Here is a 57,671-nt window from a genome sequence, read left to right on the forward strand (position 1 = left end):
GGTCATGCAACAATTTGACCAAATGTATGAAACGATGCAATTGAATCAATCATCATTGCAATATATTGTTAAGATGTTCATTCAAAACTTTCCAGCAATCTTTTTAATCATATTGTTTGTGATTGTTGCATCTTATTATATTGCCAAATTACGTTTAAAACATCTCCCAATCGAACGCCAAGTTCATTTTTTAACCCACCTTCCTATATTCAAAAGATATTATAAACTCTTTACGACTTACCACATGACGAACCAATTTGTATTATTTTTTAGAAACGGTATTACATTAAATAATATTGTTATGATTTATTTGAACCAAGAGGCAAATTTATTTTTACAATATGTCGGACAAACATTGAAATCACATCTTCAGCGAGGTGAATCTTTTTCCCACATATTACTTCAATTGGACTGTTTTGAACCTCAATTTATAAACTATATCAAACAAGGTGAAAAACGAGATAAATTGGATATTGAGTTAGAAGTATATAGCACTTTCTTGTTAGACCATATAGAAGCATTTATTCACCAGCATATTAAATGGATCCAACCCATCATGTTCGCATTTATTGGCATTTTAGTGTTATCTGTCTATTTGATTATGATGTTACCCGTTTTTGAAATGATGCAAGCTATTAAAGAATAGGAGTGATTGATAATGATTCAACAACTTAAATCAAAATTCAACCAAAAGAAAGGTTTTACATTAATTGAAATGCTACTTGTTCTGTTAATTATTAGTGTGTTATTGATTCTCATTATCCCTAATATCGCTAAACAGTCAGATCATATTCAAAAAACAGGCTGTGCCGCACAATTAAAAATGGTCGATAGTCAAATTGAAGCCTATGCTTTAAAGTTTAACCATAAACCAAATACAATTGATGACTTAGTTCGTGAAGGCTACATTAAAGAAAGTCAAAAAACATGCAAATCAGGAGAAGATATCACAATAAGAGATGGCGAAGCAGTTGCGTCATGATGGTTTTACACTCATTGAGATGCTGTTAGTACTTACCATTATCTCGGTCTTTATTTCGATAACCATGGCGCATCCTCAATTCAACTTACTTCAAAATACGACAGATTATGAGATCAAAAAACTGACCAGTGAGATTGACTACTATCAAGCGTATGCCATTAAGAGTCACGCGCCTGTCATGTTACTCTTTCGGCCAAACAGAAATGATATTAAAGTCGAGACAATTAACCCTCATCGTGTGACAACAATTCCACTTGCACCGCTTCAATTAAAAATGACTTCAAACCTTCATACACTCATTTTTGACAAAGACGGGAAAGCAAATCAATTTGGCACATTACGATTTGAACATCAGCAACGTGCCTTTTCTCTCATTTTCCACATTGAACAAGGGAGGTACCGCATATCTTATCAACAATAAAAAAGTTAAAAGCAACATCAGGCTTTGTTTTTATAGAAAGTCTCTTTGCGATGTTTCTCCTTAGTATCATGATCTTTCAACTTATTCCTATGACCCACCAAATGGTCAAAACATATCATGAAGCGGTGGAAGATTTAACGTTAAAACGTACATTGTTTGAAGTTATTCAACATCAAATTCCAGAAAAGAAGTTGACGGTGTCTCATTATGAAATTATTCCGACAGCACATCAATTGTGTATACAAAATCATCAAACAGAACAAAAATATTGCTATCGAAAAGCAGGGCTTCACGCTCATTGAAAGTCTCGTTGCACTGTTGATTCAAATGACTATTGTATTACTCATACCCCTGCTTATTTTCAGTTTAGGTCAATTAAAAACGACAGTATTTGAAGATCGGACATATGATATTGAACTGATGATTAAGGATATCTCACATACGCTCCACGCTGAACATGTAAAAGCCCAGATTATTAGAAAGAAAGAACTTGAAATAAGAGATTCGAATACAGAGATTAATTACAAATTGCGCAATCAAAAAATCATTAAAACTGTCGGTCATAGAGGAAATATTACAATGTGTAACCATGTTGTAGATGTTCACTTTGAAAAATTAACGCATGATTTAATTCTAATGAAAATAACATACCAGGAAGGGACTACAACACATGAAAAAGAGATTTTATTATAAATACGGCTTTACCTTGCCACTATTATTTATCATTTTATCTGCATATTTTACTTTTATCTCTTTTTATTTACTGATTTATAGTCTAAAATTACAAACTATAGATGCGCTGTCAGATGATTATGAATATCTAATAGCGCGAATTATCGACAAAGGTGAGTAATATATGAAATCAAAAATGGATACACCTCTTATTTTCATCGGATTTATGGGTGCGGGTAAAACAACCATTGCGCAAACATTAGCAGAAGCTTATCAATGTTCATTTATTGATTTAGATGCTTATATCGAAACTGAAACTCAAAAATCAATCCCACAGATTTTTGAAGAAGAAGGGGAACAAGGTTTTAGACAGCATGAATTTGAATGTTTAAAAAAAGCAATACAATCCTATGATATCATTGCAACAGGCGGCGGCATTCTCACACATGACGCAACGTATCAATTTATTAAAGAGGCACAAGTGAAAGCAATATGGGTCGATGCACCTATTGAAGCACTCTATGAAAGAGTTAAAGGGGATACAAATCGACCTAATGCTAATAAAAAAAGTTTCGAATCTTTAAAACACTTGTATTCTGCGCGCATTTCAAGATATAATGAAATCGCATTCATTAAGATTTCATCTGCAACACCGTTATCAGAAACGCTTAATGAAATTAAAATTAAATTGTCTGCGAATGATCAATATTAGAGAGTATGGGTACGACTCATCACCGAAGGAGCAAGTAATTATGGGTTACGAATCTCTCAGGTAAAAGGATAATATTGTGACGCATTCCTGAAGGCATCTCAACAGGGGAGTATGAAGGTACTCCTCTGTTTTTTTATTACACATTAGGAGGGGACTACATGTCAGAAGAACTAAAGAAAACGCCACTTTACCAACATTACGTTGATACAGAGGCTAAAATTGTTGAATTTGGTGGTTGGGCTATGCCAGTTCAATTCTCAAGTATTAAAGAAGAACACAACGCGGTACGTAACAACGTTGGCTTATTTGATGTGAGCCATATGGGTGAAATTCGCATCGAAGGTCCAGAAGCCGCACAACTTGTTCAATATGTACTTTCTAACAATACGAGCCAACTGACATTATCAAAAGCACAATACACTGCTTTATGTAATGAAGAAGGTGGTGTCATTGATGATTTAGTTATTTATCAACTTGGAGAAACGCATTATTTATTAGTCGTTAATGCTGCCAATGTCGATAAAGATTACGAATGGATTGTACAACATAGCAATCGCTTTGACGCCACAGTGACAAATGTATCCGATCAATATGGTCAACTGGCATTACAAGGTCCAAATGCAAGACAGATTATTCAAGACAATGTTTCTGAAGATGTCAGTGAAATGGGTATGTTCGAATTTAAACAAAATGTCGAAATCTTCGGTAAAAATGTGATCCTCTCACAATCTGGTTATACAGGTGAAGATGGCTTTGAATTCTATTGTGACAGTCAAGATGTTACTGCAATATGGGACGCACTCTTATCAAAAGATGTGACGCCATGTGGTTTAGGGGCACGTGATACATTACGTTTAGAAGCGGGATTACCACTTCATGGACAAGACTTATCTGAATCTATTACGCCTTATGAGGGCGGCATCGCTTTTGCAGCTAAACCATTAATAGAGGAAGATTTTATTGGTAAATCTGTACTTAAAACACAAAAAGAAAATGGTGCACCAAGACGTACAGTAGGACTTCGTATGATTGATAAAGGCATTCCTAGAACTGGATACAGGATTTATGATTTAGATGGCAATGAAATTGGTGAAGTGACTTCAGGTACACAATCACCATCTACAGGTCATGCTATCGGTATGGGTATCATACAGCGTGATGCTTTTGAAATGGGTAAAGAAGTCATTGTACAAGTGAGAAAGCGTCAAGTGAAAGCGAAAATTGTTAAAAAGAATCAAATCGAAAAATAGGGAGTGAATACAGTGAGTCATCGTTATATTCCATTAACTGAAAAAGACGAGCAAGAAATGTTAGAGACGATTGGTGTTAAATCTATTCAAGAACTATACAGTGATGTTCCTGAAGATGTGTTATTAAACAGAGATTTAAACATTGCAGATGCAGAGCCAGAAACACAATTATTGAAGCGATTAACACGTATTGCGAATAAAAATATTACAAAAGAAACACATACATCATTTTTAGGTGCAGGCGTTTATGATCATTATGCACCAGCTGTTGTAGATGCGATGATTTCTAGATCTGAATTCTACACTGCATACACACCATATCAACCTGAAATTTCACAAGGGGAATTACAAGCGATTTTTGAATTCCAAACAATGATCTGCGAGTTAACTGCGATGGACGTTGCGAACTCATCAATGTATGACGGTATGACAAGTTTTGCTGAAGCGTGTTTATTAGCTTGGGGTAATACGAAGAAAAATAAAATTGTCGTATCAAAAGGTTTACATTATCAAGCCTTACAAGTGTTAGATACTTATTCAAAAATTCGCGAACAATATGAAGTCGTTACAGTAGATTTAGATGGCACTGTAACAGATTTGAAAAAGTTAGAAGCGGCTATTGATGATGATACGGCAGCAGTTGCAGTACAATATCCCAACTTCTATGGCTCTATTGAAGATTTAGAAGCGATTCAAGCAATGATTGTCGATAAAAAAGCACTCTTTATCGTATATGCGAATCCTTTATCATTAGGTTTATTAACGCCTCCAGGAGAATTCGGCGCAGATATCGTTGTGGGTGATACACAAGTATTCGGTATCCCTACACAATTCGGTGGTCCTCACTGTGGTTACTTTGCAACAACGAAAAAATTGATGCGTAAAATACCTGGCCGTCTCGTAGGTCAAACGACAGATGATGAAGGTCATCGTGGTTTTGTATTAACGTTACAAGCCCGTGAACAACATATTCGTCGTGAAACTGCGACATCTAATATTTGTTCGAACCAGGCACTGAATGCATTAGCGTCTTCTATTTCAATGTCAGCGTTAGGTAAAGAAGGGATTCAAGAAGTTGCTATTCAAAACATGGAAAATGCGAACTATGCAAAAGAGCAATTTAAAAATAGCGGCTTCACTGTTTTAGATGGCGTATCTTATAATGAATTTGTTGTACGCTTTAATCGTCCGATTGCTGAAGTAAACCGTGCACTCTTAGATGAAGGGATTATTGGTGGTTTCGACTTAAGCGTAGTAGATGAATCATTTAACAAGCATATGCTCGTTGCTGTAACGGAATTGAGAACGAAAGAAGAAATCGATACATTTGTGCAGAAAGCTGGTGAAATCAATGGTAAGTAAATCTAGTCCATTAATTTTTGAACGTTCAAGAAAAGGTCGCTTTGCTTATTCTTTACCGCAAAGAGAAATTGATAATGATGTTGCGAATCAACTCCTCGATTCAAAGTTCATTCGTAAAAATAAAGCCGAATTTCCTGAAGTATCAGAACTTGATTTAATTCGTCATTACACTGAACTTTCTAATAAAAACTTTGGTGTAGATTCAGGGTTTTATCCATTGGGTTCATGTACGATGAAATATAATCCTAAAATCAATGAGAAAGTTGCTCGCATTCCAGGATTTACTGAAGCACATCCATTACAAGATGAGGATCAAATTCAAGGAGCTTTAGAAATCATTTACAGCTTGCAAGAAGAACTAAAAGAAATTACTGGAATGGATGAGATTTCACTCCAACCTGCAGCAGGTGCACATGGTGAATGGACAGCGCTTATGATTTTCAAAGCATACCACCTTCAAAATGGTGATACTGAAAGAGATGAAGTGATTGTACCAGACTCAGCACATGGTACGAATCCAGCTTCTGCGGCATTTGCTGGATTTAAAGCTGTGACGGTTAAATCTAATGATAAAGGTGAAGTAGATATCGATCATCTTAAAGAAGTCGTGAGTGATAAAACAGCTGCAATCATGTTAACGAACCCGAACACATTAGGTATTTTTGAAACTAATATTATGGAAATCCGTGATATCGTACACGAAGCGGGTGGCTTACTTTATTATGATGGGGCAAACCTTAATGCGATTATGGATAAAGTACGTCCTGGTGACATGGGATTTGATGCGGTTCATCTTAACTTACACAAAACATTTACAGGTCCTCATGGTGGCGGTGGCCCAGGTTCAGGTCCAATCGGTGTGAAAAAAGAGTTACGTGATTACTTACCAAAACCACTCGTTGTGAAAAATGGCGACCATTTTGAGTATGATAATGACATTCCATATTCAATTGGACGCGTGAAACCATTCTACGGTAACTTCGGTATTTACTTACGTGCTTATACGTATATCCGTACAATGGGTTATGAAGGATTGAAAGAAGTATCTGAAGCGGCTGTATTAAACGCAAACTACATGAAGGCACGCTTAAAAGATACATTCGTTATTCCATTCGACCAATATTGTAAACACGAATTCGTATTAAGTGGTACGAAGCAGAAAAAACTGGGTGTACGTACTTTAGATATGGCTAAACGCTTGCTAGACTTTGGTGTTCATCCACCTACAGTTTATTTCCCATTAATTGTTGATGAAGGTATGATGATAGAACCAACAGAAACAGAATCTAAAGAAACGTTAGACTATTTCTGTGATGCCTTAATCCAAATTGCCAAAGAAGCTGAGGAAGATCCAGACAAAGTGTTAGAAGCACCGCATACGACAATTATCGATCGTTTGGATGAAACAACAGCAGCACGTAAGCCAATTTTAAAATTTGAGAACTTAAAAGAAGAAAAGTGAATATATTTTATATGCTTCTTAATGTCTCTGATCATTTAGTGGGACACAAAAATTTTTGATGCTATTGATATAGTATTTTGCTTATTTTGTCCTCTCCCTGCGATTTGTGTTATTGATTGCCATTATAGCTTCGCGTTTCCTAGGGGTTGGCCCTTCAACTAACGCTTGATTAAACTGTTACATTTGTTGATGCGTTAGTGGATTTTGGGAGCAGTACAGAAATCTCATGTGTCACAAAGATTTCGTAGTACTGACCCCGCAAGGCTGACTAGACTTCTTGAAAGCTTGAGTATTGAGAAGTCAGACAGCTACTGCGATAAACAGTTATCACTATTAAAGTATGGTTATGGAATTTGTTTACGCATTCATCCCTCAGGAGTCTCAGCCTTCTGGGCAATCTTTCATCAAATAAAGTAACTTAGGACAAGTTTCTGAACTAAAAAAACAATAGCACCCATTTTTGTGTCCAATGCATCTTCATTTTGTTTTATTATCCTCATTGATGGATAATAAAACCATAAGAAGATAGAGGCTGAGAAAATTTGACGTCTCAGTCTCTGTTTTTATTTACGCATGTTATTTTTAGTATGATTAAGTGAAAAATGCTAAAAGTAGGAGCGTCGAACATTTGTTCCGTGGCTGAAAAACACGACAGAAAGGTCACCATTGCTTTAAAAGGGAAGTATTGTCTCCTTTTATCTTTTCGATTTATCCATGGGTTTGTCAAAGATTTATAAATGAGATAGAAAGGCAACACATCACTATTCTAATTTAATCAAACAGATAAAAAAAGAGCTAGTGGATCCACATTTCCACTGGATCCACTAGCTCTTTTCACTATTTTTTAGACTTAATTTTACCCGTCCATTTTTTGTAGCCGCCTTTTAACATATACAAGTTCGTATAACCTTTTTTCTTAAGTGTACGTGCAGCTCGATAACTCGCGATACCATTTGCATCAACTAGATAGATGGGTTGATCTTTTCTTAATCCTTGGTGTCGTTGACGAAACATTGTCATAGGGATATTTCGTGCACCAATAATATGACCATAATCATAGTCTGCCTTTTCTCTAAGATCGATCACTTGTGCTTTTCTAATACCTTCTTGAAATTCTTCTTGGTTTAATTCTGTTACTGATCTTTTATTAATGATAAAGTTCGTTACCATCCAAATGATGACCAATGCTAACACAATTAAAACGATTAATGTCATGTTACTCATCTTGCATCCTCCCTAAAATACCGATATTATTATTATAAGACTGATAGACTAATTTATCAAAATTTTTATGTGTGACATATGTTGGCAATTTTATATTTTTTGAAACATAACATATGCCCGATGAGATTTCATAGGGAGGCTTTAAAGCAAATGACAGAAACTTGGCATTTTATTAATACAGGAAGCCATGATCCATACTACAATATGGCATTAGATGAGGCTTTATTAAATTTTGTATCAAGAGGAGAGATTGATCCGGTCGTTCGATTTTATACTTGGAACCCACCGACGTTATCGATTGGCTATTTCCAACGACTCTCCAAAGAAATTGATATCGAAAAGGTTAAAGAAAAGGGCTACGGTTTAGTGAGACGCCAAACAGGGGGCCGTGGTGTTTTACATGATAAAGAATTAACTTATAGTGTGATTGTACCAGAAGTGCATCCAGATATGCCTCAAACAGTCACTGAAGCGTATCGTGTAATTTCAGGAGGTTTACTAGAAGGCTTTAAATCATTAGGCTTTGATGCACATTTCGCGGTACCACGATCCAAAGAAGAGCGAGAGAAACTGAAACAACCGAGAAGTTCGGTTTGTTTTGATGCACCGAGTTGGTATGAGCTTGTTGTAGAAGGTAAGAAAATTGCAGGAAGTGCTCAAACGAGACAAAAGGGCGTTATCTTACAACATGGTTCAATTCTTCAAGATGTGGATATTGATGACTTGTTCGACATGTTTATTTTCAAAAATGATAGATTGAAAGCAAAAATGAAAGAAGCCTTTGTCGAAAAAGCAGTGGCCATTAACGATTTATCGGATGAAACAGTAACGTTAGAACAAATGGAAGTTGCGTTTAAAGAAGGTTTCAAAAAAGCACTCGATATTGAATTTAAACCGTTAGAATTAACAACAGCCCAACTTGAAGAAGTGAAAGCGTTAGAAGAAAAATATTGTTCAGAAGCATTTTTATATCGAAAATAACCATCAAACTTACTGACTGGTAAAATGAAAGGCTGGGAAACGCACTCATTTGCACCCAGCCTTTAAATATTGACTTGAACTTTTTCTATTTAAGCGATGAAAGCATGTTCTCAAACACCCTCTTATCGACGTCCTTTGAATTTGTTTTTCCAAACACGCTTTTTATAATCCCGTTGATCTGGCGTCAAAAAGAAAAAGAAATAGACTAAATAGATGATGCCGACAATAATGGCTACTGTAATGATTGATCTAAAAATACTAAAAAGTACTACATCTAAATTAAAAATTAATCCGATCAATGCGACGATGAGTATCGCACCGAATATAATTTTTTGGAAAGTTGTCATTTCAATTACTCCTCTTTATCTTGTTCTGCATTTGTAGTTTTGACATTGATGTTCGATAAGCTCTGACGTCCTTTTTGAATTTCTGTTTTATCTTTCGCTTTATAACCTTTTTGAATCTTTGTTAACGCACTGTTGATTTCTTTTTGTAGTTTTTTAATTTCTTTGTCCTGTGCTTTGATTGATTTATCTTTTTTAACAATCGTTTCATCATCAGTGGCATCATGGTAACTTTCCATCGCACTTTCATGATCCTCAATAATTTGATCTAATTGATCCAACACTTTATCATCTTTTTTGTTTTCTAATACTTTCGAATCAATTTGTTGGTAAGCATTAATCGCATCCGTTACAGAGGCATAATATTGTGATGAAAATTCAAGATAATCTGCTTTTTTCTGATTAGACTTCGCTTGTTTTGTATTCTCGGAGTCTTTTTTCAAAGCGTCCACTTGTTTTTGTTTTTTCGCGTTTTCATTTTCAAGTTGCTGATTTTCTAATTTGATTTCATGGTTTTTGTCACTTAAGTCCGTACTTTTCTCTTCTAAAGGTAACAGGTTTTGACTTCCACAGGCTGACAATAAAAATGCAACACCCATACTCGCGCAAATTCTCTTTTTCATATTAAACTCCTAAACACTCAATTGTTTTTCACTACATATGACTACATTTTAAGGTATCATGTAATTAAGTACAAATATAAGGAGGAATTTTTGTATGAAAATTAGACTTCAAAAGATAAGAACCTTATTACAAGACAAACATCTCGATGGTTTAGCTGTGTTATCTGACTTTAATCGCCGCTATTTATCAGGGTTTACAGGTACGAGTGGCGCACTGATCATTACACAAGACAAAGCACTACTCATTACAGACTTCCGATATACTGATCAAGCACAACAACAAGCCACAGAGTTTGAGATCATTTTACAAAAAGATGATTTGTTCTCCACTTTAACAGAACAATTTAAAACATTAAATTTACAAAATATTGGTTTTGAAGGCCATCTCGTCGCTTATGATTCATTTTTAAAATTAAACCAAGGACGTCACGATCTCATTTCTATTGGTCAAGCCATTGAAACGATTCGTCAAACGAAAGATGAAGATGAAATTAAAGCGATTCAAAAAGCTGCACAAATTGTGGATGAGGCATATGAATATATTCTCACTGTCGTTAAGCCTGGTATGACCGAAAAAGAAGTCAAAGCGCATTTAGAAAGTAAAATGTTGCATTTAGGTGCAGACGACACTTCATTTGATACTATCGTTGCTTCAGGTGTACGAGGTGCGATGCCACATGGTGTAGCTTCTGATAAAGTCATTCAGTCAGGAGAAATGGTAACGTTAGATTTTGGTGCGTACTATAACGGCTATTGTTCAGATATCACACGTACTTTTGCTGTCGGTCAACCTTCTGAAGAAATGGTTGAAATCTACAATATCGTGTTAAAGAGTCAAGAAGCCGCCATTGCTGCGATTCGTCCAGGAATGACAGGCAAAGAAATGGACAGTATTGCACGTGATATCATTACAGAAGCTGGATACGGAAAACACTTCGGTCATTCGTTAGGTCACGGTATCGGCTTAGACATTCATGAACTTCCTGGTCTCTCTCAAAAATCAGATGTCGTCTTAGAAAAAAATCATTGTGTGACGATTGAACCGGGTATTTATGTAGAAGGACTAGGCGGCGTTCGGATAGAAGATGACATTTTAATTACAGAAAATGGCGGCGAATGCTTTACTAATTGCACAAAAGACCTTATTATTTTAGAAGAAGAGTGATTCTGAGGAGGAAACTGAATGATTTCTGTAAATGATTTTAAAACAGGCTTAACGATTTCTGTCGATAACGGAATCTGGAAAGTAATTGAATTCCAACATGTTAAACCTGGTAAAGGATCTGCATTTGTTAGATCAAAATTACGTAATTTAAGAACAGGTGCAATTCAAGAAAAAACTTTCCGTGCAGGCGAAAAAGTTGAACCAGCGATGATTGAAAACCGCCGTATGCAATACTTGTATGCTGATGGTGATAATCACGTATTCATGGACAACGAAACTTTCGAACAAACAGAACTAAGCACAGATTACTTAGAATACGAATTGAAGTTTTTAAAAGCAAACATGGATGTACATATCCAAACGTACCAAGGTGAAACAATCGGTGTGGAATTGCCAAAAACTGTTGAACTTGAAGTTACTGAAACTGAACCTGGTATTAAAGGGGATACAGCGACAGGTGCAACAAAATCAGCAACGGTTGAAACAGGTTACACATTGAATGTGCCATTGTTTGTTAATGAAGGCGATGTGTTAGTGATTAACACAACAGATGGTAGCTACGTTTCACGTGGTTAATTTAATCCATATCAGGTGAACGAGATGATCCTGATGATGTAAGTAATGGAATAAAATTGTTGGACTAATGAGGCTTATTTTTGTCTTGTTAGTCCATATTTTATTTTAAGATATATTATAGAGGCGTTAGACGTTTGCTTATTCATCACAATAGGCATCGTTTAATGTTTCAAAGACAATACGATAAACAAAAGTGAATCGATTGCATCATTATAATATCAGCGGAAACTCACTACAACGCTTTAGATATTATGTATTTTCTTGAATTGCCTTATACACTCAAGTAAAATAGTAGGGTAGAAATAATCAATCATAAGGGAGTAACCAAAATGAATTTTAAAGAGATTAAAGAATTAATTGATATTCTAGACAATTCTAACCTCACTGAAATCAGTATTGAAGATAAAGGTACGACAATCAACTTAAAAAAAGAAAAAGAAATTGTAACACAACAAATGGTTGCACCAACTGTAGCGGCTGAACCGGTCCAAGCAAGCGCTACATCAGTAGACACACCGTCAACAGAGGCTGATGCGTCACTTAAAACGATTACAGCGCCTATGGTAGGAACATTCTATAAATCACCGTCTCCTGAAGAGAGCGCTTATGTTCAAGTAGGAGATCAAGTCACACCTGATACAACAGTTTGTATTTTAGAAGCCATGAAATTATTTAATGAAATTCAAGCTGAAGTGACTGGTGAAATTGTTGAAATTTTAGTTGAAGATGGACAAATGGTTGAGTATGGCCAAGCTTTATTTAAGGTGAAATAATATGAAAAAAATATTAATTGCAAACCGTGGCGAGATTGCAGTGCGTATTATTCGCGCATGTCACGAATTGGGCATCCAAACTGTAGCGATTTATTCTGAAGGCGATAAAGATGCTTTACATACTCAATTAGCCGACGAAGCCTACTGTGTGGGACCCAAGCAATCAAAGGATTCATACTTGAACATACCGAACATTTTATCCATCGCCACTTCAACGGGGTGTGACGGCATTCACCCTGGCTATGGCTTCTTAGCTGAGAATGGTGATTTTGCGGAATTGTGCGAAGCTGTCCAACTTAAATTTATTGGGCCGAACTACGAATCGATTCAAAAAATGGGTATTAAAGATATTGCAAAAGAAGAAATGAAACGTGCAAACGTCCCTGTTGTTCCGGGTAGCGAAGGACTTGTGAACACGATTGAAGATGCCATCCAAACTGCTAACTCAATTGGTTACCCTGTTATTATAAAAGCAACTGCTGGTGGTGGCGGTAAAGGGATTCGTACCGCACGTAATGAAGAAGAGTTAATCAATGGTTATAAAATGACGCAACAAGAAGCAGAAACAGCTTTCGGTAATGGTGGCTTATATTTAGAGAAATTTATCGAAAACTTCCGTCATATCGAAATTCAAATTCTTGGTGACGCGCATGGTAACGTAATCCATCTAGGCGAACGTGATTGTACGATTCAACGGCGGATGCAAAAACTTGTTGAAGAATCACCATCTCCAATTCTAACTGAAAAGAAAAGAAAAGAGATGGGCGATGCAGCCGTGAGAGCAGCTAAAGCGGTCAATTATTTTAATGCAGGAACCATTGAATTTATATATGATTTAGATGAAGATCAATTTTACTTCATGGAAATGAATACGCGGATTCAAGTCGAGCATCCAGTGACTGAAATGGTGACAGGTGTTGATCTTGTGAAACAACAAATCAAAGTAGCTATGGGCGAAAAATTACCTTATACACAAGATGATATTCAAATTCAAGGTCATGCCATTGAATTTCGTATCAACGCTGAAAATCCTTACAAAAACTTTATGCCTTCTCCTGGTAAAATCGAACAATATTTAACACCAGGCGGCTTTGGTGTACGTATTGATTCAGCATGTTATACGAACTATGTCATTCCACCATACTATGATTCAATGGTTGCGAAATTGATTGTGCATCAACCGACGAGAGAAGAAGCCATTATGTCTGGTTTACGCGCACTCAGTGAATTTGTCGTACTCGGTATCGATACAACAATTCCTTTCCATATTCGTTTATTAAATCATCCTGTCTTCAATAAAGGTTTCTTTAGCACCAAATTTTTAGAGATTTACGATATTATGAATGAAGATTATTAAATTGAATGGGGGCAACTTATATGGCAAAGCCAATTGAACATTTCAACCCTAATCTTGGAACTGTTGAAATCGAACCTGAAGTCATTTCTGTTATTGCAAGTATCGCAGTATCAGAAGTGAAAGGCGTTGAAGGGGCATTTCCAGATTTAAAAAATTCAACTTTAGAACGCTTTGGTCGCAAAAACTTAAGTAAAGGCGTTAAAATCACAACGAAAGACAATGAAATCACTATTGATGTCTATTGTTCTTTAAGCTATGGCGTTAAAGTTTCCGAAACAGCGTCAAAAGTTCAAGAATCCATTCATAGTACATTGCGTACGATGACTGCACTCACACCTCAACAAATCAATGTGCACATTACACATATAGAAATGGCAAAAAATAATCGTGATTAACATATGAACGGAGAATTAAAATGAGTAGAAAACAAGCAAGAAGTCAAGCCTTTCAAACATTATTCCAACTAGAAATGAAAAATACAGAGCTGACGATTGACGAAGCAATTAGTTTTATTAAAGAAGATTATCCAGATTTAGATTTCGACTTCATTAAATGGCTTGTTTCTGGTGTTAAAGATCATCAACATGTATTAGACGAAATAATCAGCCCGCATTTGAATGGATGGACGATTGCACGTTTGTTGAAAACAGATCGTATTATTTTGCGTATGGCTACATTTGAAATTAACCACAGTGATACACCAGAAAAGGTAATTATTAATGAAGCAGTAGAACTGGCAAAACAATTTAGTGATGATGATCATTATAAATTTATCAACGGTGTATTAAGTCACATTAAAAGAAATTGAGTGATGGCATGGAAAAATATTTAACGATCTCTGCATTAACTAAATATATTAAGTATAAATTTGATCAAGACCCACATCTACAAAGTGTATACATCAAGGGCGAATTATCGAATTTTAAACGTCATAGTAGTGGTCATTTATATTTTGCGGTTAAAGATGAAAACAGTGTCATCGCTGCAATGATGTTTAAAACACAGGCCAATCAACTTGACTTCGACCCAAAAGAAGGGGATCAAGTTCTGATTGAAGCACGTGTATCGGTTTATGAACGTCGTGGTAATTATCAAATTTATGTCAATCATATGCAACTGGACGGTGTAGGAAATCTTTACCAAAAATTTGAGCAATTAAAAAATAAACTTATGAAAGAAGGGTATTTTGACCCGGCTTATAAAAAACCTATACCCAAGTATCCTAAAAAAATTGTAATACTTACAGCCAGTACCGGCGCAGCCATTCGAGATATTCAAAATACTTTGAACAGTCGTTATCCACTAGCTGAACAAATTAGAATCAGTACGCTCGTTCAAGGGGCACAGGCGAAAGCTGACATCATCGAAAAATTACAATCTGCGGATCAACTCGGTGCAGATGTGATTATTCTAGGACGGGGTGGTGGCTCGATTGAAGATTTGTGGAACTTCAATGAGGAAGATGTTGTTAAAGCTATTTTTTCATGTCAAACACCTGTCATATCTGCTGTAGGTCATGAAACGGATACAACATTAAGTGACTTTGTTGCTGATTTACGTGCCGCGACACCGACTCAAGCTGCGATGTTAGCTACACCCGACCAACAAGAACTTAAACAAGTGCTGCATCAAACTTGCGCTTATTTGAACCGCTATATGAAGCAACATTTGAAACATACTGCACAACAACTACAGCAGTTGCAATCATATTATAAATTTAAACAACCCGGTTTGTTATATGAACAGCAAACTCAAAAACGTGACGAACTAGATCGTGCCCTTCATCAATCGATGCAATTTCGACTACAACACGAACAACAACGGTTAGCCATGTTGCAACAACGCATTCGCATTAAATATTTTTACGATAACGTACAACGTCAAAAGCAAGCATCTATGGATTTATCATCTCAGTTACACAAACAAATTCAGCGTATTTTAACTTCAAAAAAGCAACTATTTCAACATCAACTGTTATCGCTTGATAATTTGAGTCCGACAAAAACGATGATGCGAGGTTATTCGATTGTTAAAAAAGATGATGACGTCATTACAAGTAGTCATGACGTACATGAAGGTGAACTCATCGAAGTAACAATGAAAGATGGCGCTTTAGATGCAAGAATTGAAAAGGTGAGGTGGCAAAATGACAACCGAAAATAAATCTTTTGAAGAAATGATGAAAGAATTAGAAAGTATTGTAAATCAGCTAGATAATGATACGATATCGCTAGAAAAATCTTTAGAATTGTATCAACAAGGCATTGTGCTTTCTAAATCATGTGAAAAAACATTGAGTGATGCTGAGAAAAAAGTAGCAGAATTAATGGATAAAGAGGCAGATGAAAGTGATGAATCAAAGTCTGAATGAGTTATTAGAACAATTTAATGGACACTTGAATCACGCAGTTGAAGATTCGCAACTCGGCACTTCACTTGAACAGAGTATGCGTTATTCTCTGGAAGCTGGAGGAAAAAGAATACGACCATTACTTATGTTAGCTACAATTAAAATGTTGGATCATCAAAAGCTCGCGAGTGGCATGCATGTTGCTTTAGCGCTCGAAATGATTCATACATATTCATTGATTCATGACGATTTACCCGCAATGGATGACGATGATTTACGACGTGGTAAACCGACGAATCATAAGGTCTATGGTGAGTGGCTTGCGATATTGGCTGGAGACGCATTATTGACAAAAGCATTTGAAAAGATTGCATTGACACCTCATATAGACGCTAATATTAAAGTCGCACTCATTGAAAAATTAAGTCAAGCGAGTGGGCATCAAGGTATGGTGGGTGGGCAAACGTTAGACATGCAAAGCGAAAACCAACAAATCCCTCTTGAAAAACTTGAAAGTATTCATATTCATAAGACGGGGGCACTGATTCAATTTGCGATTGAAGCTGCAACTATCATTACTTCAATTCGTCAAACAACTGCACAACAATTGATTCAGTTTTCTCAACATTTAGGTGTCATTTTCCAAATTAAAGATGACCTCTTAGATGTGTACGGTGATGAAGCGAAATTAGGCAAACCTGTAGGAAGCGACGTCTCTAATCATAAAAGTACGTATGTCACACTTTTAGGTGAGAAAGGCGCTGAGCAAGAACTTCAAGCGCATATTCAAAAAGCAGAAGCCATTTTAACAACTTTATCAACGGAATTTGATACAACGGATTTAAACCATTTGCTAACACTTTTTTATCAACGTCAAAATTAGGTTCTGTCTATCTATGATGTGATTGAAGTGTTATAATCAGTACGATAGAAAAAATTAAGGGTGATTTCAATGGACGTAAGAAATATACAGAATCCTTCATTCTTAAAAAGTCTTTCTGTTAAAGAGCTTGAAGCATTGAGTCACGATGTGAGACAGTTCTTAATTCAAACGTGTGCTGTGACGGGGGGCCATATAGGTGCTAATTTAGGTGTTGTTGAACTCACAATCGCACTACATAAGCATTTTAATAGCCCAGAAGATAAAATCATCTGGGATGTCGGTCATCAAAGTTACATTCATAAAATTTTGACAGGCCGCGGTCATCAGTTTGAAACATTAAGACAATATAGAGGATTATGTGGATTTCCAAAATTAAAAGAGTCTGATCATGATGTGTGGGAAGCTGGGCATAGTTCTACCTCATTATCAGCTGCGATGGGCATGGCAAAAGCGAGAGATATTTTAGGCAAAAAGAATCATATCGTTCCAGTTATTGGTGATGGTGCACTGACTGGCGGTATGGCACTTGAAGCTTTAAACAATATCGGCCATGACCGTACAAATATGACAATTATTTTAAACGATAACGAAATGAGTATAGCACCTAATGTTGGCGCGATGCATAACATGCTCGGTCGTATTCGAATGAACCAAGGTTATAATCGACTCAAATTTGATGCTGAATCAATTTTAAGTCGTTTGCCAGGGGGCAGTCGATTACGTGAATCTGCTGATCGTATTAAAGACAGCTTGAAATATTTAGTTGTAGATGGCGCGTTTTTCGAAGAGCTCGGTATTCGCTATATTGGTCCAGTTGATGGCCATAACTTTGAAGAATTAGAAAACGCCTTAGCTGCAGCAGATTCTATTAACAAACCGGTCTTGATTCATGTCGTGACGAAAAAAGGGAAAGGTTACCATCCTGCTGAAAATGATAAAATTGGAACTTGGCACGGCTTAGGACCATACAAATTAGAAACTGGTGAACAGATTAAAGGTCAAACTCAAGGACCTTCATGGAGTCAGTTGATGAGTGACGAAATGCTGTCATATGCGAAGAAAGATCGACGTGTCGTTGCAATTACACCTGCAATGCCTGTAGGTTCTAAGCTTACAAAGTTCCAATCAGAGTTGCCGGAACAATTCTTCGACGTCGGTATTGCTGAACAACACGCTGTCACGATGGCGGCTGGATTAGCGATAGAAGGTATGAAACCATATGTTGCGATCTATTCAACGTTTTTACAACGCGCTTATGACCAAGTGTTACATGATGTCGATCGTCAAAACTTAAACGTCATTTTTGGTGTGGATCGCTCTGGCCTTGTCGGTGCAGACGGCGAAACGCATCAAGGTGTGTTTGATGTCGGTTTCTTAACACAATTTCCAAATATGATTGTGATGATGCCTAAAGATGAAAACGAAGCGAAAGATCTCATTTATACAGCGATGCATCATGAACAAGGTCCGATTGCGATTCGTTATCCACGTGGCAATGGTTTAGGCGTTGAAATCACTGATAAACGTGAGCATTTGCCTATTGGAACATGGGAAGATTTAACTGAAGGTCAAGACGTGGCACTTATCAGTTATGGGCCAACACTGACGACTTTAATTGAAGTGGCTAAATCTTTAGCAGAGCAAGGTATTCAAGCGCGTGTAATTAATGCACGTTATATCAAACCGATGGATACAACTGTATTAGATGACTTGGGTGCCAAAAACATGCCTGTTGTTACAGTTGAAGAAGCGATGTTAAATGGTGGTTTAGGTAGTCATATCGCAAATTACTTCACCGATCATGGTTACACAAATCATATCAAACGACTTGGTATTAATGATGAGTACATTGAACATGGCGATGTGGATCAAGTTCTAGAAGATTTAGGGTTAACCCATGACCCACTCTTTCATACAATTCAACAATTTTTAGACTAACATCCAAACACGAGTAATGTATTACAGTTGCTCGTGTTTTTTTAAATGATGGAAACGGCCACATATTTTAATTTCGAGTCCACTTTTATTCAATTTTCATACTAATAAATAGATGGTCATATACATTTTTCGTATATATTGAATCGTTGAGTGCGTTGTTTTTGAATTTTAAAAGTCAATCGTCATATCAATCGTTTCTTATAGTGACGTACATCGCTTAAGTAGGTAAATCATAACCGAGTGTGGTAAAATCATTGTATAAATATTCGTTACGAGGTGTCTATTATGCCTAAAAAATCTGTAAGACATATAAAAATCAGAGAAATTATTTCAAATGAACAAATCGAAACACAAGACGAGTTAGTGAAACGTTTAAATGATTATGATATGAACGTCACGCAAGCCACAGTGTCACGTGATATTAAAGAACTTCAATTGATTAAAGTCCCCGCGCCAAGTGGTCAATATATTTATAGTTTACCTAATGATCGTCGTTATCATCCACTTGAAAAACTAGGACGCTATTTGATGGATTCATTTGTAAAAATCGATAGTGCTAATAATTTACTTGTGCTGAAAACATTGCCTGGTAATGCGCAGTCAATCGGTGCGATACTGGATCAAATTGATTGGGAAGAAGTGCTAGGTACAATTTGTGGTGATGATACGTGCTTAATTATTTGTCGCGACAACCCTTCAGCTGATGAAATCAAGGAAAGAATTTTCAATATGTTATAAGGATGGATGTTAGATGTTACAAAGCCTCTCCATTAAACAATTTGCAATTATCGATACATTAGATGTTCAGTTTTCTGATGGCCTCACTGTTCTTAGTGGCGAAACAGGTGCGGGTAAATCGATTATTATTGATGCCATTGGACAACTTATTGGCATGCGTGCTTCCTCTGAATTTGTTAGACACGGTGAAAAGAAAGCAATTATTGAAGGCATTTTTGATATTGATGATGCGAAAGATGCGATACGTCAACTTGAAACGTTAGGTATTGATATCAATGAAGACTTCTTAATTGTCAAAAGAGAAATTTTTAGTTCTGGTAAAAGTATTTGTCGGATTAACAACCAAACTGTAACGTTACAAGATTTAAGACAAGTCATGCAAGCTTTACTCGACATCCATGGTCAACACGAAACACAATCTTTATTAAAGCAAAAGTATCACGTTGAACTACTCGATCGTTATGCTGACGGTGAATATATTGAAGCACTTCAGCAATATGCCCAATCTTATGAACAACATCAAGAAAAGATAAAAGAGCTTGAAGCACTGGAGTCTGCAGATCAAGCTTTGTTACAACGTCTAGATTTAATGAAGTTCCAATATGATGAATTAAAAGAAGCGCACTTAAAAGAGAGCGAAATTGAACAATTAGAAACAGATATTAAACGTATTCAGAACTCCGAAAATTTAAGTTTAGCATTGAACGCTGCTTATGTGACTTTAACGGATGAACATGCGATTACAGACCGCCTCTATACTTTAAGTACAGAATTACAAAATGTGAATCAAATTTTACCGGAAACGTTTGAAAAGCTAAAAGAAGAAGTCGATCAATTTTATTACACGTTAGAAGATGCCAAACATCAAATCTACGAAGAAATCAACCAAACTGAATTTGATGAACAATATTTAAATGAACTAGAATCGCGTATGAACTTGTTGAACAATTTAAAACGAAAATATGGCAAAGACATTTCTGATTTGATGATTTATCAAGAAAAAATCGCTGATGAAATTAATAAAATCGAAAATTATGAAGAAAGTACGTCAAAACTACGTGAAGAAATTCAACAATTATCGCAACAAGTTCAGGAAGACGGGCAAAAGTTATCGAAAGCGCGTAGAATAGTAGCAAGACAGTTGCGCGATCGTATTGTCAATGAAATCCAATATTTACAAATGAAGGACGCGAATTTAGAAATTTCGTTTAAACCTTATGAAGCACCGCAAAAAGATGGTTTAGAACGTATTGAATTTTTAATTAGTCCGAATAAAGGTGAGCCCTTAAAAAGTTTAAACAAAATTGCGAGTGGCGGTGAACTGTCACGAATCATGCTCGCACTGAAAAGTATTTTTGTACGCGCACGAGGGCAAACTGCGATTTTATTTGATGAAGTGGATTCCGGCGTTTCTGGACAAGCGGCGCAAAAGATGGCTGAAAAAATGAAAGAGATTGCTTCAGTCATTCAAGTCATCTGTATTTCTCATTTACCACAAGTTGCGTCAATGAGTGATCATCATTTGTATATTTCAAAACATGAAAAAGATGACCGCACAACTACGACTGTACGTGAACTTACAGGCGATGCACGAATAGATGAAATTGCACGTATGATTTCTGGTGCAACTGTTACCGAATTGACGAGACAAAATGCGAAAGAAATGATTGAACAAAACCAAAAGCATAAAGGATGATGAAAGTTGAATTTTACAGACTTGCTTAAAGAACCTCAAGCTCTAACAGGGACAATTGCGATGGTTAATGCAACAGATGAACCACTCATTAGAGTTATTATTGAAGTTTTAAAGAAAACCCATGCTGACTTCAAACTTTATAATTGCCAAGATGCAGCTGAAATCATTCGTTCATTCGATTTGTCGGCTGAATTTTTAAAACGTATCCATATTCAAACGTTTGATACAGAAGACGCTGCGATTGAAGGCTGTTTAAATGATTTGTATCATGGTAAGGCAGAAATTTTGATGAAAGGGCAAATTTCAACTGCCAAAATCTTATCTGCGGTATTAAAACGTAACGCACAAGGTGCAAAACCTTTTTTAAACCATGTCGCGCTATGTGAAATTCCGTCGTATCACAAACTGCTTATGATTTCAGACGTTGCGCTTAATATTGCGCCTACAGAAGAAGAGATGAAAGCAACCATTCAAAATGTTGTTGCTTTTTCAAAAAGACTACAATATCAACAACTTCATATTGCATTATTGTCATCCGTTGAAAAAGTCAGCCCTAAAATACCATCTACCGTTCAAGCTGAGCGTTTAAGCCAATATTATCAATCACATCCCATCGAACCTCATGTGCATGTTGAAGGCCCATTTGCTTTAGATAATGCGATTGATAAACGGAGTGCTATTCAAAAAGGCATCCATTCAAAAGTTGCAGGGGATGCAGATGTACTCATTGTGCCAGGATTAGATGCAGGAAATGTATTATATAAATCACTCACATATTTTGGTCGTGCTAAAGTTGCGAGTCTTATTCTCGGTGCGCATTTTCCAATCGTTCTTACGTCAAGAGCGGATAGTATTGAAAATAAAATCAATTCTATTTTAGTCTCATTAAAAGTCGGTTAACTGTACAATCGAAATGACGTCATTCATGTTTGGATATCCAGCATGAATGACATACATTTTTGATTTGTTTTTGAAAGAAGGGATAGTATGACAACAGCACTTGTATTGAATTTAGGAAGTACCTCTAGTAAATATGCAATATATGAAAATGATGAATGTAAAGTGAATGAAAATATTAGCCATACTGAAACCATTTTAAATAAACCCTTAATTGATCAAGAGTCCTTGAGGCAACAAATGATTGAAACTGAAATTGAATCCCAAGGTTATCAGTTGAATCAAATTGATGTCATTGCCTGTCGAGGAGGTCTACTGAAACCACTTGAAGGCGGTACATATTCAGTAAACAAAACAATGTATGACGATTTAAAAAGCTTTAAATACGGGGCACATGCTTCTAATTTAAGCGGCATGATTGGTTATCAACTCGGACAAAAATATCATATTCCTGTTTTCACTACTGATCCGGTTGTCGTAGATGAATTGATTGATGAAGTACGTCATACTGGCGTGCCTTCCATTCAACGCCGGAGTATCTTTCATGCATTAAATCAAAAAGCAATGGCACGTCGTTATGCCGCATTAGTCAATCGTGCCTATGAAGATATGAATGTGATTGTGATACATATGGGCGGGGGCATCAGCATTGGTGCGCATGAAAAAGGGCGTGTCATTGATGTGAATGAAGCATTATATGGCGAAGGTCCAATGGCGATGGATCGTTCCGGTAGTATTCCAAACGATTTGATTGTCCAACACATGGTAAAGCATCAATTATCCGCTGATGAAATGAAAGTGCAATTAAGTCGTGAGTCTGGACTTAAAGCTTATTTCCAGACATCCAATTTAAGGGAAATTATGGCAAATTATGATCAAGATGAAAAAGTGAAGCTGATTATCGACACGATGGTGATTCAAATTGCCAAAGTCATCGGAGAACGTGCTGCCGTTTTAAAAGGACATGTCGATCAAATTATTTTCACAGGCGGTATGAGCCATAGTGTTAAATTAATGAAACAGCTCGCGAGGTATGTAGAATGGATTGCTCCGATTTCAGTTTTCCCAGGAGAGCATGAACTTATAACGCTTGCAGAACGTGCACGATTAGCATTGAATCAGCAAATCAAAATTCAGATATATCAATAGGAGAAAGCATATGACAAAAGAAAAATACGATATCGTTATCCTTGGCGGTGGTATTGCAGGATATTCTGCTGCAATTCGCGCGAGTCAACTTGGAAAATCTGTTGCTATAGTTGAAAAATCAAAAATGGGTGGGACATGTCTGCATCAAGGCTGTATCCCAACAAAATCTTTCCTTAAATCAGCGGAAGTATTTCAATACATACAACATGCTGATGACTTTGGTGTAACCGCTGAACAACCGACGCTTAATTTCGCAAAAGTAATGGAACGTAAAAATCGCATTGTCGACACATTGTATCAAGGGGTACAAGGGTTAATGAAACGTCACAAAATTGATGTGTTTCATGGCGTTGGCCGCTTAATGGGCGCTTCTATTTTCACACCTCAAAGCGGCACAGTTTCTGTTGAATATGAAGACGGAACTTCTGAACTGTTGCCGAATGACTATGTATTAATTGCGACAGGATCAAAACCTATGGCATTGTCATTTTTACCGTTTGATCAACAACAAATTTATAGTAGTAATGATATGATGACGCTTGAAACTTTACCACAATCTATCACTATTATTGGTGGCGGTATCATCGGGTTAGAATTTGCATCTTTCTTTAGTAGTGTAGGTGTTAATGTACATATTATTGAAGCTGGGCCGCGTATTTTACCAACAGAAAGCGCACAAATCAGTCAATTAATCCAAAAGCAATTGGAAGAAAAAGGTGTCAACTTCCATGTAAATACAGCGCTTAAAGCAGAAGACATCCAACAAAGCGAGGATGAAGTGACATTCAATCTTGAAACGCCATTCTCCACTGAAAAAGTACTCGTTGCCATTGGTCGACAAGTAAATACAGCTGATTTAGGGTTAGACAATACTAAAGTTGTATTGAATGACAAGCAAATGATTGAAACGAACGAATATATGCAAACGGCTGATACACATATTTATGCTGCCGGAGATGTCATAGGACATTTACAACTTGCGCATGTCGGTGCTAGAGAAGGTGTCATTGCCGTTGAACATATGTTTAATGAAAATCCACTGCCCGTTGATTATGATACGATGCCAAGATGTGTTTATACGTCACCAGAAATCGCGTCTATCGGAGTCAATCAAGAAACAGCAAAACAACGTGGCCTTAAATTTGAAGTCATGAAAGCACCGTTTAAAGCGAATGGTAAAGCAACGATTACAGCTTCATCAATACCTGAAGGCTTTGCTGAGTTATTGTTTGATCAAGCATCTGGTAGTTTGAGCGGTGCATCTTTAATTGGTCCTCATGTCACAGAGCTCATCAACGAATTAAGTGTTTTACAATTTATGAATGGTTCTGCGCTTGAATTAGGACTTTCAACACACGCCCATCCATCCATTTCAGAATTACTCATGGAATTAGGATTAAAATCTATTCATCAATCTATTCACATATAGATAAGAAGGAGGAAAATAGATATGAATGATTATCAAAGTGTTGGCCTTGAAATTGAAGATTTGAAAAACATGTACCGTGCTATGGATTTAGGCCGTAAGTTAGATGAAAGAATGTGGCTCTTAAACCGTGCTGGAAAAATTCCATTCGTTATCAGTTGTCAAGGTCAAGAAGCGACACAAATTGGAACGGCTTATGCATTACAAAAAGGGGACGTTACATCGCCTTATTATCGTGATTTAGCACTGGTCACTTATTTAGGCATGACGCCTCTAGAAACGATGTTATCCGCATTTGGTAAACGTGATGACATCAGTTCTGGAGGTAAACAAATGCCATCTCACTTTAGTAAAAAAGAAGTCGGTATTATGTCACAAGGTTCTTCAGTGGCTACACAAATCCTCCATGCAGTGGGTGCAGCGTTAACATTTAAAATGGATGGTAAATCTCAAATCGCATTAACGACGCTAGGTGAAGGGAGTTCAAACCAAGGCGATTTTCATGAAGGGTTGAATTTTGCAGGCGTCCATAACTTGCCATTTATTTGTTTAATTGAAAATAATAAATATGCGATTTCTGTATCAAAAGCATTCCAATATGGTGCAGAATATTTATCAGATCGTGCGAAAGGTTATGGCATGTTCGGTGAAACAATTGATGGTAATGACCCAATTGCTGTCTATGGTGCTATTAAAAAAGCCCGTGAACGCGCAATAAACGGTGAAGGTGCCTCATTAATCGAAGCAATGTGTACAAGATTAACAGCACACTCTTCAGATGATGATGACCGTTACCGTACAGTTGAAGAAAAAAATGCAGATAAGGAAAATGATTGTAACCTTAAATTTAAACAGTATTTAATTGAGCAATCTCTAGTCGATGAAGCGTGGTTTGAAGCCATCGAAAAAGAAAATCAACAATGGGTACATCAAGCGACTAAAGAAGCCGAGGCCGCACCATACCCAGATCCATCTGAAACATACTTACATGTCTACGAAGAAGGAGGACGTCAACATGGCTAAAATTTCATATCTTGAAGCTATTAGACAAGCACTTGATGTCGCATTAGAAAAAGACGATCAAACGATGATTCTCGGTGAAGATGTAGGTAAAAAAGGTGGCGTTTTTGGGGTAACAGCTGGATTACAGGAAAAATATGGCGTTTATCGTGTGTTAGATACGCCGCTTGCTGAATCTAATATTGTCGGTTCAGCCATTGGTGCGGCGATGATGGGGAAACGACCTATTGCTGAAATACAATTTGCGGAATATATTTTACCGGCGACCAATCAAATTATGAGTGAAGCTGCTAAAATGCGCTATCGTTCTAACAATGATTGGCAAGCACCATTAACAATTCGTGCACCATTCGGCGGTGGCATTCATGGTGCACTTTATCATTCACAAAGTATCGAAAGCGTGTTTGCGTCTACACCAGGTTTAACTGTTGTCATTCCATCCACACCATATGACGCGAAAGGCTTACTTTTAGCCTCAATTGCATCGAATGACCCAGTTCTTTTCTTTGAGCATAAAAAAGCATATCGATTACTGAAAGAAGAAGTGCCAGAAGAATATTACACTGTGACTCTTGGTAAAGCAGATGTTAAACGAGAAGGCAGCGATATCACTGTATTCTCATATGGTCTAGCAGTGAACTATTGTCTTCAAGCAGCGGACTTGTTAAAAGGTGAAGATATCGATGTCGAAGTGGTTGACTTGCGTACAGTCTATCCACTCGATCAACAAACGATTATTGACTGTGCGAAAAAGACAGGTAAATGCTTGTTAGTCACAGAAGATAATAAAGAAGGTAGTGTCATGTCAGAAGTTGCCGCGATTATTGCAGAAAATTGTTTATTTGATTTAGATGCACCCGTAATGCGACTTGCGGGCCCAGATGTGCCGGCCATGCCATTTTCACCACCGTTAGAAGATGAATTTATGATTAACCCTGATAAAATTAAAAATAAAATGCGTGAATTAGCGCAATTTTAAGGAGGTTCACTCATGGAAATCAAGATGCCTAAACTAGGGGAAAGTGTGCATGAAGGTACAATTGAACAGTGGCTCGTTAAAGAAGGCGACCGCGTTGAAGAATATGACCCATTATGTGAAGTGATTACAGATAAAGTTACAGCTGAAGTGCCCTCATCATATGCAGGAACGATTAAAAAAATTATTGCTGCCGCTGGTGACACGGTTGAAGTCGGTTCTGTCATTTGCGAAATGGAAGTTGAAGGTGCTACGGACGAAACAACTGAAAATGTAGCTCCAGAAGCTGACAATGAATCTACAGAACAACCAAATGAACAGCCAGCATCAACTTCAACAGCACAAACAACAGCAAACCAACCTAAAAATAATGGCCGTTTTTCACCAGTTGTATTTAGATTGGCTTCCGAACACAATATTGATTTAACAACAGTGACAGGTACGGGTTTTGAAGGACGTGTCACTAAAAAAGATATCGAACGTGCGATTGAACATGGAACTTCTACTACGAATCACGTTGCTGCACCTCAAGAAACATTAGAGAGTACCGCACCGACGTCACCTGTAGCAAACCAAAATCACAATACAACGACAACAAGCAATCGTGATACCGTGATTCCGGTCAACGGTGTGCGTCGTCAAATCGCGAACAAAATGGTTCAAAGTGTTCATGAAATCCCGCACGCTTGGATGGCTGTAGAAGTGGATGCCACAGAATTAACAAAAACACGTGCGCACTACAAAAATCAGTTTAAAGCGCAAGAAGGGTATAATTTAACATTCTTTGCATTTTTCATTAAAGCTGTAGCAGAAGCACTTAAAAAATATCCATTACTCAACAGCACTTGGCAAGAAGATGAAATTATTTTACATTCAGACATTAATATTTCAATTGCTGTCGCGCATGAAAATAAATTGTTTGTTCCAGTGATTCGTCATGCCGATGAAAAATCAATTAAAGGCATTGCTCGAGAAATTCACGAACTTGCACAAAAAGCACGACAAAATCAACTTTTGTATGAAGATATGCAAGGCGGTACATTCACTGTAAATAATACAGGGACTTTTGGTTCGGTGCATTCTATGGGTATCATTAATCATCCTCAAGCAGCCATTTTGCAAGTTGAATCTATTGTCAAAAGACCTGTAGTCATTGATGACATGATAGCGATTCGTTCTATGGTGAACTTATGTTTATCACTCGATCACCGTATTTTAGACGGTTTACAAGCTGGACAATTTTTAAATGAAGTGAAACAACGTATTGAAGCATGTACCATTGAACATACACAAGTTTATTAAGGCGTTTTGGCATGGTTGGGAAATAAAAATTTTTGACTGTACTTATAGATATATTTTTGATTAAATGACCTTTATTGATCACCATTCTGAGTTTCACAAATGCCATCATGGGCTATCATTCCTAGGGGCTGAGCAAACAACTAACCAACGCTTTCATTGAATAATACATTTGTTGAAGCGTTGGTGGATTTTCCAGCTCAGTTGATCCCTCAGGAGTCGCGCCCATTTATGTAAATGAATTTCAAATAGTGCGAATCAATGAGGGTCTACTTTTGAAATGTAGAATATTTAAAATATCAAAATTTTTAGTCCTTTATCTCCTCAATTGATTTTATATTACACTATTACGACGTTCATTTATCATTGGAATATTGGAGAAAATTTAATTGTTTTTCTTAGCCTTTTCTGATAGTTTGCTGTTCATTGTTAACATTAAAATCATCACTAAATCTACTGTCTGTACCCTTGTTTTTTAGCACATATATTGCCGAATGATTGCAGTTGTGCATTACATTTAGTAAAATGTAATTAATTGAAATACTTATGATGGAGGAATGTTCACATGGATATGAACTTCGATTTATATATGAATAATATCGTCAAACAAGCCCGTTCTGAAATGGACCATGCGGGTTACGAACAATTAGCAACTGAGGAAGATGTCGACCGTGTATTTAAACAAGACGGTACAACTTTAGTTATGATTAACTCAGTATGTGGTTGTGCAGGGGGAATTGCACGTCCAGCTGCGACACACGCATTACACTATGATGTATTACCAGATCGCCTTGTAACAGTGTTTGCGGGTCAAGATAAGGAAGCGACTCAACGTGCACGTGATTATTTTGAAGGTTATGCACCATCAAGCCCTTCATTTGCGTTAATGAAAGACGGTAAAATTACTGAAATGATTGAACGTCACCAAATTGAAGGCCATGACACAATGGACGTGATTACGCAACTTCAAGCTTTATTTGACCGTTATTGCGACGTTAAGTAAGGGGCTCATCATGTTGCGTTTAAATCCATATCGAATCGGATTGAGAACGATAAAGACCGCTGTCGGCATGGCACTAGGTGTAATCATCGCACAACTACTAGGGTTGGATAATTATGCTTCTAGTGCCATTTTGGTTGTATTATGTATTAAAGATACGAAAATACATTCCGTTCACGCGATTATTTCTCGTTTTATATCCTGCTTAATTGCTATCGGTTTTGGTTGGGCTATTTTTCCTCTATTAGGGCAACACGCCTGGGTACTTGGTTTAATCGTACTCTTTTTCATTCCAGTTACTGTCATGATTAATATGCAAGAAGGTGTCGTGACGAGCATTGTCATCTTACTCCATTTTTTCAATGCTGATGTCATCGATTTTTCATTAGTCGTCAATGAAGTATTGCTTATTATCGTTGGGTTAGCCATTGCGTTTACGATGAATACAATCATGCCAAATTTAGACCATCAGTTATCTAAATATAAAAAGGAAATTGAGTTTCAATTCAAAAATATTTTCCATACGTTTAGTTCAGCATGTGCAATGCATAATAACCGCCCTGATGTGACGTTTACTTCGTTGGCACATACGATTCAAGAAGCGAAATCGATCGCATTCAGAGATGTTAAAAACCATTTTGTACGGAATGAAAACAGCTACTATCATTATTTTGACATGCGTGAAGATCAGTTAGAAATACTTAAGCGCATTAAAAATCACATTAAACATATTAATGCAAATGATGTCATGAGTGCACACGTGGCGCAGTTATTCAATGAAATGGCAGAAAATGTAAATGAAAACAATTATACTGCATTACGTTTACACACGTTATATCAAATTCGTCTTGAAATTGATCAACTGCCTTTACCTCAAACACATGAAGAGTTATTGACACGTTCAAGTATGATTCAAATTTTATATGATACTGAGGAATATTTAACGATTAAAGCGAAATTTGGTTCACTGAAAATGCATCATGAAATTTAATTGTATTCAAAAACAGGTGAGGACAGTAAATAGCCTTACCTGTTTTTTAGTTTCATTTACATGCTCAATAATGGTGCGATACCTGTTAAAATCAACGCAAGTACGATGGCAACAAGCATCACAATGATGAGCACTTTTCTTATTTTCTTGTTTAACACGATGATATGCCTCCAAATATCCTATAATAAATCTCATATACAATGAGTGAATTATAACATTCATTCATATAAAAGCCAAAAGTTCTTGTAAAAAAACATAATTGGTAGGTCTTTTTTGCAATCTATCCAAAGTTCGATAAAATGAGTATAGAACTTAAGGGAAGGTGACTATATGCTTAACAAAGATAGATTAATTGAAACATTTTTAGAATTAGTGCAAATCGATTCTGAAACAGGACATGAAGACATCATTCAACCGATATTGAAAGAGAAGTTTGAATCGCTCGGCCTATCCGTTGTAGAAGATAACGCGAAAGCAATGACAGGTTTTGGAGCCAATAACCTTATTTGTACATTACCTGCAAATCAAGAAGGTAAAGATAAAATATATTTCACGAGTCATATGGATACAGTAGAACCCGGTCGCAATGTAAAGCCTATCATTAAAGAGGATGGTTTTATTTATTCAGACGGTACAACAGTACTAGGTGCTGATGATAAAGCAGGATTAGCCGTCATTTTTGAAGTACTCCATATCATTCATGAACACCAGTTACCACATGGTCAAATTCAATTCGTTATTACAGTAGGCGAAGAGTCTGGGTTAGTCGGTGCAAAAGCTTTACGCAAAGAAGATTTAGATGCAGATTACGGTTATGCGATTGACTCAACAGTACCTGTCGGAAGTATCACGATTGGTGCACCGTATCAAATGAAAGTTAATGCGACGGTTCATGGTAAAAAAGCGCATGCCAGTACACCAAATGAAGGCATAAGCGCGATTAATATGGCTGCTCAAGCGATTAGTCAAATGAAACTGGGCCAAATCGATCATGAAACGACTGCCAATATTGGTAAATTCCAGGGTGGCGGCCCGACAAATGTTGTGACAGATTTAGTGAATATTTGGGCCGAAGCGCGCTCGCATTCTAAAGACAAACTCGATGCACAAGTCCAACATATGAAAGAAACATTTGAAAATGCGGCAGCACAATACGACTGTCATGCTGAAGTTGAAACTGAATTATCTTATCCTGGCTTCCGTGTCGAATCAAATGAACGTGTTTACCAAGTGGCTGAACAAGCTACAAAGGCATTAGGTTTTGAGATGCAAGCGGATGTCGGTGGTGGCGGTTCTGATGGTAATATTATCAATCATCTCGGCATCCCAACTGTGATTTTAGGCGTAGGGTACGAAAAGATTCATACAACAGATGAACGCATTTCCAAACAATCTTTATATGATTTAACCCATTTCGTGTTAAAAATCATTGAAATGAATGCGTAAGCTAATAAAAGGCTTCATCCGCTAATATGTGATACAATAAGTCCATAATTTATAATAAGAGAGGTTAAATATAATGACACAACAAATCGGTGTAGTAGGTTTAGCCGTAATGGGTAAAAACCTAGCTTGGAATATTGAATCAAGAGGTTACAGTGTATCTGTATACAACCGTTCTGCAGATAAGACAGATTTAATGGTTGAAGAATCTAAAGGGAAAAACATTGTACCGACTTATTCAGTAGAAGAGTTTGTAAATTCTTTAGAAAAACCACGTAAAATTTTGTTAATGGTAAAAGCAGGCGAAGCAACAGATAAAACAATCGACAGCTTATTACCTTTATTAGACGATGACGATATTTTAATTGACGGTGGTAACACAAACTACCTCGACACGATTCGTCGTAATAAAGCGTTGGCTGAAAGTGGCGTTAACTTCATTGGTATGGGTGTTTCTGGTGGTGAAGTTGGTGCGTTAACAGGTCCTTCATTAATGCCTGGTGGTCAAGAAACTGCTTATCATAAAGTGTCAGACATCTTAAAATCTATCTCAGCTAAAGCGAAAGACGGTAAACCTTGTGTCACTTACATTGGGCCAAATGGTGCAGGTCACTATGTCAAAATGGTACACAACGGTATCGAATATGCTGATATGCAATTAATCGCAGAAAGTTATATTATGATGAAAGATTTATTAGGCATGTCACATGAAGAAATCTCTGAAACTTTCAAATCATGGAATGCCGGAGAATTAGAAAGTTACCTTATCGAAATTACAGGTGACATTTTCACAAAACTTGATAAAGATGGCGAACCACTTGTAGAAAAAATTATGGACAAAGCGGGTCAAAAAGGTACTGGTAAATGGACATCTATTAATGCATTAGAATTAGGTACGCCATTAACAATCATTACTGAATCTGTATTTGCACGTTTTATTTCTTCATTAAAAGATCAACGTGTCAATGCATCAAAAGTTTTAAACGGACCTTCAGCTGCATTTGATGGCAACAAAGAAGAATTCCTTGAAAAAATTCGCCGTGCGTTGTACATGAGTAAAATTTGTTCATACGCGCAAGGTTTTGATCAAATGAAAACAGCAAGTGAAATCAATGAATGGAACCTTCAATTAGGTGACTTAGCGATGATTTGGAGAGAAGGTTGTATCATTCGTGCGCAATTCTTACAAAAAATTAAAGATGCATACGACAACAACAATAACTTACAAAACCTTTTATTAGACGGTTACTTCAAAGATATCGTGACTGAATATCAATCTGCACTTCGCGATGTTGTTGCTACTGGTATCCAAAACGGTGTGGCACTTCCCGGTTTCTCATCAAGTATCAACTACTATGATAGCTACCGTACAGAAAACTTACCAGCAAACTTAATTCAAGCGCAACGTGACTATTTTGGTGCACACACTTACCAACGTAAAGATCAAGAAGGTACTTTCCATACGCAATGGACTCAATAAGACCATCTCAAATATGAAAGAGGCTAGGAGCATTCCTGGCCTCTTTTCACATTTATGACTGCATCTCGTGCTCTTGATAGTTTTTATAAAAGTGTACCACCTAAAATACTTTCCATCGTACCTAAATGTGCTGACGAATAGCCGAGTTTCGTCACGATAATAACTGGAAGTCCGACAGTTAAAGATTGTACTAAAAAGTTAATGACGCTTGATACTAAAAATAGTGTTGACAAGTTTTGATTTTTAAATACATAGTTAAAACTTTCTACCATACCCTCTGTAAATTTTTTACTTTTACTCAACACATTCGCCGATTTAAAACGCAACATGAAAATAAGAATCAAGCCTATAAATTCAGTGAAACTATTCAACAGTGCTAAATTTTTAATCTGGACCACCGCCACTAAAAATCCTGCCACAATAGGGACAGCTATCATCGTTGCAGACTGAATGGTTTGTCTAATCGTAACAACTCTCTCAAAATGGTCTTGTGTAATGTACTGCAAGTTTGATGAGACAATGGTTTTGACAATCATATCGACAAAGACTAAAACGATCATCACACCAAAAATACTCGCAATATCTTCATGATAAACCATTGAAAAAATGAATAAGGAAACCACACTTAAAACTTGTCCTAAAATCAGAACAATGAGAATTATTAGATATTAATTTTTGAATAAAACAAACAACCCTGTCCTACATCGAAGTATAAAATTCAGGAAATTATAGAACTTATACAGGCTAGTAACATGATCGACGCAGAATTATCTTTAAAATAGTAATCATTAAATAAGCACAATCATTTCTCTTACGTCACCGAAACAACGTATCCAAACGATTGTGCTTGATTTAGGTTTAATTTTCATCAATATTAACAGGTACGCACAATTGCACTTTTGTAAATGGATCCTCAAATGAAATGTCGAGTGGATATATTTCAATATATAAGGCATCCCGTTCAAATGGTAATGTCAGTTGTAGACTCGTTTCAATGTAATGCCAAGCCTCACTCGTGACGAAATCAATTTCACCTTGTAAATTAAATACGGCGTATTGACGTCCTGCTAAAAAGCGATCTTCTAAATGACCAGGAAAACGTTCACTTGGAACACCGACAAAGATTTCAAGTCCTTGTTCAAGCGGACAACTAACAACAAACAATTCATGCGGCCCGATATCGTTATAACGCATCATATCCTTTAACGTGCCATCCATTTTTAAATCTTCAAGAAAATCCGGAATAATGAAATGGTGTTCTAATTCCGTTGAAGGTACAAATCGGGAACATCCAACTAATGAAAAATCACCTAACGTTTCTAAACGATAAGGGTAGGGCTTTTGCGAAGTTGTCGATAATTTTAAATAGAGTCGTTCCTGCATTTGAAGTTGCTCTTTTTTTAGTTTTGCCTGTAATGGCGACACCCCATGATAATCACTGAAGTCGTGTGCAAATGTGTTCGCATCCGCATACTGATAACGTTTTGCAAGATCAATAAGGCGATTCGCACCGTGGATTAAATCATTAGCAGCGAGTGTCAATCTACGCGCGCGACAATATTCTTGAGGTGTCTTTCCAATAATCATCGTAAAAGATTGTTCTAAATGATAAGGAGAAATTTCAACGTATTCACTTAAAGTTTGTAAGTCAAATGGTTCTAATAAATGGTCTTCAATATAAACCATTGCGCGTTGTAAATGTTTAATGACGTCCAAAATTTTCACTCCTTATAACTCTTATAGTCTCTTTCTCTCATGATGTATCCAATAATTTATTATATAACAAAAAACAGCTAAGTGACACTAAAATGTGAATCACTCAGCTGATGTTTATTAATCAAGATGTGCACTTTTGTTTATTGAATATCGTTCCACCATTTAAAGCCGTCACGACTCAATAATAAATCACTGTCTAATGGACCATTTGTACCTGACTCATAGTTAGGGAATTCTGGTTCGAAATGATCCCAAACTTGTTGAATTGAATCCACAAACTTCCATGTTGATTTTAATTCTTCCCAATGTGTAAAGTTTGTTGCGTCACCTTTTAACACATCGAAAAGTAAGTTTTCATAAGCATCCACTGTGTTCATTTTATCTTGTGCACTCATCGCATAAGATAATTGTACAGGTTCAGTTTCGATACCTTGAACATATTTTTTACCATTAAGGTGAATAGACACACCTTCGTTAGGTTGAATGTTAATCACAAGTAAGTTGGAATCTAAATGTTTATCCTTTTGATAATATAAATTCATCGGTACTTCTTTAAATTCTACAACGACTTGAATGGATTTACGTTTCATACGTTTACCTGTACGAATGTAGAATGGCACACCCGCCCATCTAAAGTTGTCGATTTCTACTTTACCTGACACGAAAGTAGGCGTAGTAGAATCAGTAGCGACTTTATCTTCTTCGCGGTAAGCTTTAACTTCTTGACCATTGATGAAACCTTGATCATATTGACCACGAACAAATTGATTTCTTACTTCATCTGGTTGAAGTACGTGTAATGATTTTAATACTTTTACTTTTTCAGCACGAATATCATCACTATTTAAACTTATAGGCGGCTCCATCGCTAGTAATGCAACCATTTGTAACATATGGTTTTGTACCATATCTTTTAAAGCCCCGCTCGTTTCGTAATAACCACCTCGGTCTTCAACACCAAGCACCTCTGAAGATGTCACTTGGATATTTGAAATATATTTGTTGTTCCATAATGGTTCGAACATCGCGTTACTGAAACGTAATACTTCTATATTTTGCACCATATCTTTACCTAAATAGTGGTCGATACGGAAAATTTCTTCTTCTTTAAATGACCGACGAATTTGCTCGTTTAATTCTTCAGCTGATTTCAAGTCACTACCAAATGGTTTTTCAATAACAAGACGTTTGAAGCCGTTTGTGTTCGTTAAACCTGAAGATTTTAAGAAATCAGTCACGACACCGAAAAATCGAGGTGCCATTGCTAAATAGAAGACACGGTTGCCTTCTAACGAAAATTCACGGTCTAATGATTCGCTTAATTCTAGTAATTTTTGGTAACTTTCCTCATCACTGACATCGTGTGGTTGATAAAATACATGTTGCATAAACTTGTCTAGATGTTTTGTATCTTGTACGTGCTCTTGAATTGACGATTTCACTTGAGCTCTAAAATCATCATTAGTTAATTCACGTCTTCCGATACCAATAATTGCAACTCTTTCATCTAAATTGTCTTGTTGATATAAGTGAAAGAGTGATGGAAATAGTTTACGGTGACTTAAATCACCAGTGGCACCAAAAATTGTTATGAGTGCTGGAACATGATTATTTGTCTTATTCAAGATTCAAAACCCCAATTCTTAATTTTAGTTCATACGTTAAAGATGTGTTTATTATAGAACATATCGCGGTCTTGGTCATATATTCTGCTTTATACTTAAAATTTTGCCGATTCTTAGTCGTTTTATGATAATATAACGCTAAAGGAGGGACGATGCATGGAAATTACATTTTTCGGTACAAGTGCTGGATTACCTACAAAAGAACGTCATACACAGTCGATTGCGCTCAAACTCGAACCGTATGCGACTGATGTTTGGTTATTTGACGTGGGTGAAGCAACACAACATCAAATATTACACCATTCTATCAAACTCGGAAAAGTCAGTCATATTTTTATTACACATATGCACGGCGACCATGTATTCGGTTTACCCGGCGTGTTAACGAGTCGTTCATTTCAAGGTGGCGAATCCAAACCACTGACTGTCATAGGACCTAAAGGCATCAAAGACTATGTTGAATGCAATTTATCACTCACATATTCACATCTCAATTATCCTTTACATATTATTGAAGTAGAAGATCAAATGAATTTGTCTATTAACGGGTTCGAAGTCATTGCTCGGCCACTTAATCATGGTATCCCATGTTTTGGCTATCGTATTCAAGTCCCTGATACACCTGGTAAGTTAGATGTCCAAAAATTACAAGCAATTGGCATGCCTCCAGGACCACAGTATCAAAAAGTGAAATCACAAGATACTTTTGAATTTGAAGGCCAAATATATGATGCCAATGACTTTAAAGGGCCAGATAAAAAAGGACAAGTTGTGACGATTTTTGGCGATACACAACCGAGTCAATACGCGCTTGAATTGGCCAAAGATGCCGATGTATTAGTGCATGAGTCAACCTACATTGAAGGCGATAAATCTTTAGCCAATGCGTATCATCATAGCCATATTGAAGATGTCCTCGCGTTAATCGAAAAAGCTGGAGTGAAACACGGACTACTCACACATTTAAGTAGTCGTTATACGAAAGAAGATATTGATGAAATTGAGGCAAAATTGAAAGCCCATTCGCCATTATCATTTCAATTTGTAGAAGATTTCGATAGTTATCAGTTTTAACTTCATCATATATTCTAAACAAAAGGAAAGGTTGGGACATTTAGTTTTCTCAGCCTTTATCTACATATCGCAACAGCTGTCTGACTCCTCAATACGAGTGCTTTTGAGAAGTCTAGTCAACCTTGCGGGGCAGTAAGTCGAAACTCGAAACCTTGAGGGCAATCAAAACCACAAATCGTAGGGGGAGCGCAAGTTCAACAAAATGCGATATCAATAGCATCAAAAATTTTTATGTCCCATTGTTAATTTTCATCTTGTGCTGAAAGTTCAATACTTCTATTCACAGCAGCATTTAAACAATCCTCAAATATTCCCTCTATATCATATTCAGATAAAGCGTTTAAACCAGCTTGTGTTGTGCCGCCTTTTGAAGTAATGTTTTTTCTTAATTGCTCCATACTTAAATCTGAACGTTCAATCATTTTACTCGTGCCGATAATTAATTCGCGAATCGATTCTTCCACTTGCGATTTTTCTAGTCCTAATTTTGTCCCTGCTATGACATATTTTTCGAACACATGGTATAAAAATGCGGGACCGCTTCCTGTTATCGCTGTCACTTGGTGTAAATGATCTTCCTGAACTTCTAATGCTGTACCGAAAGCGTTAATAATTTCTAAAATTTCGTCTTTCGCTTTACCACCAAAGTTTGAAGGAAAACTTACACCTGTTACAGAATGGCCGACGTGTGCATTTGTATTCGGCATAATGCGCGCAATCGGATTGGTCGTGTTAATTTTTTCTTTAATGTACGAAATGGGAATCCCTGCCATAATAGAAATAAATCGGTTGTTAGGCTGTACATGTTGCTTAATTCTGTCAGCCAATTGATCAAAGTCATGTGGTTTCGATCCTAAAAAGATATAGTCTGCATCTTTTAACAAAGTTGCATCGTCATAACTATATCGAACACCTAAATCTTCTTCATATTCTTTCAACATGTCTTCATTTGAACGATTCGTTAAATAAATGTTTTCTGCTGGAACGACTTTTGAATTCACAATACCTGTAAAAATCGCGTGTGCCATATTGCCAGCGCCATAAAATACAATTTTCATACGAACTATCACTTCCTAAAAGTATTTTCTTGTCTTATAGTAACATATAACAACATTTTATTGAGTCAGATAGGGGAGAGATACAATGCAGCAAGGTCATTTTTTAATTACTGGAGGTACGAGTGGTTTAGGGTATGCACTCGCACATGCACTCATATCTGCCCATTATTCTATTACACTACTTGTACGTGATGTAAACAAAGCACGATCATTATTTCCAAATGCAGAAGTTCAAATCATTCAATGTGACTTGACGACAGAAAGTGATGTACTTGAGGTTGCTCAACATTTTAATGACCAAACGCGTTTCGATGGCGTGATACATTCAGCTGGACTCGGCTATTTTAAAGGATTGCTTGAAAATACACCTGCAGAAATTGTACAAACGTATCAAGTGAACGTGGTCCATTTCTCAATGATAATCAATCAATGCGCACCATATTTAACGCCTAATGCTTCTATTGTCGGGATAAGTAGCCAAGCCGCTTTAGCAACACAACCTTATGCAGCACATTACGGTGGAAGTAAAGCAGCTCTCAATCATGTACTCAACGCATTACGTATTGAACAACCACAATGGCACGTGCTCAATGTCAATGTCGGACCAATTCAAACACCATTTCATACAAAAGCAGATTCGTCTGGTCTATATGCACGTAAAATGAAAAAAATAATGTTGAACCCTGAACAACTAGCCGAAAAAATTGTTCACGCGATTCAACATCGTCAACAAGAGCTAAACATCCCTCAGTCCATTCATTTTTTACTTAAACTATATCAACTCGCACCACGCTTTTTTGAAAAAGTAGGACGACCATTTTTCTTAGGAAAGCAGCGTTAACTGTTATGGCATTTCCCAATGTTGCGCATAGTGTAATTGCTTCACGATAGCAAATGCTTCTTCTAATTGTGCTGGGTTGATTTCTTGATAGTAGTGTGCCACATTTTGTTGTAATTGTTCAACTGAACTTGCACCAGCAATGATAGAACCTAATACATCAAACGATTTTAAATAATTGAATGCTAATCCCGTCAATTCTGGATCAATTTGTTGTAATGCGGTTACAGTTTCTTTGAGGGCATGATAATCATAATCAAAAATGCCTTCTTCAAATTTCGTTGTTAACACTTTTTCAACACTTTGCGTTAATAAACCTTTGAATACGGGTCCGCGTGCGAGTAATTTCACACCTTTGTCATGCACTTCATCCAATAAATCGACAGGTCTATTATCGATTAAGTTGAATTGAGACATTAACGTTTCAATTTGACTATGTTGTAAATAATAACGAATCACATTAGGGCGAATTGAAGAAAGACCATACGCACGAATGACACCTTCTTGTTTCAGTTCATCAAACGCACGAATTGTCTCATCAAGAGGATCGTCAATTGTACCACCGTGTAACATATATAAATCGAGTGTATCTAACCCAAGGCGTTGCAACGAGTTTTTCACATTTTCTTTAATGTAACGTTTGGAAGGATCCCAAAATGTTTCGCCGTTTTCTTTTAAATGATTGCCTACCTTTGTACCAATGACAATATCATCACGGTTTTGATACTTTTTAAGCGTACGACCAACGATTTTTTCATTGACTCCTTTAACATAAATATCTGCTGTATCAAAATATGTAATTCCTGCTGCCACTGCTGCATCAATAATTTGTTCAGCTTTCTTTTCTTCTGTACCTAAACTCATACATCCAAGACCGAGCTCAGATAATTCAATACCACTTTTTAAAACATTTTTTTGCATGATGCCACTCCTTCAGATAAAATCGATGTATATTCATGATAGCAAAACGTATGAATATTTGAAAAGGAGAGGATTCACTATGCATTTTGAAGAAAAAACCATTTCTAAAGAATCGATTTATAAAGGAAAAATCATTGAAGTAGAAAAACATAAAGTGTCTTTACCGAACGATGAAACGGCATATCGCGAAGTGGTGAAACATAATGGGGCAGTCGCAATTTGTGCCTTAACACCTGATCAACAAGTCATTTTAGTGAAGCAATACCGTAAAGCTTTAGAACAGGAGTTGTTAGAAATACCCGCAGGCAAACTTGAACCTGGAGAAAACCGTGAATCTGCTGCGATGAGAGAACTAGAAGAAGAAACCGGTTATAAAGCAGAAAAACTCACTTTAATTGGTGAAGTATATGGCACACCTGGTTTCGCTAATGAGAAAATCTCTATTTATTTTGCAGATGATTTAGTTGAAGGTAAAGTCAATTTAGATGAAGATGAATTTGTTGAGAAAGTGTTTTATTCATTAGATGATGTTAAAAAAGCCGTTGAAACCCGTACAATTGAAGATGCTAAAACATTCATTGCATTTCAACACCTATTATTACATTATAATCATTCTAAATAAGAAGCGAAAATGGTTGCTTTTTTTCTCAATTACTGGTAATTTATAACAAGAAAACATATTTAATTGTAATAATTATAATTTTCAGTAGAGGAGTGAGGCTTCCGTGGAGGAAAGACTGAATCGCGTGAAGCAACAGTTGCAACAGTCTTCTTACAAATTAACACCGCAACGTGAAGCAACCGTGCGTGTTTTAATTGAAAATGAAGCTGACCATTTAAGTGCCGAAGATGTGTATTTAAAAGTGAAAGAAAAAGCACCAGAAATAGGGCTCGCAACCGTTTACCGTACATTAGAACTATTAGCAGACTTAAAAGTTGTCGACAAAGTAAGTTTTGGCGACGGTGTTTCTCGATTTGATTTACGTAAAGAAGGCTCAAAACATTTCCATCATCATTTAGTTTGTATGGAATGTGGTCGCGTAGATGAAATTGAAGAAGATTTATTACCACAAGTTGAAGAACGTGTAGAAAATGAATTTAATTTTAAAATTTTAGACCATCGTCTGACATTTCATGGCATTTGCGAAACTTGTCAAAAAGAGGGCAAAGGTGCTAAATGATAATCAAGTACAGTGCTTGAACAGAATTGGAGTCAATCTATGGAAGAAATTCGAGATGAGTATTTAAGATTTATTCAAATTGAAAAAGGACTATCCAACAATACGATCGCTGCTTATCGCCGTGATTTGAATCATTACTTGAACTATTTGACAGCGCATAAAGTGGCGAATTTGAACTTTGTGGACCGTCAAATGATTCAAGAGTGGTTTGGCTTTTTACATGATGAAGGGCGCTCAGCAAAAACAATTGCTCGCTTTACATCTACAATTCGGAGTTTCCATCAGTTTGCTTTGAGAGAAAACTATACCTCGCATGATCCAACTGTACTTATCGAAACACCTAAATACGATCGTAAACTTCCAGATGTTTTATCTATTGCAGAGGTTGATCAATTATTAATGGCGCCTGATAAAACGAAAATTAATGGCTATCGTGACAAAACAATGCTCGAGTTACTTTACGCAACAGGCATGCGTGTTTCTGAATTGATCAATATCGAGGTTGAGGATATCAATTTAATGATGGGGTTTGTCAAAGTGTTCGGTAAAGGAAGTAAAGAGCGCATTGTACCATTAGGCGAAACGGTCATTGATTGTTTAACACACTACATTCAACATATTAGACCTCAGTTATTGAAGCACACGGTCACACATGTATTATTTTTAAATTTACATGGCAAACCATTATCCAGACAAAGCGTTTGGAAAATGATTAAGCAAACCGGTGTTAAAGCAGGGATTATGAAACGTTTAACCCCACATACATTACGGCATTCATTTGCGACACATTTATTAGAAAATGGTGCCGACTTACGTGCTGTACAAGATATGTTAGGACATTCTGATATATCAACAACACAGCTCTATACACATATTACTAAAAATCAAATCCGTAAAATTTACCAAGACTATCATCCAAGAGCGTAAAATGAATAGAAACATATATATTTAAAAATGGATAGGTAAGAAGCCAATTGACTACACTTCATACCCATCCATTTTTGTATTTAACGATAAAATGAACCTCAATCATACATACGAAATTTTTACAACGTGCCAACCATTATTTCAAAAGCATCTCATTGTTTGGTTTTAATTCATACTAAAAGTACAAGAACAGCCCAAGACTCCCGAGGGATCAGACGTAGCCGAAAATCCCTCAACGCTTCCATTAGTGTAACAATCAAATCATGCGTTAATTGTAGGATTGGCCCCTAGGAAATGCGAGCCCTTAAAAGCAATAAAGCTAAAAACGAATCGTTCTGCAATTAGGGGATTCACGCTTTAGCTTCAAACAAATGAGGTGCTTGAAATTATTTTCTTCTTTCCTCTATAGCCGCTTCTCTTGCTGCAATAACGTCACTTCTATCTCTCAACTGATGATGATGTAATATGACCGGCGTCTCTACCACCTTATCAGTCACTTGAAAATTCGGAAACCGAGTCTTAACTTTCTCAATCATCACGGCTGTTAGGGGCAGTTGAATCGGTGAAAACGGAATTTCATGTGCAGTATCATGTATCAACTGTGTTAACATATTTAAATAAGCTTTTCGTACAAGTCCTAAAGTGGCCATCGTCTCTTTAGAATAATCTGCTATAATTTGATAAGCTTTGTTAAATGTTTTATACGCACCTTTGAAGTTACCGCGTCGATAATGATAACTCCCTGTTGCAAGTAAAATCAAACTTACAACAGCATCTTGTTTTGAAAAAGCGTGTTGCATTTTCCATGCTTCTTCTAAAATATCATGACAGAGAAAATAATGTTGTTCATGATGAAACTGATAGTAAAAATGGACTAGATCATTTTCCAACATGGCTCACTCCAAAAATTTATTGTTATACATCAAACATGTTATAATATTTTTTGTTATTATGCACATCACATGCGTTATGAAATGAGGTACAGATATGTACGAAGTAAAACTGGATGCTTTTAACGGGCCTTTAGACTTGTTATTGCATCTCATCAATGAATTTGAAATTGATATTTATGACATCCCTATGCGCGAATTAACCGAACAATATATGCAGTATGTTCACGCTATGAAAAAATTAGAGATCAATATTGCAAGTGAGTATTTATTGATGGCTTCAGAATTACTGATGATTAAGAGTAAAATGTTGTTGCCCGATACGTCATCTGATTTAGTTGAAGAAGAAGACCCACGTGAGGCACTCGTTGAAAAGTTAATCGAATATCAAAATTACAAAGCTTATTCAGAAATGTTAGAAGAGAAGCGTCAAGCACGTGAACATTATTTCACTAAACCACCGACAGATTTTTCGCATTATGAATATTCTGAGCGACTTTCCGAAGATACGACTATCGATTTAACAAAACTGATCGTCGCTTATCAAAAAATGAAAACGCGTGTATCATTGAAAAAGCCGACCACTGTGGATATTCGAAAAGAAACGTATACGATCCAACAATCAACAACATACATTTATGATAAATTAAAGAAAGTTTCTCAAATTACATTTTTTGATCTATTTACATTTAATGAATCTATCGAACACGTCGTCACACATTTTCTGGCTTTACTCGAAATGTCAAAAACAGGCATGATACAATTACAACAAGTGAAAGCTTTCCACAACTTTGAAATTAGAAAAGGAGTTAATTATGACGCTTAAAGTTACTGAAGCGCTAACTGCGATACTGTATACAGTTGGTGAAGATGGCATTGATGAAGCACAACTGATGGCATCACTCGACGTGGATTACGAGACGTTAACCCATGCTATCGATATACTTGAGTTACCTGGGCTCATGGTACAAAAATTCGGTCAAACTTATGTTTTAACGACCCAAAAAGAGGCAGAACCGTATATCGAATCACTCATTATTAATAAAGCATCTGCCAAATTATCACAAGCTGCAATGGAAGTATTAGCCATTATTGCCTATAATCAGCCCATGACACGTAATGATATCGAATTGATTCGCGGTATTCAATCTGACGGTCCAGTTAAAACATTGATTGCTAAAGGATTAATTGAACCCAAAACCAATCCCGAGGCACGTGGACAACAGCTCTTTACAACAGATTTATTTTTAAATGTCTTTGGTCTGGAGAGTCTTGAGGCACTTCCAACAACAGATGAAGAAGAAGAGGAAATTGAATCGTTTTTCAGCCAACTGGTGAATCAGAAAGGAGATTCTTAAATGAGTCAAGAATTAGAAAGATTACAAAAACGTATTGCGAACAGTGGTTATACCTCTCGACGTAAAGCAGAAACATTAATTGTAGAAGGTAAAGTACAAGTCAACGGTAAAACAATCACTGAATTAGGGACAAAAGTACGTCCATCTGATGAAGTCACAGTAGAAAGGATACCGCTTGAGCAAGAAGACAAACTTTATATCCTGTTCTATAAACCTGCGCAAGTGATTACAAGCGTTTCAGATGATCGTGGTCGAAAAGTTGTTACTGATTATTTTGATGATTTAGAAACACGTATTTATCCAGTGGGGCGTCTAGACTACGATACATCTGGACTACTGTTATTAACAAATGATGGTGAGTTCACAAACTTAATGACACATCCACGCTATAAAATCCCAAAAACGTATGTTGCTAAAATAGAAGGATATATTTTACGTGAACAAGTGAAACAACTTGAAAAAGGAATTCAACTTGAAGATGGGCTGACTCAACCTGCAAAAGTAAAAGTGAAAAAGCAAAATAAAGAAAAAAATACATCACTTGTTGAAATTACCATTACTGAAGGTCGAAACCGTCAAGTGCGTCGTATGTTTGAACATTTTGGTTTTAGCGTACAAAAGTTATCACGCGTTTCATTTGGTCCGCTCTCTTTGAAAGGGCTAGGCGCTGGAGAAGGACGTGTATTATCACCGCATGAAGTGAAATCATTGCGTCACCTTGCGGAAAACGGTCAACAACAACGCTAACTATTATCCAAGTCAGCACGCACGTCATTGTTTTATTATTACCCGAATATATCATTATGGTATAATATGCTTTGAGTTAGAAATGTCACCATGTGTGGGAGGTATGTCATGATGACTAATGAAATCTTAGTCGTAGATGATGAACATCGAATTAGAAAATTATTAAAATTATATTTGGAAAGAGAAGGTTATGTCATTGCGGAGGCAAGTGATGGGCGCGAAGCTTTAGACATGGCGACAAAATATGATTATTCATGTATTTTGTTAGATTTAATGTTGCCTGAAATGGATGGTCTTGAAGTTGCTGTTAAATTACGTGAACTTAAAGATACGCCTATTATTATGCTCACTGCAAAAGGCGAAGAAAATAATCGCGTTGAAGGTTTTGAATCAGGTGCCGATGATTATATCGTTAAGCCATTTTCACCACGCGAAGTTGTGTTGCGTGTTAAAGCCTTATTACGTCGTACAGAATCTTCAAAAGCTGAACAAAACGAGCCACATGCCCGTGATATGATTGAATTTAAACATTTAACGATTGATAATGATGCACATAAGGTATTGGCAGATGGGACCCCGGTTAACCTCACGCCAAAAGAATATGAATTACTCATTTTCTTAGCTAAAACACCGAACAAAGTATTTGATAGAGAACAATTATTAAAAGAAGTTTGGCATTACGAATTTTACGGTGATTTACGTACTGTAGATACACATGTCAAACGTTTGCGTGAAAAATTAAATCGTGTTTCTGCAGATGCAGCAAAAATGATACAAACCGTTTGGGGTGTAGGATATAAATTCGAAGTTAGCAAGTCGGATGAAACGACTTAATAACGTTGTCGTAAAACTGTGGTTAACTATTATTTTAATAGTAACGACAGTTTTAATTTTATTAAGTGCTGCATTAATCACATTTTTTCAATATTATTTCACGCAAGAAACTGAACGCGCGCTCTATCAAAGTGCTGAAAACGTGAACCAAGTGTTACTCAAAAACGATAATCGAAAACTAGCTATTGAACATAGTGAAGCTTTGTTAGAGGATAATAAAGGGCTTATCATTTTACCGGACCGTGCTAATATCAATGAAAAAGATACTGTTAAAAAGAAAATGCTCAAAGAAATCAGTCAACATCCAAATTTTGACCGTGTACTGAAAGATAATCAATCCGAACTACAACACGTCACTTTTAAAATTGATGGTAAAACGCATACTTATGTGTTACTCGGTTATCCCTCTAAAGACGACAATGGCCAATCTTCAGCAATTTTTATTTATCAAGATTTAAAAAGTATTGATGATACGAATAACATCATTACGATTATGATTTTAATTACAGCTGTGATTTTCTTAGCTATTACAACGGTTTTCGCATTTTTCTTATCAACGCGTATTACGAATCCACTGCGTCAACTTAAAACGCAAGCGAAAGAAGTTGCTCGAGGAAACTATGATAAGCCTGTGCCGATTCAAACGAGAGATGAAATTGGCGAGCTTGCCATGACTTTTAACAAAATGAGCCGTAGCATTCAAACACATATCGACGCATTAACGACATCTAAAAACATTCGTGATACCCTTATTAATTCAATGGTTGAAGGGGTATTAGGTATCAATCACAAGAAACAAATTATTATTTCAAATGCCTTAGCTGAAAGAATGTTATCAGAATTAAACGAATCCGATCGCGAAATGTTTAATCAACAAATTGAAGATACATTTGAGAGCCAAAAAACAGAATATAGAGAATATGAAATGAATCAGCGTTTTTATGTGATTATTATGAGTCATATTAAAAAAATTCAAGCTAATGGTGAAGGTGGCCTTGTTGCTGTCGTGCGTGATATGACAAACGAACATGAGCTTGAACAAGTGAAAAAAGACTTTATCGCAAGTGTTTCTCATGAATTGCGCACACCGATTTCATTGTTACAAGGTTACACCGAGTCAATCGTGGATGGTGTCGTCACTGAACCCGAAGAAATCAATGAATTTTTAACGGTTGTATTAGATGAGTCAAAACGATTAAGTCGCTTAGTCAATGAATTGTTGAATGTCGCGAAAATGGATGCTGAAGGTTTGAATGTCACACGAGAAGTTCAACCGATGCAAGATTTAGTTAAAAAAATGGCGATGAAATATCGTCAACAAGCGCAAGAACTAGATCTAACATTAGATTTTCAAATGGATGGCGAGATAGCTTCACTTTGGTATTATGATTTTGATCGCATGGAACAAGTGTTGACGAACCTTGTCGATAATGCATCGCGTTATACACAACCTGGCGATACGATATCAATCAAAGCAACGGCTGATAATGACAACCAAATTTTAACTGTTGAAGATACGGGCGTTGGTATCGCACCTCAACATTTAGAGAAACTTTTCGAGCGCTTTTATAAAGTGGACTCTGCGCGTAAACGTGGCTCACAAGGAACAGGCCTCGGATTGTTTATCACACGCATGATTGTAAATGCGCACGGTGGTCATATTCGCGTAGAAAGTGAACTCGAAAAGGGAACGAAATTTATCATTTCTCTGCCCAAAAAATCGCATGTAGAAGAAGAAAACTAATAAACATATAACATTTCATCATGGAACGACGATATCTTATTTTAAAGTCGAGATGTCGCCGTTCCTTTTTTATATCTAGATGATTGTTAAGTTGTTGCAAATAGATTGTATTCAAAAGTTATCTCATGTAAACTAATAACGAAAATAATAAAAAATTAATTCATCTTCGGGGTAGGGTGTAATTCCCAACCGGCAGTAAAATAAGCCTGCGACCTGCAAATGATGTTGAGCATCTTTGTGGCTGATCTAGTGAGATTCTAGAGCCGACAGTTAAAGTCTGGATGGGAGAAGATGGAGGTTTATTTGTGTTGCTTTTTATTCCTCCTATTCGTGAAAGATGAATTTAATAGGAGGTTTTTTTATGAAGCAAAAGCAAACGAAACGAATGATAACGGTAGGGATGTTAAGTGCGATTGCGATTGTACTGACATTTATTAAGTTTCCGTTGCCATTTTTACCGCCATATTTAACGATTGATGTGAGTGATGTGCCAGCATTACTGGCGACATTTACACTCGGTCCGGTTGCGGGTCTACTCGTTGAATTGATTAAAAACTTACTGAATTTCTTTTTCAATTTAAGTGATCCTGTTGGTCCAGTTGCTAACTTTTTAGCAGGCGCGAGTTTATTGCTTGTCAGTTATGGGATTTATCGTAAAAATCAATCAACTAAGCATCTCATTTTAGGATTAATTACTGGTACCATCGTCATGACCGTTGTGTTAGCTATCATGAACTATTTCGTGCTACTACCACTTTATGGCATGATTATGAACCTTTCAGATGTAGCGAATAATCTTAAGTTGATTATCGCAGCAGGGATTATTCCATTTAACATAATCAAAGGCGCATTGATATCTATTATTTTTGTATTGCTCTATCAACGCATTGGACATATTTTGAAATAAATACCTTAAGAGGCTGGGACACATTTGTGGTTTCCAGCCTTTCTTATAGTCAATGAAAACAAAAATATTGAAACAACAACGTCATTGATGTGAATAGGGTTTGCATATTATTTCTATCAACACAAATCGAGCCTTCAATCAAAGCATAAAAAATAGATTGAGTAGCATGGTCATCGAACCATTTTTCTACTCAACCCTCATCTTAGTTTACTTAGACCTTAAGTTGTTTTATATTAATATTAAAGACATACGTCCTCAATATGAACTATTCAAATTTGAGTGCGTCACCATCAAATGACTCCTCTTCAACTTTAATAGAGTCAGTAGGGCAACCTTCAAAAGCATCTTCAAGATCTTCATACAATTCTTCTGGTACTGGCGTTGTACCTTGGTTGTCATCTAAAATTACATATGCAATACCTTCATCGTCGTAGTCATAAATATCTGGAGCTGCTGCACCACATGCACCACAAGCAATACAAGTATCCATATCAACAATTGTATATTTAGCCATTTTTTCGCCTCCCTTTTCAAAGTACCATACTCACATTATAATTTTATTGTAGTTCTATGTACCCAATTTTTCAATATATACGTTTTTAATCGAGGTCTAAACATGAAACAATTAATTCTATATCTCTATCATCATGCATCAGCCTACAAAACTAAAAAAAGCATCTTTAATATTATCATAGGTAAAAAAACTCATCAAACTTTTTTTGACGCTGTTTCTTTAAATATATTATCACTCTATGGTTGTGCACCCAAATTAAAGTACGAACAGTTCGAACAAATTATCAGTCATGAGCCACATCATCATACGACCATTCAAACAAGCAATCGTATGACGTATTCAACTTTAGATGCTACTTTTAAAGCATTACAGCTGTTAGTTCAAACGGTTTCTCATATACAACATAATCAACGTACATTTTTGCCAATCACGTCACAAGTCGAAATTCACGAAGCTGTACGCTTCATCTATTATGAAATTGAGCAACAGCAACTACAAGATGCATTTGAAGAAGAGGCCACAACATTGTTTAAAATGCTATCCGAGAAACATGACACGTTATATACGCATTACTTATTGACCGGTTATGACGAACCGATGTACACGTTTGCCCAAATAAGCATGATTGAATCCATTGATATGAATGATTTGTACACTGCATATTACGAACAGTTATTGTCCATTTATCTCTTCATTCAAAATACTGATACGTTTCCAATACTTTCACAGTGTATGATGACAATAGAAATATCCGATCGGGTGATGCAAACGTTACAATTGCTGCAAAAAGGGTATTCGATAGTACAAATAGCACAAATTGAGCAGGTACGGGAAACGACGATAGAAGATCATATTCTTGATTTGTTTATGAAGCATCTTTTAACAAACTATGATGACTTCTTCACGCATCCGTATAATCAATTTCTTAAATTTTATCAGGTGCAACCCTATCAACGGCTAAAACTATACAAAGAACAGTTTGAATCATTATCCTATTTTGAACTCAAACTCGCGATTATCGGTAGCGCAAAAGGAGAATTACATGCTTAAAGAAGCTTTAAAACAATATTTTGGCTTTACAACATTTCGCCCAGGTCAAGAAAGTATTATTTCAAGCGTTCTAGAAGGGCAACATACGCTTGGTATTTTACCGACCGGAAGTGGCAAGTCACTATGTTATCAACTTCCAACTTATATGAAACAACAACCGACATTGGTCATTTCGCCGCTCATTTCTTTAATGGATGATCAAGTGATGCAGATGAAAATGCAGGGGGAACACCGTGTCGTTGCGATTCATTCAGGAATGGAGCAAGCAGCTAAAAAACGGGCACTCCAACAGTTAACACAAGCTCGATTTATCTTTGTTAGCCCTGAATTTATTTTACAGCCGCACCATTTTAATCTTTTCAAAAATATTCGATTCGGCATGATTGTGCTTGATGAAGTACACTGTTTGTCTGAATGGGGATTTGATTTTAGACCACACTATGCCTTGATTGGTAAAGTGACAAGTTATTTTAACGAAGCCACCGTACTTGCATTGACAGCCACTGCAACACGACATTTGAAGGACGATATTCAACGTGTCATTCAAAAACCAATACATGTTATTGAACACTCAATGGACCGACCGAATGTAGCGTTATCTGTAAAATTCATGTCATCTTATGAAGAAAAAGTGGATTGGTTAATAGATACGATTGCGACATCTGGCCCTACGATTATTTATGTGTCGTCCAAAAAAGTCAGTTTATATTTAGCGACATCGATTTATGAAGCAGGGTATTTAACAGGAATATACCACGGTGATTTGTCTTATCAAGAGCGCCATACCGTTCAGCAACAGTTTTTAAACAACGACATACGTATTATTGTTGCGACGAGTGCTTTTGGCATGGGCGTCAATAAACCAGATATTCGCACCATTATTCATTTTCACGTTTCACCGACACCTTCAAGTTATTTACAAGAAATTGGACGTGCCGGTAGAGATGGACTTCCAAGCCAAGCCATTGCGTTTTTTCAACCAGATGACCAGTATTTAATGGAGACGTTGGCATTAGTGAATATTATGTATGCCTCAGATGTGGACCAATATGAAGTCGGTCAAATGATTGATAGTGAAAAACTCGCCATTTTAGATGTATTAACGCAAGCTTTTTCACTTCAACAACTTAAACAAATATTTACTCAAAATGAAAACATGAAAAGACAAGGTTATCGTCATATGTATCATTATATTTTAACCAAACAATGCAGACGTCAACATTTACTGAATTACTTTGGCATGACAAAAGAAACGACAGATGCATGTTGCGATCAATGCAACACACTCAGTCCAATTTATGAAAAAAATAAGAAAAAAGTTAAAAGAAAGTTAACTTACATTGAAAAGTTGGAAAATTTATTTCATTAATTTTCACAATGCTTTCACTTTTAATTTAAACCCGCTATAATTTAGGGTAAATGGTATTAGGCGATTTAACGACAACATAGAATTAAATAGATGTGATGAATTGATATTGAGCCTATCAAGGTTTTACTTTCAAATCGTTATTGTACAATTGATATGGAAAGGATGAATGTTAAGTGTCAAAAGATAATTTCAAAGATGAGTTTGAACGCAGTCGTCAAGAGATTAAGTCCCATCATCATGACGAAGACGAGACAACTGATGCAATAAATGAAAAAGATGATCAACCTCAAGCAAGTCAGGAACAGCAACAACAGCAATTCCCGCCACGAAATGCTTCTAGACGCCACAGAAAAAGAGATTTCGGTATATCAAAAGCTAAACCTACACAAAAAGATACGCAGACTGACCAACAAGAAGCAACATCTGACAAGGGCCAGGATGACAAAAAACCGGGGCCAATTGGCGGTATTAAAAAGAGTGATGACAATCACCTTAATAACACACAACACAATGCTGATGACAAGCGTGCTCAAACAGCTAATTCAACTCCAAATGAACCAGCTAAAGATGACATGAAAGGTAAAACTGCCGCAACAACAGGGGCTGCAGCCGTAGGAACTGGTGCAAGTGGCCAAACAGCCCATAAACAAAATCAACATAATAAAGTGGCAAAAGAAGAAAATAATAATCAACAGTCAGATCAACAAGAACATCATGAGACTAAAAAAACTTTGGCAACTGGGGCAGGTATAGGCGCTTCAGAAACCCATGCACAACAAACACCAGAACATCATCCAGAAACTGAATCATCAGAGACGACTGTTTCAAATGGGTCTGGCGGTGGATTTTTCAAAAAGCTTTTACCATTACTTGCAGCGATTATTCTTTTAGGTACAGTTGCGATTTTCGGTGGAATGTATCTATTTAATCAAGATCACCAAAATGATAATCAACAAGAAGTCGCACAAAAAAATGATGCGAAGAAAAATTCAAATGACAATAAACAAAGTCAATCTAAAAACAAAGACGACAAACAAGCTGATTCTGATAAAGCAACAACTTCAAAAGATAGCGATGACAAGAGTGAGGATGACAACAGTCAGTCAGATTCAGATGTCAATAATAGTAACATTTCAAATGCTTCAGATTCGAATGGGACATCCGATCCGAATAATAGTCAAAACGACGTGAATAATGGCAATGCCAACAATCTACAAAACGGTTATCAACAAGGCCAATCTGCTGGCGGACAAACCCATGTCGTGAATGGTAACCAAAACTTATATCGAATCGCAATTCAATATTATGGTAATGGTTCACCTGAAAATGTTGAAAAAATTAAACGTGCGAACGGATTACAAAACAACAACATTTCGAACGGACAACAACTCATAATTCCATAAATCTGATAAATGCAGGGAGATGATACAAATTAATTTTTGATGCTATTGATTCAGTATTTTGTTCAACTTATCCTCTCCCTACGATTTGTGTTTTTTGATTGCCCTTTTTGCTGCGCTTTCCTAGGGGGTAACTCTTCAACTAACTATTGATTAAACTGTTACATTTGTTGATGCGTTAGTGGATTTTGGTGCAGTACTACGAAATCTCATGTGTAACAAAGATTTCGTAGTACTGCACCCGCAAGGATGACTAGACTTCTCAAAAGCATGCGTATTGAGAAGTCTTAGTCAGCTACTGCGATAAACAGCAATTACTATTTAAACTAAAGAAGTCACTGTTAACAGTATGTACTCATTCCCAAAGGAGTCTCAGCCTTCTGGGCAATCTTACATCAAATACAGCGAAACTGAGGACAAGTTTATGAAATCAAGAAAATCAATAGCATCAATTTTTGTGGCTAATACATCCTTATTTCCGACTGTTTTATAAACATTAATGAATCATAAATCCAAGAGTAGTAGAGGCTGGGAAAACCTAATGTCCCAGCCTCCTGTTTTGATTGCCGTTATATTTGCAATTGTTACTGTCACAAACTTTTCCATTTAGAATCACTTTAAAAGTTGATATAATGTATAAGGATTATCACAGTTCTTATCATATACGATGCTAGTATGAGAATTAGGAGGCAATATGAAACATTAAAGTAGCATAATTGACGTTTGTGAACTCATATTTTTAATGTTTCAGTATAAAAATGAAAACTGTAGAGAGCATTATTATAGGCGGTGGCCCATGTGGCTTGAGTGCTGCCATTGAACAAAAGAAAAAAGGTATTGATACACTTGTCATTGAAAAAGGAAATATTGTAGATGCGATTTACCATTATCCGACACATCAAACTTTCTTTTCATCAAGTGATAAATTAAGTATTGGTGACGTGCCTTTTATTGTAGAAGAATTAAAACCACGTCGAAATCAAGCATTAGTGTACTATCGTGAAGTTGTAAAACATCATCAACTGAAGGTCAATGCATTTGAAGAAGTGTTAACAGTGAAAAAAATGCATGATCACTTCACCTTAACAACGACTAAAGATGTATATCAATGCCGCTATTTAACTGTTGCGACTGGTTATTACGGCCAACACAACACGTTAGAAGTGGAAGGTGCAGAGTTATCCAAAGTGATGCATTATTTTAAAGAACCGCATCCTTATTTTGACCAAGATGTTGTCATTATCGGTGGTAAAAACTCTGCTGTCGATGCGGCAATTGAATTAGAAAAAGCAGGGGCACGTGTGACTGTTATTTATCGAGGTGAGACATATTCACCAGCGATTAAGCCGTGGATATTACCGAATTTTGAATCACTCATACGCCGAGGCAATGTTCAAATGCATTTCAATAGTCAAGTGACAAAGATTACAGAAGATCAAGTGATATTTGAAAAAGAAGGGGAAACGATCACAATCGATAATGATTACGTGTTTGCGATGATTGGTTATCACCCAGATTATGACTTTTTGCAATCCATTGGCATCGACATTCATACCAATGCATTTGGAACAGCACCGATATACAATTCCGAGACGTATGAAACGAACATTGAAAACTGTTATATCGCCGGAGTTATTGCGGCTGGCAATGATGCGAACACTATTTTTATTGAAAACGGTAAATATCATGGTGAAGCTATTGCGCGTGATATATTGACTAAAAAGCAATCGCCATTAGAATCATAATCCGTATTGTTGTCTACTCAAACTCTTATCATAAAGCCTTTCGTCATTTATATAACTGATGAATGGCTTTTAATTTTATGTTGCATGACGCATTGATTATAGTGTAATTTTTCAATGTCGTGTATATCGAGAGAAGTTCATGCATTTCATACATTTACAATTATCCGAATTTTCTAACTAATAGTCCCCAAAAACTGCACATACACTTATAAACAATAGAATGATTTTACTTACCAAATGACTATAATTAATTCTAGAATGGAGCGATGACGATGACGCTTTTTAACTGTTAAAATCTCATTTCTTAATTAGGCCTTACTACTTACATTTCGCACACAAAAATAATAATGATTAAGGGATGCGTTACACACGATGCAAAAATTGATCTCTTGTGTGTACAAAATCCAAATTTATATTAGATATTGATTATGATAAATATAAAACAAGGCTGAACCATCAACTGTGATTTAAATATTAATTTTAAGAAATGGTAAGTGAAACAACATGAAAAAGTCATTCAAAATATTGTTATTAGCAGAAATCATGCCAGTAAAAAAACGTTTTTTGGCTAACTGTTATGTTGATTGTGATTGAAGCAATTATCGGTTTTCATAGCAAGTAAACAACTGGACACATAATGCTGTGAAAATGCACAAAAAAATAGCCGTATTCCATTACACAAACAGGAGCGGCTATTTTCATATGGCATCTCATTTTTGTATACAATCATATTCTAGAAGTTTCTATGTGTCGTTTTAAACATTAAAAAAATCTTGAATTTGATCATGTTGAAAATCATTGCTTAATGCGACGAGTAACTTTAATCTCGCTTTTTGACCATTCAAACCATTTGAAAAGATCACGCCTTTATTATATAATTGATGGCCACCTCCTTCATAGGCATAAACTGCACTCACAATCCCATTAAATGATCTTGATACAAGGACGATTGGAATATTTTTGTCCAAACACGCATCGATACCTGGCATCGCAGTGAGAGGAAGATTACCTTGTCCGAGCGCTTCAATTACGAGACCATCCACATGACGATCCGCATAAAAATGTAACATTTCGCTTCCCATGCCCATATGCGCTTTAATCAGGGCAATTTGAAGTGATGTATTGATATTTGGTAAAAATTGACGTTCATACGGTCTATGATGAAAATAGACACCCGCTTTAGTAATCACACCAAGCGGCCCGTGGTTTGGACTTTGAAAAGTATTCGTATTTGAAGTATGTGTTTTCGTGACGTTGCGCGCTGTATGTATCTCATCATTAAATACGACCATCACACCTTTACCCGTTGATTCTTCTTCAATCGCTACTCGAATCGCTGAAATAAAATTATACAAACCATCAGAACCAATCTCATTGGAAGAACGCATGGCCCCTGTAATAACGACTGGTTTAGACGTCGAAATCGTTAAATCTAGTAAAAAAGCAGTCTCTTCTAATGTATCGGTTCCATGTGTAATCACATAACCATCATAACGTGCTAAATGATCCGGATCTTCAATGATTTCTTTTAAAATTTTGACATTATCAATTGTCATATGTGGAGAGGGGACATTAAAAGGCATCTGTTCATCTATGTTAGCGTATTGTGCAATCACGTCTTGATGATGGGTAATCGGATTGTCATCATTCGTCATCACTTTATTCGTTTCATCTTCTGACATACTAATCGTGCCACCTGTATGGATGACTAATAAATTTTTCATTTAGGTTCCTCCTCGTAAAATAGTCCATTATTATGATAAAATATTGTTAAACAAACGACAAGGAAGGTAACGTATGAAATCGATTAATATTGCATTAGATGGACCGGCAGCTGCTGGTAAGAGTACGATAGCAAAGAGAGTAGCTGCTCAATTAGGAATGATATATGTAGATACAGGCGCAATGTATCGTGCAATCACATATTATTATTTAAATAACAAAGAACGATTCACTGATTTTACATCACTCATTTCCGAAATTGATTTACGCCTCGGTTATGATGCTGAAAAGGGTCAGCGTGTCTTTTTAAATGATAATGATGTAACTGATTTTCTACGTGAAAACGATGTAACACAAAATGTGTCCTACGTTTCGTCTATTAAAGAGGTGCGTCAATTTTTAGTTCAAGCTCAGCAAAAGCTTGCAGCAGAAAAGGGCATCGTTATGGACGGTCGAGATATCGGGACAACGGTACTTCCAGATGCAGAAGTAAAAGTTTATATGATCGCATCTGTAGAAGAGCGAGCTGAGCGTCGTTTTAAGGACAACCAAGAAAGAGGTATCGAATCATCTATTGAACAACTAAAAAAAGATATTGCAGAACGAGATGCATACGATATGAACAGAGAAATTTCACCGCTAAGAAAAGCTGAAGACGCGATTGAAATCGACACAACGGGCTTGAGTATTGAACAAGTCACAGATAAGATCCTGTCTTTAGTAAATGCGGTTTAATTTATTTTATTCAAACTTATCTAAATTTCTTGACAATTCAAGACTTTTATAAGAAGTTATTATTATGTAGTAGTATAAGGAGGCAATCATGATGACTGAAGAATTCAATGAATCAATGATTAATGA

Annotated in this window: 61 protein-coding genes and 2 riboswitches (2 of these 63 only partly in view); of the genes, 49 read left to right on the top strand and 12 right to left on the bottom strand. The window is 36.4% G+C overall.

Annotated elements, in window-relative coordinates:
- The 9 genes from comGB to gcvPB form a co-directional block, all read left to right on the top strand.
- Positions 1 to 646, top strand: partial view of a competence type IV pilus assembly protein ComGB gene (gene comGB / locus GZH82_RS07245; protein ID WP_162681921.1) — the 3' portion only. 422 nt of this gene lie to the left of the window's left edge; only the last 646 of its 1,068 coding nucleotides appear in the window; the start codon falls outside the window, past its left edge; its stop codon occupies positions 644 to 646.
- A 12-nt stretch (positions 647 to 658) separates the two neighbouring features.
- Positions 659 to 982 (top strand): competence type IV pilus major pilin ComGC, encoded by a 324-nt coding sequence (comGC, locus tag GZH82_RS07250; RefSeq protein WP_096541451.1) that lies wholly within the window; start codon positions 659 to 661, stop codon positions 980 to 982.
- A complete protein-coding gene (gene comGD, locus GZH82_RS07255; RefSeq protein WP_162681922.1) occupies positions 960 to 1,403 on the top strand; it encodes a competence type IV pilus minor pilin ComGD in 444 nt (147 codons plus the stop codon). Before comGC ends, comGD begins: the two co-directional genes overlap by 23 nt.
- Before the next feature lie 101 nt (positions 1,404 to 1,504).
- Positions 1,505 to 1,705 carry a hypothetical protein gene (locus GZH82_RS14440; RefSeq protein WP_275401855.1) on the top strand — a complete coding sequence of 67 codons (201 nt, stop codon included), beginning with the start codon at positions 1,505 to 1,507 and terminating at the stop codon, positions 1,703 to 1,705.
- The gene (locus GZH82_RS07265; RefSeq protein ID WP_162681923.1) at positions 1,611 to 2,096 is read left to right on the top strand and encodes a competence type IV pilus minor pilin ComGF; all 486 of its coding nucleotides are present in this window, start codon (positions 1,611 to 1,613) and stop codon (positions 2,094 to 2,096) included. The genes GZH82_RS14440 and GZH82_RS07265 overlap by 95 nt, the downstream gene beginning before the upstream one ends.
- Before the next feature lie 163 nt (positions 2,097 to 2,259).
- The gene (locus GZH82_RS07270) at positions 2,260 to 2,787 is read left to right on the top strand and encodes a shikimate kinase (protein WP_162681924.1); all 528 of its coding nucleotides are present in this window, start codon (positions 2,260 to 2,262) and stop codon (positions 2,785 to 2,787) included.
- A riboswitch (glycine riboswitch) is annotated at positions 2,774 to 2,869 on the top strand. Its footprint overlaps the gene before it by 14 nt.
- A gap of 76 nt (positions 2,870 to 2,945) precedes the next feature.
- On the top strand, positions 2,946 to 4,037 hold the full coding sequence (gene gcvT / locus GZH82_RS07275; protein WP_162681925.1) for a glycine cleavage system aminomethyltransferase GcvT: 1,092 nt from the start codon (positions 2,946 to 2,948) through the stop codon (positions 4,035 to 4,037).
- Between the two features lie 12 nt (positions 4,038 to 4,049).
- Entirely contained in the window at positions 4,050 to 5,399 is a 1,350-nt protein-coding gene (gcvPA, locus tag GZH82_RS07280; protein WP_162681926.1) for an aminomethyl-transferring glycine dehydrogenase subunit GcvPA, read from the top strand.
- Positions 5,389 to 6,861, top strand: coding sequence for an aminomethyl-transferring glycine dehydrogenase subunit GcvPB (gene gcvPB / locus GZH82_RS07285; protein WP_162681927.1), 1,473 nt, complete (start codon positions 5,389 to 5,391; stop codon positions 6,859 to 6,861). Before gcvPA ends, gcvPB begins: the two co-directional genes overlap by 11 nt.
- An 837-nt stretch (positions 6,862 to 7,698) precedes the next feature.
- Here gcvPB and GZH82_RS07290 read toward each other — a convergent pair.
- The gene (locus GZH82_RS07290) at positions 7,699 to 8,076 is read right to left on the bottom strand and encodes a rhodanese-like domain-containing protein (protein WP_457853118.1); all 378 of its coding nucleotides are present in this window, start codon (positions 8,074 to 8,076) and stop codon (positions 7,699 to 7,701) included.
- Positions 8,077 to 8,235: 159 nt separating this feature from the next.
- Between GZH82_RS07290 and GZH82_RS07295 the strand changes: the two genes are divergently transcribed.
- Positions 8,236 to 9,066, top strand: a complete 831-nt coding sequence (locus tag GZH82_RS07295) for a lipoate--protein ligase family protein (RefSeq protein WP_162681929.1) — start codon at positions 8,236 to 8,238, stop codon at positions 9,064 to 9,066.
- A gap of 122 nt (positions 9,067 to 9,188) precedes the next feature.
- Here the strand turns inward: GZH82_RS07295 and GZH82_RS07300 are convergent, their stop codons facing one another.
- Together GZH82_RS07300 and GZH82_RS07305 are read right to left on the bottom strand one after the other, a co-directional pair.
- Positions 9,189 to 9,413 carry an SA1362 family protein gene (locus tag GZH82_RS07300; RefSeq protein WP_162681930.1) on the bottom strand — a complete coding sequence of 75 codons (225 nt, stop codon included), beginning with the start codon at positions 9,411 to 9,413 and terminating at the stop codon, positions 9,189 to 9,191.
- Between the two features lie 5 nt (positions 9,414 to 9,418).
- Positions 9,419 to 10,033 carry a hypothetical protein gene (locus tag GZH82_RS07305; RefSeq protein WP_162681931.1) on the bottom strand — a complete coding sequence of 205 codons (615 nt, stop codon included), beginning with the start codon at positions 10,031 to 10,033 and terminating at the stop codon, positions 9,419 to 9,421.
- Between the two features lie 94 nt (positions 10,034 to 10,127).
- On the opposite strand from GZH82_RS07305, the gene GZH82_RS07310 reads away from it, so the two are divergent.
- The 20 genes from GZH82_RS07310 to GZH82_RS07405 all read left to right on the top strand — a co-directional run bounded on the left by GZH82_RS07310 (position 10,128) and on the right by GZH82_RS07405 (position 30,267).
- Entirely contained in the window at positions 10,128 to 11,198 is a 1,071-nt protein-coding gene (locus tag GZH82_RS07310) for a M24 family metallopeptidase (RefSeq protein ID WP_162681932.1), read from the top strand.
- 18 nt (positions 11,199 to 11,216) lie between these two features.
- Positions 11,217 to 11,774 (top strand): elongation factor P, encoded by a 558-nt coding sequence (efp, locus tag GZH82_RS07315; RefSeq protein WP_014613835.1) that lies wholly within the window; start codon positions 11,217 to 11,219, stop codon positions 11,772 to 11,774.
- Between the two features lie 329 nt (positions 11,775 to 12,103).
- On the top strand, positions 12,104 to 12,547 hold the full coding sequence (accB, locus tag GZH82_RS07320) for an acetyl-CoA carboxylase biotin carboxyl carrier protein (RefSeq protein ID WP_162681933.1): 444 nt from the start codon (positions 12,104 to 12,106) through the stop codon (positions 12,545 to 12,547).
- Between the two features lies 1 nt (position 12,548).
- Positions 12,549 to 13,904, top strand: a complete 1,356-nt coding sequence (accC, locus tag GZH82_RS07325; RefSeq protein WP_162681934.1) for an acetyl-CoA carboxylase biotin carboxylase subunit — start codon at positions 12,549 to 12,551, stop codon at positions 13,902 to 13,904.
- A gap of 20 nt (positions 13,905 to 13,924) precedes the next feature.
- Positions 13,925 to 14,299, top strand: coding sequence for an Asp23/Gls24 family envelope stress response protein (locus tag GZH82_RS07330; RefSeq protein ID WP_162681935.1), 375 nt, complete (start codon positions 13,925 to 13,927; stop codon positions 14,297 to 14,299).
- A gap of 20 nt (positions 14,300 to 14,319) precedes the next feature.
- Positions 14,320 to 14,712, top strand: coding sequence for a transcription antitermination factor NusB (gene nusB, locus GZH82_RS07335; protein ID WP_162681936.1), 393 nt, complete (start codon positions 14,320 to 14,322; stop codon positions 14,710 to 14,712).
- An 8-nt stretch (positions 14,713 to 14,720) separates the two neighbouring features.
- Positions 14,721 to 16,067 (top strand): exodeoxyribonuclease VII large subunit, encoded by a 1,347-nt coding sequence (xseA, locus tag GZH82_RS07340; protein ID WP_162681937.1) that lies wholly within the window; start codon positions 14,721 to 14,723, stop codon positions 16,065 to 16,067.
- On the top strand, positions 16,051 to 16,275 hold the full coding sequence (locus GZH82_RS07345) for an exodeoxyribonuclease VII small subunit (RefSeq protein WP_162681938.1): 225 nt from the start codon (positions 16,051 to 16,053) through the stop codon (positions 16,273 to 16,275). Before xseA ends, GZH82_RS07345 begins: the two co-directional genes overlap by 17 nt.
- Entirely contained in the window at positions 16,256 to 17,137 is an 882-nt protein-coding gene (locus GZH82_RS07350) for a polyprenyl synthetase family protein (RefSeq protein ID WP_162683027.1), read from the top strand. The genes GZH82_RS07345 and GZH82_RS07350 overlap by 20 nt, the downstream gene beginning before the upstream one ends.
- Positions 17,138 to 17,206: 69 nt before the next feature.
- Positions 17,207 to 19,075: a 1-deoxy-D-xylulose-5-phosphate synthase gene (gene dxs, locus GZH82_RS07355; protein ID WP_162681939.1), complete on the top strand. Its 1,869-nt coding sequence runs from the start codon at positions 17,207 to 17,209 to the stop codon at positions 19,073 to 19,075.
- Positions 19,076 to 19,360: 285 nt separating this feature from the next.
- Positions 19,361 to 19,813 (top strand): transcriptional regulator AhrC/ArgR, encoded by a 453-nt coding sequence (ahrC, locus tag GZH82_RS07360; protein ID WP_014613844.1) that lies wholly within the window; start codon positions 19,361 to 19,363, stop codon positions 19,811 to 19,813.
- A gap of 13 nt (positions 19,814 to 19,826) precedes the next feature.
- Positions 19,827 to 21,509 (top strand): DNA repair protein RecN, encoded by a 1,683-nt coding sequence (gene recN, locus GZH82_RS07365; protein WP_162681940.1) that lies wholly within the window; start codon positions 19,827 to 19,829, stop codon positions 21,507 to 21,509.
- A 6-nt stretch (positions 21,510 to 21,515) separates the two neighbouring features.
- Positions 21,516 to 22,409 carry a phosphate acyltransferase gene (locus tag GZH82_RS07370; RefSeq protein WP_162681941.1) on the top strand — a complete coding sequence of 298 codons (894 nt, stop codon included), beginning with the start codon at positions 21,516 to 21,518 and terminating at the stop codon, positions 22,407 to 22,409.
- A gap of 87 nt (positions 22,410 to 22,496) precedes the next feature.
- Complete coding sequence (gene buk / locus GZH82_RS07375) at positions 22,497 to 23,555, top strand: butyrate kinase (RefSeq protein WP_162681942.1); 1,059 nt, start codon at positions 22,497 to 22,499, stop codon at positions 23,553 to 23,555.
- Between the two features lie 10 nt (positions 23,556 to 23,565).
- Positions 23,566 to 24,984: a dihydrolipoyl dehydrogenase gene (gene lpdA / locus GZH82_RS07380; protein WP_162681943.1), complete on the top strand. Its 1,419-nt coding sequence runs from the start codon at positions 23,566 to 23,568 to the stop codon at positions 24,982 to 24,984.
- A 21-nt stretch (positions 24,985 to 25,005) separates the two neighbouring features.
- Positions 25,006 to 26,004 carry a thiamine pyrophosphate-dependent dehydrogenase E1 component subunit alpha gene (locus tag GZH82_RS07385; protein WP_162681944.1) on the top strand — a complete coding sequence of 333 codons (999 nt, stop codon included), beginning with the start codon at positions 25,006 to 25,008 and terminating at the stop codon, positions 26,002 to 26,004.
- Positions 25,997 to 26,980: an alpha-ketoacid dehydrogenase subunit beta gene (locus GZH82_RS07390; protein ID WP_162681945.1), complete on the top strand. Its 984-nt coding sequence runs from the start codon at positions 25,997 to 25,999 to the stop codon at positions 26,978 to 26,980. Before GZH82_RS07385 ends, GZH82_RS07390 begins: the two co-directional genes overlap by 8 nt.
- A 12-nt stretch (positions 26,981 to 26,992) precedes the next feature.
- Complete coding sequence (locus GZH82_RS07395; protein WP_162681946.1) at positions 26,993 to 28,279, top strand: dihydrolipoamide acetyltransferase family protein; 1,287 nt, start codon at positions 26,993 to 26,995, stop codon at positions 28,277 to 28,279.
- Between the two features lie 562 nt (positions 28,280 to 28,841).
- Positions 28,842 to 29,279, top strand: a complete 438-nt coding sequence (gene brxB, locus GZH82_RS07400; RefSeq protein ID WP_162681947.1) for a bacilliredoxin BrxB — start codon at positions 28,842 to 28,844, stop codon at positions 29,277 to 29,279.
- Between the two features lie 10 nt (positions 29,280 to 29,289).
- The gene (locus GZH82_RS07405) at positions 29,290 to 30,267 is read left to right on the top strand and encodes an aromatic acid exporter family protein (RefSeq protein WP_162681948.1); all 978 of its coding nucleotides are present in this window, start codon (positions 29,290 to 29,292) and stop codon (positions 30,265 to 30,267) included.
- Between the two features lie 56 nt (positions 30,268 to 30,323).
- Here GZH82_RS07405 and prli42 read toward each other — a convergent pair whose 3' ends face one another.
- A complete protein-coding gene (gene prli42 / locus GZH82_RS07410) occupies positions 30,324 to 30,425 on the bottom strand; it encodes a stressosome-associated protein Prli42 (protein ID WP_019165260.1) in 102 nt (33 codons plus the stop codon).
- A gap of 172 nt (positions 30,426 to 30,597) precedes the next feature.
- Here prli42 and GZH82_RS07415 point away from each other — a divergent pair, with 172 nt between their 5' ends.
- Together GZH82_RS07415 and gndA are read left to right on the top strand one after the other, a co-directional pair.
- On the top strand, positions 30,598 to 31,713 hold the full coding sequence (locus GZH82_RS07415; RefSeq protein WP_162681949.1) for a tripeptidase T: 1,116 nt from the start codon (positions 30,598 to 30,600) through the stop codon (positions 31,711 to 31,713).
- 73 nt (positions 31,714 to 31,786) lie between these two features.
- Entirely contained in the window at positions 31,787 to 33,190 is a 1,404-nt protein-coding gene (gene gndA / locus GZH82_RS07420) for an NADP-dependent phosphogluconate dehydrogenase (RefSeq protein WP_162681950.1), read from the top strand.
- An 83-nt stretch (positions 33,191 to 33,273) separates the two neighbouring features.
- Here gndA and GZH82_RS07425 read toward each other — a convergent pair whose 3' ends face one another.
- The 3 genes from GZH82_RS07425 to zwf all read right to left on the bottom strand — a co-directional run bounded on the left by GZH82_RS07425 (position 33,274) and on the right by zwf (position 36,531).
- On the bottom strand, positions 33,274 to 33,789 hold the full coding sequence (locus GZH82_RS07425) for an MFS transporter (protein ID WP_238989539.1): 516 nt from the start codon (positions 33,787 to 33,789) through the stop codon (positions 33,274 to 33,276).
- 259 nt (positions 33,790 to 34,048) lie between these two features.
- Positions 34,049 to 34,906: an AraC family transcriptional regulator gene (locus GZH82_RS07430; RefSeq protein ID WP_162681952.1), complete on the bottom strand. Its 858-nt coding sequence runs from the start codon at positions 34,904 to 34,906 to the stop codon at positions 34,049 to 34,051.
- 140 nt (positions 34,907 to 35,046) lie between these two features.
- Positions 35,047 to 36,531, bottom strand: coding sequence for a glucose-6-phosphate dehydrogenase (zwf, locus tag GZH82_RS07435; protein ID WP_162681953.1), 1,485 nt, complete (start codon positions 36,529 to 36,531; stop codon positions 35,047 to 35,049).
- Positions 36,532 to 36,687: 156 nt separating this feature from the next.
- Here zwf and rnz point away from each other — a divergent pair, with 156 nt between their 5' ends.
- Complete coding sequence (gene rnz, locus GZH82_RS07440; RefSeq protein WP_162681954.1) at positions 36,688 to 37,605, top strand: ribonuclease Z; 918 nt, start codon at positions 36,688 to 36,690, stop codon at positions 37,603 to 37,605.
- 242 nt (positions 37,606 to 37,847) lie between these two features.
- Here rnz and proC read toward each other — a convergent pair whose 3' ends face one another.
- Entirely contained in the window at positions 37,848 to 38,663 is an 816-nt protein-coding gene (gene proC, locus GZH82_RS07445) for a pyrroline-5-carboxylate reductase (RefSeq protein ID WP_162681955.1), read from the bottom strand.
- Between the two features lie 85 nt (positions 38,664 to 38,748).
- On the opposite strand from proC, the gene GZH82_RS07450 reads away from it, so the two are divergent.
- On the top strand, positions 38,749 to 39,504 hold the full coding sequence (locus GZH82_RS07450; RefSeq protein WP_162681956.1) for an SDR family NAD(P)-dependent oxidoreductase: 756 nt from the start codon (positions 38,749 to 38,751) through the stop codon (positions 39,502 to 39,504).
- 3 nt (positions 39,505 to 39,507) lie between these two features.
- Here the strand turns inward: GZH82_RS07450 and GZH82_RS07455 are convergent, their stop codons facing one another.
- Positions 39,508 to 40,422 (bottom strand): aldo/keto reductase, encoded by a 915-nt coding sequence (locus GZH82_RS07455; RefSeq protein WP_162681957.1) that lies wholly within the window; start codon positions 40,420 to 40,422, stop codon positions 39,508 to 39,510.
- A 79-nt stretch (positions 40,423 to 40,501) separates the two neighbouring features.
- Between GZH82_RS07455 and GZH82_RS07460 the strand changes: the two genes are divergently transcribed.
- The 3 genes from GZH82_RS07460 (at position 40,502) to xerD (ending at position 42,530) form a co-directional block, all read left to right on the top strand.
- The gene (locus tag GZH82_RS07460; RefSeq protein WP_162681958.1) at positions 40,502 to 41,044 is read left to right on the top strand and encodes an NUDIX hydrolase; all 543 of its coding nucleotides are present in this window, start codon (positions 40,502 to 40,504) and stop codon (positions 41,042 to 41,044) included.
- A gap of 103 nt (positions 41,045 to 41,147) precedes the next feature.
- Positions 41,148 to 41,603, top strand: coding sequence for a ferric iron uptake transcriptional regulator (gene fur, locus GZH82_RS07465; protein WP_096540997.1), 456 nt, complete (start codon positions 41,148 to 41,150; stop codon positions 41,601 to 41,603).
- A 39-nt stretch (positions 41,604 to 41,642) separates the two neighbouring features.
- Positions 41,643 to 42,530, top strand: a complete 888-nt coding sequence (gene xerD / locus GZH82_RS07470) for a site-specific tyrosine recombinase XerD (RefSeq protein WP_162681959.1) — start codon at positions 41,643 to 41,645, stop codon at positions 42,528 to 42,530.
- Positions 42,531 to 42,916: 386 nt separating this feature from the next.
- Here the strand turns inward: xerD and GZH82_RS07475 are convergent, their stop codons facing one another.
- Positions 42,917 to 43,423 carry a DUF309 domain-containing protein gene (locus GZH82_RS07475; protein ID WP_162681960.1) on the bottom strand — a complete coding sequence of 169 codons (507 nt, stop codon included), beginning with the start codon at positions 43,421 to 43,423 and terminating at the stop codon, positions 42,917 to 42,919.
- A 94-nt stretch (positions 43,424 to 43,517) separates the two neighbouring features.
- Here GZH82_RS07475 and GZH82_RS07480 point away from each other — a divergent pair, with 94 nt between their 5' ends.
- From GZH82_RS07480 to GZH82_RS07505, 6 genes are all read left to right on the top strand, one after another.
- Positions 43,518 to 44,246, top strand: coding sequence for a segregation and condensation protein A (locus GZH82_RS07480; protein WP_162681961.1), 729 nt, complete (start codon positions 43,518 to 43,520; stop codon positions 44,244 to 44,246).
- Positions 44,236 to 44,778 (top strand): SMC-Scp complex subunit ScpB, encoded by a 543-nt coding sequence (gene scpB / locus GZH82_RS07485; protein ID WP_162681962.1) that lies wholly within the window; start codon positions 44,236 to 44,238, stop codon positions 44,776 to 44,778. Before GZH82_RS07480 ends, scpB begins: the two co-directional genes overlap by 11 nt.
- Entirely contained in the window at positions 44,779 to 45,525 is a 747-nt protein-coding gene (locus GZH82_RS07490) for a pseudouridine synthase (protein WP_162681963.1), read from the top strand.
- A gap of 111 nt (positions 45,526 to 45,636) precedes the next feature.
- A complete protein-coding gene (locus GZH82_RS07495) occupies positions 45,637 to 46,359 on the top strand; it encodes a response regulator transcription factor (RefSeq protein ID WP_026066968.1) in 723 nt (240 codons plus the stop codon).
- On the top strand, positions 46,346 to 48,103 hold the full coding sequence (locus GZH82_RS07500; RefSeq protein WP_162681964.1) for an ATP-binding protein: 1,758 nt from the start codon (positions 46,346 to 46,348) through the stop codon (positions 48,101 to 48,103). The genes GZH82_RS07495 and GZH82_RS07500 overlap by 14 nt, the downstream gene beginning before the upstream one ends.
- Before the next feature lie 158 nt (positions 48,104 to 48,261).
- A riboswitch (FMN riboswitch) is annotated at positions 48,262 to 48,400 on the top strand.
- A gap of 64 nt (positions 48,401 to 48,464) precedes the next feature.
- Positions 48,465 to 49,010 carry an ECF transporter S component gene (locus tag GZH82_RS07505; RefSeq protein WP_162681965.1) on the top strand — a complete coding sequence of 182 codons (546 nt, stop codon included), beginning with the start codon at positions 48,465 to 48,467 and terminating at the stop codon, positions 49,008 to 49,010.
- A 265-nt stretch (positions 49,011 to 49,275) separates the two neighbouring features.
- Here the strand turns inward: GZH82_RS07505 and GZH82_RS07510 are convergent, their stop codons facing one another.
- The gene (locus GZH82_RS07510; RefSeq protein WP_014613875.1) at positions 49,276 to 49,524 is read right to left on the bottom strand and encodes a ferredoxin; all 249 of its coding nucleotides are present in this window, start codon (positions 49,522 to 49,524) and stop codon (positions 49,276 to 49,278) included.
- Between the two features lie 102 nt (positions 49,525 to 49,626).
- Between GZH82_RS07510 and GZH82_RS07515 the strand changes: the two genes are divergently transcribed.
- From GZH82_RS07515 to ypdA, 4 genes are all read left to right on the top strand, one after another.
- A complete protein-coding gene (locus tag GZH82_RS07515; RefSeq protein WP_162681966.1) occupies positions 49,627 to 50,574 on the top strand; it encodes a helix-turn-helix domain-containing protein in 948 nt (315 codons plus the stop codon).
- Complete coding sequence (locus tag GZH82_RS07520) at positions 50,567 to 51,943, top strand: RecQ family ATP-dependent DNA helicase (RefSeq protein WP_162681967.1); 1,377 nt, start codon at positions 50,567 to 50,569, stop codon at positions 51,941 to 51,943. The genes GZH82_RS07515 and GZH82_RS07520 overlap by 8 nt, the downstream gene beginning before the upstream one ends.
- A 173-nt stretch (positions 51,944 to 52,116) precedes the next feature.
- A complete protein-coding gene (locus tag GZH82_RS07525; RefSeq protein ID WP_162681968.1) occupies positions 52,117 to 53,346 on the top strand; it encodes a LysM peptidoglycan-binding domain-containing protein in 1,230 nt (409 codons plus the stop codon).
- Positions 53,347 to 54,101: 755 nt separating this feature from the next.
- Positions 54,102 to 55,088 (top strand): bacillithiol disulfide reductase YpdA, encoded by a 987-nt coding sequence (gene ypdA / locus GZH82_RS07530; RefSeq protein WP_162681969.1) that lies wholly within the window; start codon positions 54,102 to 54,104, stop codon positions 55,086 to 55,088.
- A gap of 755 nt (positions 55,089 to 55,843) precedes the next feature.
- On the opposite strand, the gene GZH82_RS07535 is transcribed toward ypdA, so the two are convergent.
- Positions 55,844 to 56,812, bottom strand: a complete 969-nt coding sequence (locus GZH82_RS07535) for an asparaginase (RefSeq protein ID WP_162681970.1) — start codon at positions 56,810 to 56,812, stop codon at positions 55,844 to 55,846.
- A gap of 73 nt (positions 56,813 to 56,885) precedes the next feature.
- Between GZH82_RS07535 and cmk the strand changes: the two genes are divergently transcribed.
- Both cmk and rpsA read left to right on the top strand, forming a co-directional pair.
- Positions 56,886 to 57,545, top strand: a complete 660-nt coding sequence (gene cmk / locus GZH82_RS07540) for a (d)CMP kinase (RefSeq protein ID WP_162681971.1) — start codon at positions 56,886 to 56,888, stop codon at positions 57,543 to 57,545.
- Between the two features lie 91 nt (positions 57,546 to 57,636).
- A protein-coding gene (gene rpsA, locus GZH82_RS07545; protein WP_162683028.1) for a 30S ribosomal protein S1 crosses the window boundary here: on the top strand, positions 57,637 to 57,671 show its start. Its footprint extends 1,147 nt past the window's final position; the window shows 35 of its 1,182 coding nt (coding positions 1-35); it begins with the start codon at positions 57,637 to 57,639; its stop codon lies beyond the right edge, outside the window.

Origin of the sequence: Staphylococcus sp. MI 10-1553, from assembly GCF_010365305.1 — a bacterium.
In the GTDB taxonomy this organism is placed as follows: domain Bacteria; phylum Bacillota; class Bacilli; order Staphylococcales; family Staphylococcaceae; genus Staphylococcus.

Excerpts from the sequence above, each read along its gene's own strand:
- comGC (WP_096541451.1), top strand. The coding sequence starts at position 659 with ATGATTCAACAACTTAAATCAAAATTCAACCAAAAGAAAGGTTTTACA.
- GZH82_RS07480 (WP_162681961.1), top strand. The coding sequence starts at position 43,518 with ATGTACGAAGTAAAACTGGATGCTTTTAACGGGCCTTTAGACTTGTTA.
- GZH82_RS07295 (WP_162681929.1), top strand. The coding sequence starts at position 8,236 with ATGACAGAAACTTGGCATTTTATTAATACAGGAAGCCATGATCCATAC.
- efp (WP_014613835.1), top strand. The coding sequence starts at position 11,217 with ATGATTTCTGTAAATGATTTTAAAACAGGCTTAACGATTTCTGTCGAT.
- xerD (WP_162681959.1), top strand. The coding sequence starts at position 41,643 with ATGGAAGAAATTCGAGATGAGTATTTAAGATTTATTCAAATTGAAAAA.
- GZH82_RS07350 (WP_162683027.1), top strand. The coding sequence starts at position 16,256 with ATGAATCAAAGTCTGAATGAGTTATTAGAACAATTTAATGGACACTTG.
- GZH82_RS07475 (WP_162681960.1), bottom strand. The coding sequence starts at position 43,423 with ATGTTGGAAAATGATCTAGTCCATTTTTACTATCAGTTTCATCATGAA.
- GZH82_RS07505 (WP_162681965.1), top strand. The coding sequence starts at position 48,465 with ATGAAGCAAAAGCAAACGAAACGAATGATAACGGTAGGGATGTTAAGT.
- GZH82_RS07500 (WP_162681964.1), top strand. The coding sequence starts at position 46,346 with ATGAAACGACTTAATAACGTTGTCGTAAAACTGTGGTTAACTATTATT.
- comGD (WP_162681922.1), top strand. The coding sequence starts at position 960 with ATGGCGAAGCAGTTGCGTCATGATGGTTTTACACTCATTGAGATGCTG.
- GZH82_RS07405 (WP_162681948.1), top strand. The coding sequence starts at position 29,290 with ATGTTGCGTTTAAATCCATATCGAATCGGATTGAGAACGATAAAGACC.
- GZH82_RS14440 (WP_275401855.1), top strand. The coding sequence starts at position 1,505 with ATGGTCAAAACATATCATGAAGCGGTGGAAGATTTAACGTTAAAACGT.
- GZH82_RS07300 (WP_162681930.1), bottom strand. The coding sequence starts at position 9,413 with ATGACAACTTTCCAAAAAATTATATTCGGTGCGATACTCATCGTCGCA.
- GZH82_RS07520 (WP_162681967.1), top strand. The coding sequence starts at position 50,567 with ATGCTTAAAGAAGCTTTAAAACAATATTTTGGCTTTACAACATTTCGC.
- dxs (WP_162681939.1), top strand. The coding sequence starts at position 17,207 with ATGGACGTAAGAAATATACAGAATCCTTCATTCTTAAAAAGTCTTTCT.
- accC (WP_162681934.1), top strand. The coding sequence starts at position 12,549 with ATGAAAAAAATATTAATTGCAAACCGTGGCGAGATTGCAGTGCGTATT.
- GZH82_RS07455 (WP_162681957.1), bottom strand. The coding sequence starts at position 40,422 with ATGCAAAAAAATGTTTTAAAAAGTGGTATTGAATTATCTGAGCTCGGT.
- lpdA (WP_162681943.1), top strand. The coding sequence starts at position 23,566 with ATGACAAAAGAAAAATACGATATCGTTATCCTTGGCGGTGGTATTGCA.
- GZH82_RS07305 (WP_162681931.1), bottom strand. The coding sequence starts at position 10,033 with ATGAAAAAGAGAATTTGCGCGAGTATGGGTGTTGCATTTTTATTGTCA.
- GZH82_RS07415 (WP_162681949.1), top strand. The coding sequence starts at position 30,598 with ATGCTTAACAAAGATAGATTAATTGAAACATTTTTAGAATTAGTGCAA.
- accB (WP_162681933.1), top strand. The coding sequence starts at position 12,104 with ATGAATTTTAAAGAGATTAAAGAATTAATTGATATTCTAGACAATTCT.
- scpB (WP_162681962.1), top strand. The coding sequence starts at position 44,236 with ATGACGCTTAAAGTTACTGAAGCGCTAACTGCGATACTGTATACAGTT.
- GZH82_RS07330 (WP_162681935.1), top strand. The coding sequence starts at position 13,925 with ATGGCAAAGCCAATTGAACATTTCAACCCTAATCTTGGAACTGTTGAA.
- rnz (WP_162681954.1), top strand. The coding sequence starts at position 36,688 with ATGGAAATTACATTTTTCGGTACAAGTGCTGGATTACCTACAAAAGAA.
- GZH82_RS07515 (WP_162681966.1), top strand. The coding sequence starts at position 49,627 with ATGAAACAATTAATTCTATATCTCTATCATCATGCATCAGCCTACAAA.
- GZH82_RS07345 (WP_162681938.1), top strand. The coding sequence starts at position 16,051 with ATGACAACCGAAAATAAATCTTTTGAAGAAATGATGAAAGAATTAGAA.
- gcvPB (WP_162681927.1), top strand. The coding sequence starts at position 5,389 with ATGGTAAGTAAATCTAGTCCATTAATTTTTGAACGTTCAAGAAAAGGT.
- GZH82_RS07535 (WP_162681970.1), bottom strand. The coding sequence starts at position 56,812 with ATGAAAAATTTATTAGTCATCCATACAGGTGGCACGATTAGTATGTCA.
- GZH82_RS07310 (WP_162681932.1), top strand. The coding sequence starts at position 10,128 with ATGAAAATTAGACTTCAAAAGATAAGAACCTTATTACAAGACAAACAT.
- GZH82_RS07495 (WP_026066968.1), top strand. The coding sequence starts at position 45,637 with ATGACTAATGAAATCTTAGTCGTAGATGATGAACATCGAATTAGAAAA.
- gndA (WP_162681950.1), top strand. The coding sequence starts at position 31,787 with ATGACACAACAAATCGGTGTAGTAGGTTTAGCCGTAATGGGTAAAAAC.
- GZH82_RS07385 (WP_162681944.1), top strand. The coding sequence starts at position 25,006 with ATGAATGATTATCAAAGTGTTGGCCTTGAAATTGAAGATTTGAAAAAC.
- GZH82_RS07425 (WP_238989539.1), bottom strand. The coding sequence starts at position 33,789 with ATGGTTTATCATGAAGATATTGCGAGTATTTTTGGTGTGATGATCGTT.
- ypdA (WP_162681969.1), top strand. The coding sequence starts at position 54,102 with ATGAAAACTGTAGAGAGCATTATTATAGGCGGTGGCCCATGTGGCTTG.
- xseA (WP_162681937.1), top strand. The coding sequence starts at position 14,721 with ATGGAAAAATATTTAACGATCTCTGCATTAACTAAATATATTAAGTAT.
- GZH82_RS07395 (WP_162681946.1), top strand. The coding sequence starts at position 26,993 with ATGGAAATCAAGATGCCTAAACTAGGGGAAAGTGTGCATGAAGGTACA.
- GZH82_RS07510 (WP_014613875.1), bottom strand. The coding sequence starts at position 49,524 with ATGGCTAAATATACAATTGTTGATATGGATACTTGTATTGCTTGTGGT.
- proC (WP_162681955.1), bottom strand. The coding sequence starts at position 38,663 with ATGAAAATTGTATTTTATGGCGCTGGCAATATGGCACACGCGATTTTT.
- GZH82_RS07290 (WP_457853118.1), bottom strand. The coding sequence starts at position 8,076 with ATGACATTAATCGTTTTAATTGTGTTAGCATTGGTCATCATTTGGATG.
- brxB (WP_162681947.1), top strand. The coding sequence starts at position 28,842 with ATGGATATGAACTTCGATTTATATATGAATAATATCGTCAAACAAGCC.
- buk (WP_162681942.1), top strand. The coding sequence starts at position 22,497 with ATGACAACAGCACTTGTATTGAATTTAGGAAGTACCTCTAGTAAATAT.
- nusB (WP_162681936.1), top strand. The coding sequence starts at position 14,320 with ATGAGTAGAAAACAAGCAAGAAGTCAAGCCTTTCAAACATTATTCCAA.
- recN (WP_162681940.1), top strand. The coding sequence starts at position 19,827 with ATGTTACAAAGCCTCTCCATTAAACAATTTGCAATTATCGATACATTA.
- GZH82_RS07460 (WP_162681958.1), top strand. The coding sequence starts at position 40,502 with ATGCATTTTGAAGAAAAAACCATTTCTAAAGAATCGATTTATAAAGGA.
- ahrC (WP_014613844.1), top strand. The coding sequence starts at position 19,361 with ATGCCTAAAAAATCTGTAAGACATATAAAAATCAGAGAAATTATTTCA.
- GZH82_RS07390 (WP_162681945.1), top strand. The coding sequence starts at position 25,997 with ATGGCTAAAATTTCATATCTTGAAGCTATTAGACAAGCACTTGATGTC.
- GZH82_RS07270 (WP_162681924.1), top strand. The coding sequence starts at position 2,260 with ATGAAATCAAAAATGGATACACCTCTTATTTTCATCGGATTTATGGGT.
- GZH82_RS07490 (WP_162681963.1), top strand. The coding sequence starts at position 44,779 with ATGAGTCAAGAATTAGAAAGATTACAAAAACGTATTGCGAACAGTGGT.
- cmk (WP_162681971.1), top strand. The coding sequence starts at position 56,886 with ATGAAATCGATTAATATTGCATTAGATGGACCGGCAGCTGCTGGTAAG.
- GZH82_RS07265 (WP_162681923.1), top strand. The coding sequence starts at position 1,611 with ATGAAATTATTCCGACAGCACATCAATTGTGTATACAAAATCATCAAA.
- gcvT (WP_162681925.1), top strand. The coding sequence starts at position 2,946 with ATGTCAGAAGAACTAAAGAAAACGCCACTTTACCAACATTACGTTGAT.
- GZH82_RS07450 (WP_162681956.1), top strand. The coding sequence starts at position 38,749 with ATGCAGCAAGGTCATTTTTTAATTACTGGAGGTACGAGTGGTTTAGGG.